Source organism: Aliishimia ponticola (genome assembly GCF_004803475.1).
Classification (GTDB): domain Bacteria; phylum Pseudomonadota; class Alphaproteobacteria; order Rhodobacterales; family Rhodobacteraceae; genus Aliishimia; species Aliishimia ponticola.
Genome location: NZ_SRKY01000001.1, coordinates 851429 through 906710, shown reverse-complemented (window position 1 = coordinate 906710; position 55282 = coordinate 851429). Strand labels below are relative to the sequence as shown.

Genomic DNA, 55282 nt, shown 5'->3' with positions numbered 1-55282 from the left:
GGACCGCTCCGGCGCGGTTCGTACTGTTTTGCGACGATCTGAGCTTTGGCGGCGATGACCAACACTACAAATCGCTCAAAGCGGTGCTGGATGGCGGGATCGAGGGGCGGCCGGACAACGTGGTTCTGTATGCCACGTCGAACCGGCGCCATCTGATGCCGCGCGACATGATCGAGAACGAGCGATCTTCGGCGATCAACCCGTCCGAGGCGGTGGAGGAAAAGGTTTCCCTGTCGGACCGCTTCGGCCTGTGGCTGGGGTTCCATCCCTGCGATCAGGACGCTTACCTGGCCATGATCCGGGGATATTGCGATGCCTATGGCGTGGTGGTCAGCGATGAAGAGCTTCGGGCCGAAGCGATCGAATGGCAGGCGACGCGCGGATCGCGTTCGGGCCGCGTTGCGTGGCAGTTCTTTACCGATCTGGCGGGGCGCAAGGGCGTGGCCATCACGCGCTGAGCCTATTGGTGTGAGAGGTTCGGGTGGTTCGGATCGCTGACGCGATCCGACCGGCGGGGGAGGCGCTGCCTCCCCCGGACCCCCTCCGGAGTATTTGAGAACAATGAAGGGCGGTTAGTTCAGGTAATCGTTCGGATCGACGCTCTCGAAGCCTTTGCGGACTTCGAAATGGACGAAGCTTTGATCGCCTTGTCGCAGCTTGGCGAGCCCTTGGCCGCGGCGCACCTGATCGCCCTTCTTGACACTCACATCCGTGACATTCGCGTAGACGGTCAGCAGGTTGTCCTGATGCCGGACCACGATGATCGGCACGCCATCGGCGCTTTCGGTAATGGCCGCCACGGTGCCTGCATCGGCGGCTTTGACCGCGCCGCCTGCCGCGCCTTTGATATTGATGCCATCATTGCGGCCCTTCGCGTAGTCCCGGATGATCGTGCCTTGGACCGGGTAGGCAAGCTGCCCGCTTGGGGCGGGTTTCGTGGCAGCGCCGAGATCGGGTTTGGGGGCGGGCGGAGCCGGCTTCGGAGAGGCCGCCGGCGCGACGTCTTCTTTCGGCAGCGGTTTTGCGGCGGAGGGCGGTTGCGGCGTGGGCGAGCCTTCGCCGGGCGCTGTTGTCGCCTCGGCTGTTGTAGCCGCCGTTGCGGGCGGCGTTGCCTCGGCCACGGGGATCAGCAGGTACTGGCCTTCGCGGATCGCGTATTGCGGCCCGAGGCTGTTCCAGCGGGCAAGGGAGCGGACCGGCACATTGTAGAGGCGGGCCACCGAATACGCTGTTTCACCGCGCACGACTTTGTGGCGGATCGGTTCTTCGCCGGTTTGCGCAACTGGCTGCGTGGTGGTCGTGGTGGTGCTGGGCGTCGTTTGCGCCGAGTTGTCGATGGCCTGTCCGGCCAAGGTGGTCACATCCACGTCGCTGGCGGGGCGGATGGGGCCGGTGGCGGCTGCGCCGGTCGCAGGTGAGGGTTCAGCGACCCGGCCGGGTAGGGCGATGATTTCGCCAGCGCGCAGCGTCGCGTCAATGGGCAGGCCGTTGAACTTGGCGAGCGCATCGGCGTCGCTGCCGATCCGGGATGCCACATCGGCCACCGTATCCCCGCGCCGCGCAACGGCGACCTGGTAATTCGGGTAGGAGATGATGCCGCGATTATCGGGCTGCGGGCGTGCTGCCGTGGCCTGTTGCGCGGCCTGGGCCGTCGTGAAACTGCCGGTGCCGCCGCGCAGGTCGAAGTCGAGACCGTCTTCGCAGGCTGCGAGTGCGCTGAGCGCCAAGATGGCGACACTGCTGCGCAGGAAGGGATGTGTCATCTGCTTTGTCCTCATTCCCATGCCCCTGTTGGCCGGGGCTCGGATATAGTCTTGCGGTCGTGTCGCGTTGCGATCAGTCTTTGCCAAGCCCTTCGAGAAGCGGCACGAAGCGCACTGGAAGAAGCTCGTCATATTCCAGCCCGGTTTCCTCTTTGCGGACACGGATCAGGTGTTGAACCGCATCAGACTGGCCCACGGGCACGACCATGATACCGCCTATTTTGAGCTGCGCCAAGAGCGGCCCGGGCGGGTCTTCGGCTGCGGCGGTCACGATGATACGATCAAACGGCGCCTGATCGGGCAATCCGTGTGAGCCGTCACCGGTAATCGGGGTGATATTGGTGAGGTTCATATCCTCGAAGATGTCGCTGGCTTCCTGAACCAGCCGCTTGTGGCGGTCGATCGTATAGACGCGCCGCGCCAGCTTTGACAGGATCGCGGCCTGATAGCCAGAGCCGGTCCCGATCTCCAGCACCGTATCGCGTGGATTGATCCGCAGCGCCTGCGTCATCAGCCCGACCACCGAAGGTTGCGAGATCGTCTGGCCGCAGGCGATAGGCAATGGCGTGTCTTCATAGGCGCGTTCGGCAAAGATGCCCCGGATGAAAGGGCCGCGATCGACCTGTTCCATCGCGTTGAGCACCCGTTTGTCCGTCACCCCGCGCGAACGCAGGGTGAACAGGAACTGCATCTGCCGTTCGGCGATATCGCTCATCGCAAGACGGCCTCCAGCTTGGCGAGCGCGTCATGGGCGGTCAGGTCGGCGCGCATCGGGGTCACGCTGATGAACCCGTCGAGATTCAGCGCCGCGTCGGCCTCGGGCGCGGTGCGCACGCGCTGGTCGCCGCCCTTGATCCACAGGTAGTGGCGTCCACTGGGCGAGGTGAACCGTTCTGCGCCGAAATGCACGCCGGGGCGACGGCCCTGCGGTGCGGCCTTGATGCCTTTGACGTCGGCGGCAGGCACGGGCGGGAAATTCACGTTGTAGAACAGCGGGTAGGGGGTGTCTTCCTCAAACCCGGCGTCAAGGATTGCGCGGATAACGGCCGTGCCATGTTTGGCAGAGGCTTCGAACGGATCGTCCTCATCCCGGTTTTCGGGGCCGTAATATTGCGACAGGCCAATGGCGGGAACACCCTGCAAGGCCCCTTCCATCGCGCCGCCCAGCGTCCCGGAATAGAGCGTGTTTTCAGCCGAGTTGTTCCCGCGGTTGATACCGGACAGCACAAGGTCCGGCCGGTGCGGCATCAAATCGTTGATGCCTGCCAGAACGCAATCGGCAGGGCTGCCTTCGGCGGCGAAGCGCCGTTCGCCCAGTTCCGAGATCATCGTGGGCTTGGTGTAATTGATGCAATGGGCCACGCCCGATTGTTCGAACGCGGGGGCAACTGTCCAGACCTCGCCTTGCGGGCCTGCGATTTCCATTGCGATCGCGTGCAGCGTTTCTAGCCCCGGTGCGTTGATGCCATCGTCATTCGTGATGAGTATTCGCATGATATGGGGTCCCCGGCGCTGTTCCTGCGCCTTGATAGGTCGGAGCGTGCGGGCGGGCAAGCGGTGGCATATGCCCGAAAGGCAATTCTTGCCCCGGAAAAGCGCCTTAGCCTAGATCAAGCTCGCTCAGAAGGGTTGCGGCGGCGCTGTGCGGCGCACTGAGCGGCGCGCGGTCTTCGCCGGGGAAGAAGCGTGCGCGCAGGGCGGTCGCCAAGGGCGGGGTTTGCAGGATATGCACCTTGGGGCCGGTTTTGACGGTCTCCGCCTGCCAGCTGCGGGCCAGGGCAAGTTGCGCTTCCTTGGTGGCGCCGTAACTGCCGAAGAATTTCTGCCCGGCCCGGTCGTCATGGAAGAAAACGGCCTGTCCCTGATCGCCAAGCAGCGGCGCGACATAGGTGATCAAGGTGGCGGTGGCTGTCAGGTTGACCGCAACGGATTTGTCGAAATCCTTGCCTTCGAGCATACTGGTCGGTGTCAGCGGGGCGGCATGGATTGCACTGTGCAACCACATATCAACTTTGCCCCAACGGTCATGGATTCCCCGGCACAAGGTCGCCATTGCGTTCTTGTCGGTGATATCCATCGGCGCCAGCGTCGCCGCGCCGCCTTTTGCCTTGATACGATCGTCAAGCTCTTCGAGCCCGCCCACCGTGCGCGCCACGGCGACGATGTGATACTGGGGAGCCAGCGCTTCTGCCAAAGCCGCGCCAAGCCCGCGAGACGCGCCGGTGACCAGCGCCAGTTTTTGATCTGTCTGTGCCATGGCTGCGCTTTGGCAGTTTGACGCGGCGAGAGCAAGGGGGGCGGCTTGACAGTCTTTGCGGCAACGCGGCAAATGCGCGAACCAAGGTTAACTCTATAGGGAGATCACGACGACATGACGCTCGCACAGACTGCGTTCGGTACGCAAAGCCTCGCCAAGAAAGCCATGATGGTGCTTGGCGGTTCTCTTTTCATTGCGATCTGCGCGCAGATCAGCGTTCCGATGTATCCGGTGCCGATGACGTTGCAGACGCTGGCGATCCTGCTGGTCGGGCTGAGCTTCGGCGCACGCATGGGCGCGGTCACGGTTCTGGCCTATCTGGCGGAAGGCGCCATGGGTCTGCCCGTTTTCGCCAATGCCGGAAACGGCGCGGCCTTCTTCGGCCCGACCGGGGGCTTCCTGATCGGCTTTGTTGCGCTGGCATGGATCGCGGGCTTTTTCGCAGATCGCGGCTGGGCTCGGTCTTTTGGGCTGGCGGCGCTGGCAGGTGTGATCGCCTCTGCCGTTCTTTATATCCCTGGCGTTGCGTGGCCGATGGCCGTTGCTGGTGCGATGGGCCTTGAAGGCGGCTGGGTCGGTCTGTCCGCTGCGTCGGTCTGGGGCGGCTTCATGGCCCCCTTCCTGATCGGCGACCTTGTCAAAGCCGTGATCGCCGCGTTGGTGATTTCGGGCGGCTACAAGGCCCTGACGCGCTGATCTAAAGCGCCAAATCAACCCAGACAGGGACGTGATCCGACGGCTTTTCGCCCGCGCGCACGTCCTTGTCGATCCCCACATCGGTCAACCAATCGGCCGCATAGGGACAGAGCAGAACATGGTCGATGCGAATGCCGTCATCCCGGTTCCACGCCCCCGCCTGATAATCCCAGAACGAATAATGCTCCGGCCCTGAGACACGGGCGCGGAAAGCATCCGTCAGACCAAGATTGACGATCCGGCGGAAGGCAGCGCGGCTTTCGGGGCGCGCCAGCGCATCCTCGCGCCAGGCCTCGGGGCGGCGCGCGTCCTCGTCTTGTGGGATGATGTTGTAATCGCCCGCCATCAGGAACGGCGTTTCTTCGGCCAGCAATTGGCGCGCGCGCGCCTCAAGCCGGGCCATCCACGCCAGCTTGTAGTCATATTTGGGGCCGGGCACCGGATTGCCATTTGGCAGGTACAGCCCGCACAGCCGGATCGCGTGCGCGTCCCCGATCACGGTCGCTTCGATATAGCGGGCCTGTTCGTCGCTTTCATCACCGGGCAGGCCGCGCGTGACATCCTCCAGCGGGTGCTTCGACAGGATCGCGACCCCGTTGAAACTTTTCTGCCCGTGGGTTTCGACCACATAGCCCATGTCCTCGAACTGGCTGCGCGGGAACCCTTCGTCCACGGATTTGATCTCTTGCAGAATCGCGACATCGGGCGCGGCGGCTTCCAGCCAGTCCGTCAGCGCCTGAACACGCGCCTTGATTCCATTGATGTTGAACGTGGCGATTCGCAATTTCTGGCTCCCCATATCTGGTAGATCGACCCGGACGGGCGATTCTGAATGGGTAAATGCAGGCCCGAAACGGGGCAAGCGATTAACGCCTTGGTAACGAACTCGCCTCATGGTTGTGGAGTCCATCCGTCTGCGTATTGGGGATAACTTTTTCCCGCAGGGGTTGCGGAAAATTTTTATCAATTGCAGGGGTTTAGATGGCGTTTTTGGCTCATGTGGATAACAGGCCGGGTTAACTTTTCGTTAGTAAAAAAGGACTCACAAACTCTCGTTAAGCGGGTGCAGCGTCATGGGGAACTCAACCCACAGGAAAGGATGTTCGCTATGACCGCTGTTCAAAAAATCGTTGAGAACCAGCACTCTACTGAAACTGCATTTGATCTGGAGACCGGTGAAGGCGTTGAAATGTTCTCCTCCGCCTCGATGCCGACCAGCGCGTCCATGGACACAGGTGCCTGTGTGGAAATGTACTCGTCGGCCTCCACCCCGGCCGCATCGGCAGACAGCCTGGCGGGCGAAGGCACGCAGATGTTTTCCTCGGCCTCCAGCCCCGCGGCAACCCGCATCGATGGCGGCGATCTGGTCGAGATGTTCTCCTCCGCCTCCGCCCCGGCGCAGGGCGAAATCCGTGATGGCGCGGCAACGGGCGCGTTCTCTTCGGCCTCTTCGCCGGAAATGACGACCGAGCTTGGCGAAGGCGCCGTGACGGGTCTTTTCTCCTCAGCGTCCTGATCGGGCGCGTCTTCCAAGGAGGAGGACCGTAGATGTCGAATGTCATCACGTTGAACGATCATCGGCTTAGCCGGGCGGGCATGTCCCGGCCGGCCGGCCACGCGGCCTTGTTCGCAGATCATCGCCGCGATGTGGCGGATGTGTTCTGGCTGAAGGAGAATGCCGAGTTTCTCAACATTCTGGTCGCCACTGGGGCCGACGCGGACGATGTATTACCGGTCTATGCGTCGGTCTATGACCAGATGGCAGAGCGGATCGCGCAATACCCGCAATATTACCGGTTCCTGCTGTCGATCTGTCTGGACCTCGAAGAGCTGGGGATGGCGGGCGACAAGGGCGCGGCGATTTGCGAATGGGCCGCGCGGGAAGGGCTGGCAGAGGCGGAGCTGTCGGATTTGCAGCGGGCCGAGGCCCATCGCTTGCTGGCGCGGCGGGGATGTTCGGCACCGGATGCAGACCTGACCGGGCGGCTGCATCGCTTTATCGATCGGACGGCGACCTTTGCCGTGCCGAACAAGAAGGCAGCCTATGAGCTGACCCATATCGTCTTTTACCTGTCCGATTACGGGCGCTGCGATCCGCAGATCAGTGAGAGCGCGGTGCAAAGCCTGACCTTTGCCGGGCTGCTGGCTTTCCTGGATCAGGACTATGACTTGCTCGCGGAAATCTGCGTGTCGCTGCGATATGCGGGGGAACGCCCCAGTACAACCTGGGAGGCCGCCGTGCTGAGCGCACATGGCGCGGCGCAAGCGATCGCGGTCGACGGTCCGGCGCCCTTTGACGATTACCACAGCTATCTTGTGTGCGGTTGGTTGGCGGGGATTGCCGGGCGCGATCCGTTCCGGCTGGATATGCCGGAAGGGCGGGCGCAAATCTGTATGTCACGGCCAAGCGCGCGGCCGCTGCGCGACCTCAGCGGGGCGCTGCCGGAATTGGCGTCCGGGGATTGGCAGCGGGTGCGGGGCCGCATGTTGCCGCGCCTTGGGATGCAATCGTTGGAGATTCTCAGCGCCGCCGAGGACAGCACCGATCATTTCGATGCGTTCTATCGTCAGTTCGCGCGGACAAGTGCGCCAGCCCTATAGGCGGGGCTGGACCATGGGCACGTGACGCGGCCCATCGATCCGCGGATTACATCGAAAACGATGTGCCGCAGCCGCAGGACGACGTGGCGTTCGGATTGTCGATGACGAACCGGGCGCCAATCAATTCTTCGGAAAAATCGATCGTGGCCCCGGCCAGAAATGGCAATGATACCTCGTCGATCAGCACCGCTTCGCCATTGCCTTCCAGCACAAGATCGTCGTCCTTGCGCGTATCCAGCGCGATTTCGTACTGAAACCCGGAACATCCGCCGCCCTCGACCGCGACGCGCAGCGCCTGACCCTGCGCCGCCGCGCCGATCTCTGCCAGCCGTTCAAATGCACGGGATGTCACATTGGGAGGAAGATTCATCTGTCGTCACCTGGTTTTCATACAGATACGCCTGACATATAGACAGCCGTGGGACACGGTACAAGAACAAGGCAGATCACGACTTGGCACAGGCCCCCTATGCCTCGGACCCGGCACTTGCCCGAGGGCGTCGCTTTTCCGAACCGGAAAGCGCGCATCGCTCCTGTTTTCAGCGCGACCGCGACAGGATCATCCATTGCAGCGCCTTTCGGCGGCTGAAACACAAGACGCAAGTCTTCATCGAACATGAGGGCGATTATTTCCGCACGCGCCTGACCCATTCGATCGAAGTGGCACAGGTGGCGCGGACGATTTCGGGATCGCTTGGGCTGAACCAAGAACTGACCGAAGCCGTCGCGCTGGCCCATGACCTGGGGCACACACCCTTCGGTCACACGGGCGAGGATGCGCTTCATGCGCTGATGCAGCCCTATGGCGGGTTCGATCACAACGCGCAGGCAATCCGCATCGTCACCCGGCTGGAACGGCACTATGCCGATTTCGACGGGCTCAACCTGACATGGGAAACGCTGGAAGGCATCGCCAAGCATAACGGTCCGGTTCTGGATGACCCGATGCCATGGGCGCTGGCCGAATATAACGCGGGCCACGATCTGGAACTGCATACCCATGCCAGCGCCGAGGCGCAGGTGGCCGCGATTGCTGACGACGTGGCCTATAACCACCATGATCTGCACGACGGGTTGCGGGCGGAACTGTTTTCCACCGACGAACTGGCGGAATTGCCGATCCTCGATCGCTGCTTTGCGCAGGTGGATGCGAAATATCCCGGCCTCAACTATTACCGCCGCCGCCACGAGGCGCTGCGCCGGTTCTTTGGCGTGTTGGTCGAGGATGTGATCGCCGTGGCGCAAGAGCGTCTGGCAGAGATCGACCCGGCCTCTGTCGATGATGTGCGGATGGCGGGCAAATCCGTCATCCGGTTCTCGCAGCCTGTGTTCGAGGATCTCAAGAAGATCCGCGCCTTCCTTTTTGAACGCATGTATCGCGCGCCGTCGGTCGTGGTGGTGCGCGAAAAGGTGACACAGGTGATGAACGAGCTGTTCCCCTATTACCAAAGTCACCCGCAGCATTTGCCCAAGCAATGGCGTAAGGATGTGGAAGAGGCGCGCGATGAACAGGATTTGGCGCGGCTGGTTTCCGACTATATCGCGGGGATGACGGATCGCTTCGCCATTCAGGAACATGCGCGGCTGATCGGCTCACTTGGGACCATCTCGACCTTCAGCCCCCGTTGACGCGCGCATCCGTCCTGCTAAACCGCGCAGGTCAAAGGAGAGACCCATGAACCTGTTTGCAGACATTCGTGTATTGGTGATCGACGCGCTCGCGGCGCTGGAAGCGGCGGGAACGCTGCCGGCCGGGCTGGATACGCGCAACGTGACGGTCGAACCGCCACGCGATGCCGCGCATGGGGATATGGCGACCAACGCGGCGATGGTTCTGGCCAAGCCTGCCAAGATGAAACCGCGCGATATTGCCGATGCGCTGGCCGAAAAGCTGGCCGCCGATGCCCGCATCACCAGTGCCGAGGTCGCGGGTCCGGGCTTTCTCAACCTGCTGCTCGCACCTGCGCTGTGGCAGGGCGTTGTCACCGGGGTTCTGAAAACGGGCGCGGATTTCGGACGCTCTGCCATGGGGCAGGGTCAGAAGATCAACGTCGAATATGTCTCTGCCAACCCGACGGGGCCGCTGCATGTGGGCCACACGCGCGGCGCGGTCTTTGGCGATGCGCTGGCGAGCCTGCTGGATTTCGCGGGTTATGACGTCACACGCGAATACTACATCAACGATGGCGGCGCGCAGGTCGATGTACTCGCCCGGTCCGTCTATCTGCGGTATCTCGAAGCCCATGGGCAAGAGGTTGCCTTCGAAGACGGCACCTATCCCGGCGATTACCTGATCCCGGTCGGCGCTGCGCTGAAAGAGAAAGTCGGCGATGCCTATGTGGGCAAGCCCGAGGCCGAATGGCTGGCCGATATCCGGGAATACGCCACCGAAGCGATGATGGACCTGATCCGCGATGATCTGGCCGCTCTGGGCGTCGAAATGGACGTGTTCTATTCGGAAAAGTCGCTTTATGGCACGGGCAAGATCGAAGCCGCGCTGGAGGATCTGCGCGGCAAGGGCCTGATCTATGAAGGCGTGCTGGAGCCGCCCAAGGGCAAAAAGCCCGAAGATTGGGAACCGCGCGAACAGACATTGTTCAAATCGACCGAACATGGGGACGATGTGGACCGCCCGGTGATGAAATCGGATGGGTCCTGGACTTATTTCGCGCCCGATATCGCCTATCACTACGACAAGGTGCAGCGCGGCTTCGATGCGCTGATCGATGTGTTCGGCGCGGATCACGGCGGCTATGTGAAACGGATGAAAGCGGCGGTCTCTGCGCTGTCGGGGGGGGCGGTCCCGCTCGACATCAAGCTGACGCAGTTGGTGAAGCTGTTCAAGAACGGCGAGCCGTTCAAGATGTCCAAACGGGCAGGGACATTTGTCACCCTGCGCGATGTGGTGGATGAGGTCGGCCCCGGCGTGACGCGCTTCCACATGCTGACCCGCAAGAATGACGCGCCGCTGGATTTCGATTTCGACAAGGTGCTTGAGCAAAGCCGCGAGAACCCCGTTTTCTACGTGCAATACGCCAATGCCCGTGTCGCCAGCGTCTTGCGCAAGGCGGCAGAGCAGGGGTGGGATGCGTCCGACGCCGTGCTGACCGCGCAGGACCTTTCCGGGCTTGAGGATCCGTCCGAACTGGCCTTGATCCGTAAACTGGCCGAATGGCCCCGTTTGGTCGAAGCCGCCGCCGACGCGCATGAGCCGCATCGGGTTGCGTTCTATCTTTATGACCTTGCCGGAGAATTCCACGGGTTGTGGAATAAGGGCAACGATTTGCCGGGTCTGCGCTTCCTGCAGGAGGATGCGGCTACGTCCTTGCCAAAAATCGCTCTGGCGCGTGCCGTCGCCGTTGTTATTTCTGCCGGTCTTGGTATCTTGGGCGTAGAGCCTGCGGAAGAGATGCGCTGACCAAAGCGTGCCATGCAGGCCCGAGCAGTATAACAACCGGCGAGAGACCCGAATGGCGGCAACAAGACCGTCCGGGCGAAGAGGCAGAGTATGGCTTATGAAACGCGCGTGGCAGCGGAGGCGCCGCAATCTTTCAAGTATCCCGAGGGTGAGTTGGCGCCGGTGCGCCGTAACGCGCTGAATAATATCACAAATCTGACAGGTGCGGTGATGTCCGTGGCCTTGGTCGTCGGTGTCGGCGTCTGGGGCTACAAGCTGATGATGCGGGACGTGACCGGCATTCCGGTGGTACGCGCCATGCAGGGGGAGATGCGGGTGCGCCCCGAGGATCCGGGTGGGGAACTGGCGCAGCACCAAGGTCTTGCCGTGAACGCTGTGGCCGCGGATGGCGGGGCGGAAGCGCCCGCAGATCGTCTGGTTCTGGCGCCGCAACCGGTGCATTTGACCGATGAAGACGTGCCGCTGGATGATGATGCCGTGGCGATCGTGCAACAGGCCGTGGCAGAGCAATTGGCCGAGGAACGGCTGGATGCGGAAGACGTCGCCGATGACACAGCGGACCGCGTGACGGAAGCTGCGCAAAGCGGGTCTATGGATGATCTTGTCGCGGCGCTGACCGATGGGGTGGAGCCGCTGGACGGCGCTGCCAAGGTGATCCCGGCTGTGGCGACCCAATCGACCGACATTGCCAACGCGCTGGTGCTGGCCATGGCCGATCAGCCGGGTATCCAGGTGTCGCTGCGTCCTCAATTGCGTCCTGTGCGTCTGAACACCGCGCCGCAGCCCGTGGCGGCTCCGACCGGCCCGCGCGAGATCGACGCGGCTGCGCTGCCAGCAGGCACCCGTCTGGCCCAGCTTGGGGCCTATGATACGCGCGAACGTGCGCGCGCCGAATGGGACAAGTTCACCGCCCGTTTCGGCGATTTGCTGGATGCCAAGGATCGTGTGATCGAAGAAGCGTCCTCTGGCGGGCGCAAGTTCTATCGTCTGCGGGCTATGGGCTTTGACGATCTGGCCGACGCGCGGCGCTTCTGTTCTGCCTTGGTGGCAGAAGGCGCGGATTGCATTCCGGTCGTGTCTCGATGAGCCGATACGGGGCCTGCATCCTTTCCACGGACGGGCCGACCCTTAACGAAGATGAACGCGCGCTGTTCAGAGAGGTTAATCCCTTTGGATTCATCCTGTTCGCGCGCCATATTGAGACGCCGGAACAGGTGCATACCCTGTGCGACTCCCTGCGGGAGGCTGTCGGGCGCAACTGTTTGATCACCATCGATCAGGAAGGTGGGCGCGTTCAGCGCCTGCGCGCGCCGCAATGGCGGGAATGGTCCGCGCCGCTTGATTTCATCAACGCGGCCAGCGATCCGGTGCGGGCAATGTATCTGCGCGCACGGATCATGGCGGATGAGCTGTTGTCCATCGGCCTTGATAGCAACTGCATCCCGACTTTGGATGTGGCGCGCCCGGACACGCATCCATTCCTGCATAACCGTTGCTATGGCACGTCTGCCGAGCAGGTCATCGCCAATGGTCTGGCCACAGCGGACGGGCTGCGCGACGGCGGCGTGATGCCCGTGATCAAGCACATTCCGGGGCATGGCCGCGCCCAGCAGGATTCGCATTTCGATCTGCCCGTTGTGTCTGCCTCTCTGGACGCGCTGCGCGACAGCGACTTCCAGCCTTTTCAAGCCCTTGCAGGCGAGGCGATGGCGATGACCGCGCATCTTGTCTATTCCGCGATCAGCGATCTTCCGGCGACCCTGTGTCCCAAAACGATCGACATGATCCGGACGGAAATCGGGTTCGACGGGCTGCTGATGACCGACGATATTTCCATGAAGGCGCTGAGCGGTTCGCTTGCCGATCTGTCGCGTCAATCGCTGGATGCGGGCTGCGATGTGGTTCTGCATTGCAACGACACATTCGCGCAGCGCCGCGAGGTTGCCGAAGCCGCAGGCCAGATGAGCGACGCGGCCCAAGCCCGCGCCGAAGCTGCCGAAGCCGCGCGAAAGCCCGAGGGGGCAATTGACATTCCCGCCATGGAGGCCGAACTTGAGGCGCTTCTGGGCGGGGCTTTGAATGTCTGACAACGAGTTTCAGGAAGACAAGTTATCGGTGAATGAGCGTCTCGCGGCAGAGGCGCTGATTGTCGATGTCGAGGGGTTCGAAGGGCCGCTCGACCTGTTGCTGACATTGGGGCGGACCCAGAAACTTGACCTGCGGCAGATTTCCATTCTGCAACTGGCGCGCCAATACCTTGTTTTCGTTGAAAAAGCCAAGCAGCTTCGGTTGGAGCTTGCCGCAGACTACCTTGTGATGGCGGCGTGGCTTGCCTTTCTCAAATCGCGGCTCTTGCTGCCGCCGGACCCCAAGGACGAGGGGCCCTCGGGCGAAGAACTGGCCGCACATCTGGCGTTTCAGTTGGAACGTTTGCAGGCCATGCGGGAAAGCGCGGCGCGGCTTATGGCCCGCGACCAGTTGGGGCGGGACTTCTTTGCGCGCGGTATCACAACAGATGTAAGCCGCGTGCGTAAAGTGACTTACACGGCGACGCTTCTCGATCTGATGCAAGCCTATGCGCGTATCCGTACAAAGGATGAATTCCGTCCCTTCGTGATGGATCGCGACCGGGTGTTCACGATGGAACAGGCGTTGGAGCGGATGCGCGGATTGATTGGCTTTGCCGGGGATTGGGCAGACATCGTTTCCTTTCTGCCGGAAGGCTGGGAATCCGATCCGGTCAAGCGCCGCTCGGCCACGGCGGCCACGTTTGCCGCCTCGCTTGAGCTTGTTAAGGAAGGTAAACTGGTGATCCGGCAATCTGAGACATTCGCCCCGATCCAAATTCGAAAGAAGGATCAATAACATGTCGGACATCCCTGAAGAGAAAGAAGAAAGCCTGTTCGATGCGCCGCCCATGGCCGAACAGGAGCGTATGGTCGAAGCGATCCTCTTTGCGACGGCAGAGCCGGTCACGACAGCAGAGCTTGAGGCCCGGATGCCGCATGGCTGCGACGCGGCGGAGGCGCTGGTCTATCTGCGCAAACGCTATGAGGGGCGCGGCGTGCATGTGGTGCGGGTGGGCGATGCCTGGGCGATGCGCACGGCGTCGGACCTTGGCTTCCTGATGCAAAAGGAAACGGTGGAGACACGCAAGCTCAGCCGTGCCGCGATCGAAACGCTGGCGATCATTGCCTATCATCAACCGGTCACGCGGGCAGAGATCGAGGAAATCCGCGGCGTGTCTGTCAGCCGGGGGACGGTGGATCAGTTGCTGGAGCTTGAGTGGATCCGCTTTGGTCGGCGCAAGATGACGCCGGGGCGGCCCGTGACCTTCGTGGTGACGCCAACCTTCCTTGATCACTTCGGGCTGGAGAACGCGCGCGATCTGCCGGGGCTGAAAGAACTGCGGTCGGCCGGACTGTTGGAGAACCGCCCGCCGCTTGGGGTGACGGTCAGCGATCAGGATGACGAGGACGATCAAGCGGTCGAGGGGCAGTCCGAACTCTTCGAGGATTAAGATGGTCCTGAAATTTGCCACAATACCTGCTATACAGGCATGCGAGGCAGCAGGAATTAATCGATGAATATGAACCAACTCGCGAACATGATCATGCGCATGTTCATCCGCAAGGCGGTCAACAAGGGCATGAATGTCGGGATCAACAAGGTCGGGCAGATGCGCAGACCGAAGAAGACAGCCGGGGGCAATGCGCCCCGCGATACCAGTGAGCGTGATCGCATTCGGGCTGAGCGGCGCGCGCGCCGGGCCGCGGAAGAGCAGCGCTCAGACTGAAGCAAATGCGCGGATCATAAGCTGGTAGCAACCAGAACGGCGAGCAGGCCGCAGTAGATCAGGAACCCGATCACTGCGACTTTGCCCAAAATACGCATGACGCGCGATGTGGCGATCCTGTCGCGCGCGATGTCCTTGTTTGAAAAGAAATATCGCAGCTGCCCAGTGAACAGGGCGTAGACGACCATCAAAATGACAGGCCCAAAGGCGCAAACAAGCATTCCGTAGAGCAGATGCACGTTCGTCAGCCCCACGCGAATTACGCGGGTGTTTTGAAGTGCTTGGACAGTTTCAAGCCCTGTCCCTGATAGTTGGATTTGATCTCGCGCCCGTAAAGCTGGGTGGGGGCTTCGGCCATTTTCTCATAGACCAGCCGGCCAACGATTTGCCCATGTTCCAGAACGAAAGGGGCTTCGTGGCAGCGCACTTCCAGCACGCCTCGTGAACCGGTGCCGCCCGCCGCGTCATGCCCGAAACCGGGATCAAAGAACCCCGCATAATGCACGCGGAACTCCCCCACCATTGCCAGATAGGGGGCCATTTCGGCGGCGTAGTCGGGCGGGATATGCACCGCCTCGCGGCTCACCAGAATGTAGAACGCACCGGGGTCGAGGATGATCTGCCCGTTCTCGGCATGGACCTCTTCCCAATAGGCGCGGGGGTCGTATTCCCCGATCCGGTCAAGGTCGATCACGCCGGTATGCGGCTTTGCGCGATACCCCACAAGGGTCGAGCCGGGCAGTTTCAGGTCGACGGAAAAGCCGAGGCCGTCATCGATCATCGCGGTGCCATCGACCAGCGGTGTGGAGGTATGCAGCGCGGTCAGTTCGTCATCGCTTAAAACCGCATGGCCGGATCGGAACCGGATCTGGTTCAGCCGCATTCCGGGGCGCACCAGTACCGAGAAACTGCGTGGGCAGATTTCTGCATAGAGCCGTCCGGTATAGCCTTCGGCAACGCGATCGAATTCGCTGCCGCCATCGGTAATGGTGCGGGTCAGAAGATCAAGCCGCCCGGTAGAGCTTTTGGCATTCGCGACGGCGCTGATTCCCGCCGGCAGGGCGAGGTCTTCCATCAGCGGGACGACATACACACAGCCCTTTTCCAGCACCGCGCCTTGGCTCAGGTCGATGCGGTGCATTTCGAATTCTTGCAGGCGATCTTCGACGCTGCGCCCGTGACCGGCCAGAAACGAGGCCCGCACGCGGTGCGCGACGGTTCCAAGGCGCAGATCAAGGCTGGCGGGTTGGATTTGCCCTTCGGCAAGCGGTGTGCCGGTGCCGATCTGGCCTTCGGCGATCATCCGCTGGATGTGCTGATTTGGAAGTACTCCGGACATCGTCACCCCTTAACAGATGTTCAGGGGCCGGAGAGGGGTAGATTTGGTCGGGCTAGCAGGACTCGAACCTGCGACCTTCCGTCCCCCAGACGGACGCGCTACCAGGCTGCGCCATAGCCCGAATTGAGGGGGTTCATATCCTATCTGTCGGTCGTGGCAAGAGGGAAACGACACGTTATCGCCGTCCGCGTTCCGCAGCCATCCTGTCACGCAGTGCGGCAAGCCGGGCAACCAACGGTGTCACGTCGCGGCGTTGCGCCGGTGTCAGCGTTTTGGCACCGAAGGCAGCCGTCAAAACGGCGGGCGCGACCTCAAAGCTGGCCTCGTCCGGGTCGGGCATATCGATGACAATGGGCTTGGGCGCTTCGGGCTCTGCCGGGGCGGCTTCGGTTGGCTCAGGCTCTGCGCTGTCCAGCATTGCCGGTTCGATGTCGGCAGGCCCTTCCGGGGCGTCCTGAGCCGGTTGGAGGTCCATCTCCATCGGCGCAGGGGCTTCGTCCGCAACCTGCATCGGGGTCTCAGCAACGTCCGGGATCGGTGCCAGCTTTGCCTCGGCAGGCTCAGCAGGCCCAGCAGGCGCAGCTTCGGGCGCGTCTGACGGCGTGGCAAGCTCTACGGGGTCGGGGAGCGGGGCCGCAGGTGCGCCAAGCGGTGTATTCAGCGCCTCTGGCGGTTTCTCCGGGACCACCTCGTCGTCCAGATCGGGGGCGAGGGTGGGGATTTCGGCCAAGGTCTCTTCCGGCAACGGCTCCTCTGCGGGACTGTCCTGCAACGCGGCAGGGGCCGGGGCGGCCTCTTCCCGCGGGGCAGGGGTAGGAGCAGGGGCGAAATCTGCGGGTGCAGACATATCGCCTTGCGCCGGTGCGGGTTCTGGCGTCGTCGGATCTGCCGAACGCATGAAGGAGGGGACCGGGGTCTGCGTATCGGCGGGCGTTTCCACCGCTGGCGCGTCGGGCGCCGGTTCGTCCGCGACAGGTGCCACAGGGTCCGGGGCCGCAACAGGGTCCGCAGGCTCGGCAGAGGCTTCGAACACCCCGTCAATCGCACCGTCAGACAGCGCGGCGCTTTCCGCATCCAGCGCTTGCGACAGGCGCGACACATGGGCCATGCCTTCTTCGCGCAGGATCTTCTGAGCGCCTTTGATCGTCAGCCCGTCTTCGTGCAGCAGCTTCTTGATCCCGCCCAGAAGCAGCATATCGGCGGGCCGGTAATAGCGTCGCCCCCCGGCGCGTTTCACCGGTTTGACCTGACTGAACTTGGATTCCCAAAACCGCAAGACATGCGGCTGAACCCCGAGCCACTCCGCAACCTCGGAAATGGTGCGAAAAGCGTCTGGGGATTTGCTCTCTGTCATGGGTTAGCGTTTGTTGCCAGCGGCAACCCGGTCTTTCATCAGATGCGAGGGCCGGAAGGTCAGAACGCGGCGCGGGTTGATCGGAACCTCTTCGCCGGTCTTGGGATTGCGGCCCATACGCGCGCTTTTTTCACGGACAGAGAACGTCCCGAACGAGGAAATCTTGACCTGCTCGCCGCGCACCAGCGCTTCGGACATGTGCTCAAGCACGCTTTCGACAAGCTGGGCGCTTTCGTTCCGTGACAGACCGACTTCACGGAACACCGCTTCGCTCAATTCCATACGAGTCACTGTCTTCCCGGACATCCTATCCCCCTGTCTTTTCGGCACTTTAGTGTCGGCAGGAAAGTTGAGTCAATGCCGGGTACCGGCGTTTTGCAAGCATTACGGGAATTTACCAGCGTAAAACCACCGCACCCCATGCAAGCCCGCCGCCAATCGCTTCGGTGACGATCAGATCGCCGGGTTTGATTTGCCCCTGTTCGAATCCTACCGACAGGGCAAGCGGGATCGACGCGGCAGAAGTGTTCCCGTGGTCCTGGACGGTCACGATGACCTTGTCCATGCTCACGCCCATCTTCTTGGCGGTGCCCTGAATGATGCGGATATTGGCCTGATGCGGCACGATCCAATCGATGTCGTCCGAGGTCACGCCTGCTTTCGACATCGCAGACTCTGCCGAGGCGGCGAGTTTTTCGATCGCGTGCCGGAACACCGCGTTGCCTTGCATACGCAGGTGTCCGGTCGTGCCGGTAGAGACCCCGCCATCGACATACAGCAAGTCCTTGTAGCGTCCGTCGGAATTGAGATCGGTGGACAGGATGCCCTGATCGGCCTTGGTGCCGTCGCCTTCGCTGGCTTCCAGCACAAGCGCACCCGCGCCATCGCCGAACAGCACGCAGGTGGACCGATCTTTCCAATCCATGATGCGGCTGAAGGTTTCCGCGCCGATGATCAGCGCGCGCTTGGCCTGTCCGGACACGATCAGCGCATTGGCATTGGCCAGCGCATAGACGAAGCCCGCACAAACCGCCTGAACGTCGAAGGCAAAGCCGCGCGTCATCTTAAGCCCCGCCTGCACCATGGAGGCGGCAGAAGGGAAGGTCAGGTCCGGGGTCGATGTGGCGACGATGATCGCGTCGATATCGCTTGCGTCCAGCCCGGCCATATCCAGCGCACGCTTGGCGGCATTTACGGCCATCTCGGACGTTGTTTCGTTCTCCGAGGCGAAATGCCGCCGTTCGATCCCCGAGCGGGAGCGAATCCATTCATCCGTGGTCTCAAGCGTCGCTTCGAATTCGGAATTTTCGACCACCCGTGCGGGCAGGTAATGCCCCACGCCACGCACAACTGCACGGATTGTCATTTGCCTGCCTCCCGCTGGTCCGGTCCGCCCGCTTCCGGGTCCGGTGTGGCTGGCGCGGTCGCCGCAGCCAGCCTGGATGCCAACTTATCGGTAAACCCGCTATGTGCAAGCTGGAAGGCAAGCTTCACGGCGGCGGAGACACCCGTCGCATCCGCCGAGCCATGGGATTTCACCACGGTGCCGTTCAAACCAAGGAAGACGCCGCCATTGACCGTTCGCGGGTCGATACGCTTTTGCAGCCGCCGCAACGAGGTCAGCGCCAGAAGCGCCGCGATGCGCGACATCGGGGAGTAGCGGAAGGCTTCTTTCAGCAGATCGCCGATCAGGCTGGCGGTGCCTTCACCTGTCTTGATGGCGACATTGCCGGTGAAGCCGTCGGTGACGATCACGTCGCAGATATCGCCCGGAATATCGCCGCCCTCGACGAAGCCGACAAAGTCGAACTCTGCCGGGCCGGCCTGCGCGCTGATCAGCTCATAGGCTTCTTTCAACTCGCTCCGGCCCTTGTGTTCCTCGGTACCCACATTCAGCAGCCCGACACGCGGGCGTGGCAGGTTCATGCCATTGCGCGCATAGGACGTGCCCATCAAGGCGTATTGCAGCAAGTCCTGTTCATCGGCGCGGATATCGGCGCCCACATCCAGCATGACGTTGAAGCCCTGCGGATTGCGGCTGGGCCAGAGAATCGCGATGGCGGGGCGGTTGACGCCCGGCAGCTTGCGCAGGCGGATCATCGACAGCGCCATCAGCGCGCCGGTATTGCCGCAACTGACGGCCACCGTGGCCTCGCCATTGCGCACCGCGTCCAGCGCCGACCACATGGAGGTGCCCTTGCCGTGGCGCACCACGTGGCTGGGCTTGTCCTCCATCGTCACGACGCCTTGCGCATCGCGAATCTCGCAGCGCTCGCGCAGGTGCTTGCGGCGATTGACCAGCGGCTCCAGCTCTTCGCGGGGGCCATGCAGGATGAACCGAATCTCGGGATTCTTGCTTGCGGATTTATTGCAGCCCGCAATGACGGCGGCCGGGCCCTGATCACCCCCCATGGCATCAACAGACAGAATAACCGCCTGCTTCGCTTGATGGTTGTGATCGGACCCGGCCGTCATGGAATGCCTTTAGTGCGAAGCGGTTCGCCCTTAGGCTGCGTCGTCTTCCAGATCAATTTCTTCGGTCAACGGAACGATTTCTTTATCGTCGTAGTGACCGCAGGCGCCGCAGATGTGGTGCGGGCGCTTGAGTTCCCCACAGTTGGGGCATTCGTTCGGGTTCGCAGGTGTCAGCGAGTCATGCGCGCGGCGGTTGTTGCGGCGCGATTTGGACACCTTATTCTGTTGCACAGCCATGGCTTTGGCCCTTCTGATGAGGCCACCTGCGCGGATCCTTCCGCTTGGGGGCCATTGCTTTCGTTACAGTTCGACATTCAGACTGGCGGGCGATAACGCAACCCGGCGCTGGATGTCCAACCTAAAATGCGTGAGCGGCGCAAAATAGTCAGCTTTGCGCATTTCGCAAGAGCCTTTTTCAGCTTTCCGGCGTTCCCAACTTGTCCTTCAACGCAGCCAGGGACGCGAATGGCCGGGCGTCTTCGTCAGTCATAGCTTTTTTGCCCGGTTCGGTCACCTGAATCGTGACATCTTCGGCCCCATCTGCGCGCGGATAAAGCGGCAGTGCAAGGCTTAGTGCCTCTGTCAGGATCGCCAGAAGATCGATTTCGGTGCCAAGCGGCTCGACCGAGTCGTCTTCGGGCATTTCGACTTCTTCTTCGCCCGGATCGTCATATTGCTTGGTAAAAAGCCGCCGCAGATCGGAATCGATGCGCGTTGTCACCGGCTCCAACGTGGCGACGCAGGGCTGTACCACGGTCGCGCCGATCTGGGCGTCCAGTTGCCAATCGGATTTGCCGACCGGGCGCAATGTGCCTGCAAGGCGCGGTTTGCGCAGGTCCAGAAGGTCCAGCGCGTCGCGCATGGCTTCGGTCTCCGGCGCGGTGAGGCGCAGGTCAAACGCATGCTCGCGCGCTGCGGACAGGTCTGCAACGCGAAGCTGTCGTGGAGTGGTTTTCGGGTTCGTCATTCGCTTCGCTTCCGGCCAGTGCCGCGCGGCCCTATATGAAGGTGGAACTTGAACAGCCGCGCTTGGGTTGATAATCGACATAGAAGCCGCGCACCCGACACGCAAGGGTGCGCACGATCCGGGGGACGAAGGTGCATATGGGAAACGCGATCGGCAAGCTGCGGCTGGTAGGGCCGTTGGTCTTGGTTCTGGCGCTCGGGGCATGTTCCGCCAGCTTCCGCAGCCATGGCTACGTGCCGCCTTCGGATCAGCTGGAGGAAATCGTTGTCGGCGTCGATACGCGCGACAGTGTGGCTGAAACCATTGGCTCGCCCACGTCGTCCAGCCTCGTGAACGATACCGGTTATTACTATGTCCGCCAGCGTGTCCGGTCTTTTGCCTTTACGGCACCGACGGTGGTTGATCGCGAAGTTCTTGCCATTACCTTCGATCAGCAGGGTGTCGTGTCGAATATCGAACGGTTCGGTCTGGAAGACGGGCGTGTCGTCACGCTCGAACGCCGGGTCACCGAATCCAGCGTCGTCGACCGGACCTTCCTGCGTCAGTTGCTTGGCAGCCTGGGTCGCATCCGGCCGTCTGGCTTCTGATCGGCCCGCGTCACGTGCCTGTCACATCAGGCCCGTAAGCGGTGCGACAAGGCGTTATGAGGCGGCGCGAACGTGATCGCGCAAGGCCGCAGACGGGACCGAGGACGGGGCGAGAGAGGCACATGATTTCGCTGAGTAAAGGTAAGTTCGCGGCGCGTCTGGCAGACAGCCCATCCGACATTCAGGCGGCACAGGCGCTGCGGGCGCGGGCCTTCGGGCTGGATGTTGCCCATGACGCCGATTCTTTCGATGACCTGTGCGAACATATCCTTGTCGAAGAGACCGCGACCGGGCGGCTGGTCTGCTGCTTTCGCATGATGCCGCTGACCGGCGCGACGATCTCGCACAGCTATTCGGCGCAGTATTACGAGCTGTCCGCTCTGGAAGCCTATGATGGCAAGATGGTGGAGATGGGCCGGTTCTGCGTCGATCCCGACGTCTCGGACCCGAATATCCTGCGCGTGGCCTGGGGGGCGATGACGCGCTTCGTGGATGCGCAGGGAATCGATCTGCTGTTCGGCTGTTCTTCGTTCCATGGGACCGAGACCGACGCCTATCTTGATGCGTTTGCCATGCTGAAGGCCCGGTATCTGGCGCCCAAGCGGTGGTTGCCACGGGTGAAAGCGCCGCATGTGTTCCGCTTTGCCGCCCGGCTGCGGCGCAAGCCCGATGCGCGCAAGGCGATGCTGCGGATGCCGCCGCTGCTCAAGACCTATCTGATGATGGGGGGCTGGGTCAGCGATCATGCGGTGGTGGATCGGCAGATGAATACGCTGCATGTTTTTACCGGGGTCGAAATCGGGGCGATTCCACCCGCCCGCAAGCGACTTCTGCGCGCTGTCGCTGGCTGAGGCGTTGACGGGCTGACGCGCTGGGGGTAGCTCCGGCGCATGGCGCGTATTCCTCTTTTACAACTCAATGACATCTCGCTGACCTTCGGGGGCGATCCGGTGTTCGATGGTCTTTCGCTTGTGGTGCAACCGGGGGACCGGGTGGCGCTTGTGGGCCGCAACGGGTCGGGCAAATCGACCCTGATGAAGGTGATGGCGGGGCAGGTGGAACCCGACCGGGGCGAAGTCGTCGCGGGGCCGGGGGTCGATGTCGGCTATATGCAGCAGGAACCGGACCTTTCGGGCTTTGCCACCTTGGGCGAATTCGCTGCGAGCGAATTGGGCCCGGCCGACATGTACAAGGTCGAACGCGCGGGCGAGGGGCTGAAATTCGACCCTGACCGCCCGGTGGAAACCGCCAGCGGCGGTGAACGGCGGCGCGCGGCGCTGGCCAAGTTGCTGGCCGAAGCGCCGGGGCTGATGCTGCTGGACGAGCCGACCAACCACCTTGATATCGAAGCGATTGCCTGGCTGGAGGCAGAGTTGAAGACGACGCAGGCCGGGTTCGTGCTGATCTCGCACGACCGGGCGTTTTTGCGCGAACTCACGCGTGCGACGCTCTGGATCGACCGGGGGCAGGTGCGCCGTCAGGAAAAGGGTTTTGCCGCGTTCGAGGATTGGCGGGATGAAGTTTGGGCACAGGAAGACGACGCGCGCCACAAGCTGGACCGCAAGATCAAGGCCGAAGCCCGTTGGGCGGTGGAAGGAATTTCGGCGCGGCGCAAACGCAATCAGGGCCGGGTGCGCGCGCTGCAATCGTTGCGGGCGGAACGGGCCTCGCAGATCGCGCGGCAGGGCGCGGCCACAATGGCGCTGGAGGCGGGCCAGAAATCGGGCCGCAAGGTGATCGAAGCCAAGGGAATCTCAAAGGCGTTCGGGGATAAGGTGATCCTCAAACCCTTCGATATGACCATCATGCGCGGCGACCGGGTCGCGCTGGTCGGGCCGAACGGTGTGGGTAAGACGACCCTGATCCGAATGCTGATCGGGGATGAAACGCCCGATAGCGGTACCATCACGCTTGGCACCAATCTGGATGTGGCGTGGTTCGATCAGGCGCGCGCGCAGCTCAACCCTGAAGACAGCTTGTGGGAAAGCCTGACGGGCAGCCCCGAAATGCGGGTGCGCGGCGCGGCGGATCAGGTGATGGTGCGCGGCACGCCAAAGCATGTGGTAGGGTATCTCAAGGAATTCCTGTTCGACGAACGGCAGGCCCGTGCGCCGGTCAAGTCCTTGTCAGGCGGGGAAAAAGCCCGGCTTCTGCTGGCCCGGATCATGGCGCGCGAAAGCAATCTTCTGGTGCTGGACGAACCCACCAACGATCTGGATGTGGAAACGCTCGACCTGCTGCAAGACCTGCTGGAAAGCTATGATGGCACGGTGCTTCTGGTCAGCCACGACCGCGATTTCCTTGACCGTGTCGCCGCCACGACCGTCGCGATGGAGGGAGATGGCCGCGCCGTGATCTATGCGGGCGGCTGGAGCGATTATCGCAAACAGCGGCAAGAGGACAGCGCGCCGGACAAGGCCGCGCAAAAGGCCAAAGCCGCCGCGCCCAAGGACAAAACCGCGAAACCGGCGGCGCAGGGGCTCAGCTTTACTGAAAAGCACCGGCTGGAGGCATTGCCCGCAGAAATGGACCGGCTGACCGCCGAAATCGGCAAGTTGGAAGAGCTTCTGTCCGATGCGGATCTGTTCACCCGCGAGCCGGTCAAGTTCCGCAAGGCGACAGAGGCCCTGACGGAGCGGCAGGAAAAACTTGCCGCCTCCGAGGAAGAGTGGCTGATGCTGGCGGAAAAGGCCGAGGCGTAACGCCTCAGCGCATCCGCAGCGCGCCGTCCAGACGGATCACTTCACCGTTGAGATACCCCATCTCGACCATGAACCCGGCAAGCCGGGCATATTCGCGCGGATCGCCAAGGCGGGCGGGGCAGGGCACATCGGCGGCAAGGCTTTGCTGTACCTCTTCGGGCAGACCCGCAAGCATCGGCGTCATGAAGATACCGGGCGCGATCGTGTTGACCCGAATCCCAAGCGAGGCCAGATCGCGGGCCATTGGCAGGGCCATCCCGACCACGCCGCCCTTGGACGCGGAATAGGCCGCCTGACCTTTTTGCCCGTCGAATGCGGCGATAGAGGCCGTGTTCACGATGATGCCACGCGCGCCATCAGGCTCTGGGTCGTTCTTGGCCATCTGTTCGGCGGCCAGCCGCGCCACGTTGAAGGTGCCGATCAGGTTCACGTCGATGGTCTTGCGGAAGGCATCCAGCGGGTGCGGTCCATCCTTTCCCACGGTCTTGATGCCAAAGGCGATCCCGGCGCAGTTCACGCAAGCGGTGATGCGCCCCATCGTTTGCAATGCGATGTTGATGGCGTTCTGGACCGACTTTTCATCCGTGACATCGGTTTTGACGAAACGCCCGCCGATCTCGTCAGCGACGATGTGGCCCCGCTCTTCGTCGCGGTCCAGCAACGTGACCTGCGCGCCGTTTTCGGCGAAATACCGTGCCGTGGCTTCCCCCAGCCCCGATGCGCCGCCGGTCACGACGGCAGAAGTGGTCTTGAGTTCCATGTTGCCTCCCAAATTCTCAACCAGATCAGGTAAGCAGGTCCTCAGCGGGGGGCAAGAGGGCAGGCGGCGCGTCAGTCCTTGCCGCGATAGGGTTCCACATATTGCAGCGCCATATCCCACGGGAAGAAAATCCACGTGTCCTGGCTGACACCGGTGATGAAATCATCGACCTGCGGTTCGCCCTGAGGCTTGGCGTAAACGGTGGCGAAATGCGCCTTGGGGTAAAGTTTGCGCACCAGTTCCAGCGTTTTCCCCGAATCGACAAGGTCATCGACGACAAGGATTCCGGTGCCGTCACCGATCATCTCGGCATCCGGCGATTTGAGAACCTTTGCCTCGGATTGCTGATCCTGCTTGCCGCCGCCCGACTGGTAGGACTTCACACTGATCGTATCGACGGTGCGAATGTCGAGTTCCCGCGCGACGATCATCGCCGGGGCCATACCCCCGCGGGTGATCGCAACCACCGCTTTCCAGGCGCCATTGTCGGGGCCCTTGCCATCCAGACGCCATGCCAGCGCCCGGCTGTCGCGATGGATCTGATCCCAGCTGACGTGAAAACCCTTTTCGTGCGGAAGACGGTCAGACATCGGCTTTACCCTTTGCTCATATCCGGTGCGTCGACGGCTTTCATACCGACAACGTGATAGCCCGCATCCACATGCAGGTTCTCACCCGTGGTGCCGGAGCCAAGATCGCTCAGCAGGAAAAGCGCAGCCTTTCCAACGTCTTCGATGGTGACATTGCGGCGCATGGGCGAGTTGTATTCGTTCCACTTCATGATGTAGCGGAAATCGCCGATCCCCGATGCGGCTAGCGTCTTGATCGGCCCGGCAGAGATCGCGTTGACGCGAATGCCGTCCTTACCCAGATCCTCGGCCAGATATTGCACCGACGCTTCCAGCGCCGCCTTGGCCACGCCCATCACATTGTAATGCGGCATGACCTTTTCGGCCCCGTAATAGGTCAGCGTCAGGGCCGAGCCGCCCTCTTTCATCATCTTTTCAGCACGTTGCATGATGGCGGTGAAGGAATAGACGGAAATATCCATCGACATGGCGAAGTTGCCGCGCGAGGTATCGACATAGCGACCGCGCAGCTCGTTCTTGTCGGAAAACCCGATGGCATGAACGATGAAGTCCAGCCCGCCCCAACGCTCTTTCAGCGCGGCGAACAAATCATCGATGGAGGCCTCGTCGCCAACATCGCAGGGCAGCACGATATCCGATCCCAATTGGCCGGCCAGAGGATCGACGCGCTTTTTCAGCGCTTCGCCCTGATAAGAGAACGCAAGTTCCGCCCCGTGTTCCGCCAATGTCTTGGCAATGCCCCACGCAATAGACTTGTCGTTCGCAAGCCCCATGATCAACCCGCGCTTGCCGGCCATCAACGACTCTGCCATGGCTACTTGTCCCCGCTGCCTGAACGTAATTGTTGGACTGCTTTAGGGGATTGGAACAACCGCATCAAGTCCGCGCGCAGTGCCATTGAAGCGGGCGCGCCACGACACTAGTGTTCAGCCGAGCAGCGCAGGGAGCCGATGAGATGAGCGACAGAACCGGAATCTTTGAGGGGGACGATCCTTTTGCACTGGCCCGCACCTGGCTGGCAGAGGCCGAAAAGTCCGAGCCCAACGATCCCAACGCCATTGCCCTGTCGACCGTAGACGCGGATGGGCTGCCCAATGCGCGGATGGTTCTGCTCAAGGATATCGAGGACGGGGCCTTCGTGTTCTACACCAATTACGGCAGCCAGAAAGCGCAGGAGATCGACAGCGCCGGGAAGGCCGCTTTCGTGATGCACTGGAAAACGTTGCGCCGTCAGATCCGTGTGCGGGGGCTGGTGACGCGCGAAGATGGCCCGCAAGCGGATGCCTATTTTGCGTCGCGCAGCCTGAAAAGTCGGCTTGGGGCGTGGGCCTCGCAGCAGAGCCAACCCCTTGCCAGCCGGGCCGCCCTTGTCGCGGAAGTGGCCAAAGTCACCGCGCAGCAGGGGCCTAATCCGAAACGTCCGCCTTTTTGGGGCGGATTTCGGATAACTCCGGTCGAAATCGAATTCTGGGCCGATGGGGCCTTTCGTCTGCATGATCGCTTTCGCTGGACAAGAAATGATCCGACACAACCATGGCGGGTAATTCGTCTAAATCCATGAGTTTATTAAAATATTTCGTGTGACGTGAAATTTGAGCCTTGTTTCCACTCGGAATTCACTTGAAAAGCGTTAACGATCACGTGAATGGTTACTTTGGGGATCGCGTGGGTGGCTGAACAAGCATGAGAAAGAGTTTTGGCAGATATAGAACAATCGGAGACAGCTAGAGTTTTCGGTCACGTTAAATGGTTTGATCCGGTCAAAGGGTTCGGTTTCGTTGTAGCCGAGTCTGGAGGCCCGGATATCTTATTGCATGTCAACGTGTTGCGAAACTTTGGCCAGAGTTCTGTGGCGGATGGGTCAGGTATTGAAATAGCGACCCAGAGCACGGGACGTGGCGTTCAAGCGACAGAGATTTTCAGAATTGATCCTCCCGTAAAGTCGGACACAGCGCCGCTTGCGGATATTGCACAGTTGGATGAGGACACCGTGCGGTCGGCCCCGTTGGAGCCGGCACGGGTCAAATGGTTCGACAAAGCCAAGGGATTCGGCTTTGCGAATGTCTTTGGCAAGGCAGAAGACGTGTTTTTGCATGTCGAGGTCTTGCGGCGGTCGGGCTTGAGCGATCTTCAACCGGGCGAAGCACTGGCGTTGCGGGTGATCGATGGAAAGCGGGGCCGGATGGCCGCGGAAGTCGTCGCTTGGGAAGCCGGTGTGCCGGAAGACGATTGAAGGCACGGATCGGTCTGGTTGCGGCGGCGTTGATCGTGGCCGCGACACATGCCTGGGCGGCGTGCCGCGAGGATGTCGTATGGCTGCGCGGCGATTGGGGGGAAACCTCTTTCCGGGTAGAACTGGCAACCACGGTGGCGCAACGGTCGCGCGGGCTGATGTTCCGCGACAGCATGGCAGACGACGTGGGGATGCTGTTTCTCTATCAGCGGCCTCAGGCGCTCAGCTTCTGGATGCGCAACACCTATATCCCACTCGACCTGATCTTCCTGCGCCCCGACGGGGTGGTGGCCCATGTCCATCACCGCGCGCGCCCCTTGGATGAAACGCCTATTTCGGGCGGGCGCGGGCTGGTTGCGGTGCTGGAAATCAATGGCGGCCTGGCGCAGCAAATCGGGATCGCGCCGGGGACGCAGATGCGCCATCCGTTCTTTGGTGGGGATGCGGCGTGGCCGTGTTGAATTAAAGCAAGGTTTGGTCTTTTCAAACCGGAACAGAGCGCGTAAGAGCGGGCACGGTCCGGGGCGTGGCGCAGTCTGGTAGCGCACCTGTTTTGGGTACAGGGGGTCGTGAGTTCGAATCTCGCCGCCCCGACCATTTTCCAAAAACCCAGCTTTCTTCAATCAGTACAGCGGCTTATCGTTTTCCAGATGGCGGGCGATCAGCCTTTTCTGTTGTCTGCGAGGCGGAATCAGATGCTGCGACGACGCCGCGAGTTGCGGGGCGTCCAACGCGGCGATCTCTCTGCGGGACCGCTCAGGCAGGGCGCGCCAGGTTTCGCCGCCAAGCAGCAAACTCTCAGTCGGGACACCCTCGGCGTAAACGACCTCATGGGTGTCAAAGAGAAGATGATGATATTCGACCGTGCGCACGGAACAATCTTCGTAGATGCCGGGCAGGCGGGTCAGCATATGCGCGGGAACAAGGGCGCTGCGCCTTTTGAACATGCGCTGCGCTACTTTCGAGGTGATCTCGATCCGGTGCTGGCGCGATACCAGAAGATCGGCGCAGGGCAGTCCGGCCCCCAAGGCCCCGGCCTTGATGCGGATCGGAAAGAGCCTCGCATCGCCGCCGCCCGTGATCGCCGTATCGGTTGTGAAAGATCCGATCCAGCGGATCGGTTTGTCGCCACTGCCGCAGGTCGTGACCAGATCGCCCTGTTGCAAGTCCTCGACCGGGATCAAGCCTGACGGGGTCAGCAGTTTGGTGCCGCGCGCAAAGCAGGGCACGCCGCCTGCGCTCAACACCTCGTCGTAAAGCGCGACATTGCTGATCGTTCCGTCGAAAAACCCTTTCAGATTGTCCGCGGCGCCGTCACTGCTGGCGGTCTGGTTCGCCCCGAAAACCAACGGCTCGGTATTCCCTTCAAGGGTCAACGGCTGGGTATGCGTAATGATGGCGACCCCGTCGACGATGAGTTGACCGCCCGACGGCCCCCAGGAATAGGCGATCGTCACGGGTTCCCCCAGTGTCGCAGCCCCCCCTGCAAACTGATATGTGGTCGTGTCCGTCTGGTGTCGTACTGCAATCGTGCCGTCGCTTTGAATGAAGATCGTCAGATGGCCGCCTGTATCGAAGCCATTGGAATCCATGGAAAATATCGTTTGTGCCGGCGTCGTGCCATGGGGGATATCCGACACGGACGCGCTGTTTTGCGTCACGGTCATGACGATGGTCCCCTCGCTCAACGCGAAGGCGCTGTCATAGGGCACTTCAATATAGTCATCGACGCCGTCGAAATTTGCCGCGCCGGACCCATCTGGGCTTGCGCCGCTCAGATAGGTGCCGTCTTGCGCGGTGCCATCGGACAGTTCTTCATCGCTCACCGCCTCGGTGGCGGTGGTTTCGTTGAAGTCCCAATACGCAATACGTGGCATAGCGCCTTCCATTGAAATTGGTCAGGCACGCGGCATCCGCACCGTTCAACCGGTCGCAGAGGTCCTATCGGATAGGTTTTGTTTTTTACTTAACGCGCATTTTCCGCATCGCCGGGCGTTTACGGTCTGTCGTCCAGTTGTCCGCCCGAGTTGGTCAGGATCATGTCAATCTGCCGATCCAGCGTGCGGCGCGGCATATAGATGCGCTGACGCTTGCCCGTCTTGGCAAGTACCTCGGCGTAGTAGCTCATCTCGACCCGGTAACCGTCCCCGTCGCGGCGCGTTCTCTTTTCCACGATCAAGCGCGGCTCTTCGAGCTGGGCGTCGAAAGTCACCAGAAGAAAGGCCGCGCCTTCGGGCGTGGGCAGCAGCGCGCATTGGGCGGTGTCGCCGTCGATGCGGCGGAAAATATCACCCGGACCGTTGCATCCTTCCTTGAAGGCTTCGTCCAGCGCCATGGGATTCGTTGCAAAGAATGCCGTGCGCCGGGGCACATCTTGTAGATCGACCTGCCGGATCGCCACATTTTGTGGTGCACACGCAGTGGTCAAAAGCCCGATCAGGCCGAAAAGGACGGGGTGAAATCTGCTCATGTGGCAATGACAGCACGAAACCGAGTGAGCCTCAATCAAAAGCGCCGGGCGGGCGGGCAGTTGTGGATAAGTTGAAGCAGAAGGTGACGTCCAAGGGCTAAGAACCACCCGGAAAACGGAAAATTCCGGTCCGGTCTTGGGGGTAAATTTATTAACGCCACGTGAATGAATCGGCCTGTGGTTGGCGGGTCAATTCCAAGGCGCTCGGTCAAGCCCTTCAGTGTCAAAAATTGTTCAAAAAAGCCGTTGACGATTCAGCCGCCGATACGGCAGGTTGTGCTGGCGAGGTTGATGACCACTAGATTTAGTGGCGGGGCATAACAGTCAGAAACCGCTCGCAGAACATGACAAATGAGTACGGACGCCACGCAGCGTTCGCTGTGGGCGGTGGCTTTGCGGCCATCGACGGGGAAGTTTTGCCGAAGCGGGCGCGCATCGGTTGGGGGCCACGGTAGAAAAAGCCGGGCACGCTAAGAAAAGTTGGAGCGAGGCAGCTATGAAAATCGAACGCAAATTCACCGAAGCGGGGCGTGACGCCTACGCGGATCTGGATTTCGTGACCACCGTATCCGAAATCCGGAACCCGGATGGGACCATCGTGTTCCGTCTGGACGAGGTGGAAGTGCCGCAAAGCTGGAGCCAGGTCGCCAGCGATGTGATCGCTCAGAAATACTTCCGCAAAGCGGGCGTGCCCACGAAGATGCGCAAGGTCAAGGAAGCGGGCGTGCCCGAGTTCCTGTGGCGCTCGGTGCCGGAAAAAGACGCCGAGATGGTGGGGGAGACATCCTCCAAGCAAGTGTTCGACCGTCTGGCTGGCGCATGGGCCTATTGGGGCTGGAAGGGCGGCTACTTCACGACCGAGGACGATGCGCGCGCCTATTACGACGAAATGCGCTACATGCTGGCGACACAGATGGCTGCGCCCAACTCGCCGCAATGGTTCAACACCGGCCTGCACTGGGCCTATGGCATCGACGGGCCGAGCCAAGGCCACCACTATGTCGACCACAAGACCGGCAAGCTGACCAAATCCAAATCCGCTTACGAACATCCGCAGCCGCATGCCTGCTTCATCCAGTCCGTTCAGGACGATCTGGTGAACGAAGGCGGCATCATGGATCTGTGGGTGCGCGAAGCTCGTCTGTTCAAATATGGCTCCGGCACGGGCACCAATTTCAGCCATTTGCGCGGCGAGGGCGAAAAGCTTTCGGGCGGTGGCAAGTCGTCCGGCCTCATGGGCTTTCTGAAGATCGGCGACCGCGCTGCGGGTGCGATCAAGTCGGGCGGAACCACGCGCCGGGCGGCGAAGATGGTCATCGTCGATGCCGATCACCCGGATATCGAGGATTTCATCAACTGGAAGGTTATCGAAGAGCAAAAAGTGGCGAGCATCGTCGCGGGCTCCAAGATGCACGAGCAGAAGCTGAACGCGATCTTCGAAGCGATCCGCGCTTGGGATGGCGCAGCGGATGATGCCTTTGATCCCAAGGTGAACCCGGCGCTGAAAGCGGCCGTGCGCGATGCGAAAAAGGTCGCCATTCCGGAAACTTACGTCAAGCGCGTGCTGGACTACGCAAAGCAAGGCCACACCTCGATCGAGTTCCCGACCTATGACACCGATTGGGACAGCGAAGCCTATTCCAGCGTGTCGGGTCAGAACTCCAACAACTCGATCCGCGTGACCAATGCGTTCCTTAAGGCAGTCGAGAAAGACGCCGACTGGGAATTGATCAGCCGCGTCGATGGTTCAGTCACCAAGACTGTGAAAGCGCGCGATTTGTGGGAAAAGGTCGGCCACGCCGCTTGGGCCTGCGCCGATCCGGGCATCCAGTACCACGACACGGTCAATGAATGGCATACCTGCCCGGCGGACGGGCCGATCCGCGGCTCCAACCCGTGCTCGGAATACATGTTCCTGGATGACACCGCGTGTAACCTTGCCTCCATGAACCTGCTGACCTTCCTGAAGGACGGCACGTTCCAGGCGGAAGACTACATGCATGCGGCGCGTCTGTGGACGCTGACGCTGGAAATCTCGGTGCTGATGGCGCAGTTCCCGTCCAAGGAAATCGCGCAACTGTCCTATGACTTCCGCACGCTGGGCCTTGGCTATGCCAATATCGGCGGCCTGCTGATGAACCTGGGCCTTGGCTATGACAGCGATGAGGGCCGGGCGCTGACCGGCGCGCTGACCGCGATCATGACCGGTGTGGCATATGCGACTTCGGCGGAAATCGCGGGCGAGTTGGGGCCGTTCCCCGGCTATGAGCGTAACGCCGATCACATGCTGCGCGTGATCCGCAACCACCGCAAAGCCGCCTATGGCGCAACCGAAGGCTATGAAGGGCTCAGCGTGAACCCGGTGCCGCTGGATCACCGCAACTGCCCGGACACGCGGCTTGTGGACCTGTCCAAGGCGGTCTGGGACGAGGCGCTCGCGCTGGGGGAAAAGCACGGCTATCGCAACGCGCAGACATCGGTGATCGCGCCGACGGGCACGATTGGCCTTGTCATGGATTGCGACACGACCGGGATCGAGCCTGACTTCGCGCTGGTGAAGTTCAAGAAGCTGGCCGGTGGTGGTTATTTCAAGATCATCAACCGGTCCGTGCCTGCGGCCCTTGAAAAGCTTGGATATTCCTCCGCTCAGATCGAGGAAATCGTCTCCTATGCGGTGGGGCATGGCACGATCGGCAACGCGCCGGGCGTCAACCATGTCACGCTGGCCGGTCACGGGTTTGGTGCCAATGAGCTGGCCAAGGTGGATGCCGCGCTGGAAAGCGCCTTTGATATCCGCTTTGTCTTCAACCAGTGGACGCTGGGCGAAGAGTTCTGCACGCGGGTGCTGGGCATTCCGGCGGCGACGCTGAACGATCCGACATTCGATCTGCTCAAGCATCTGGGCTATTCCAAAGCAGATATCGACGCGGCGAATGACCATGTCTGCGGGACGATGACGCTGGAAGGCGCGCCGCATCTGCGCGAAGATCACTACCACATCTTCGATTGCGCCAACCCGTGCGGCAAGAAGGGCAAGCGTTTCCTGAGCGTGGAAAGCCACATCACCGCGATGGCATCGGCGCAGTCCTTCATCTCGGGCGCGATCTCCAAAACGATCAACATGCCCAATGACGCGACGATCGAAGACTGCCAGAAAGCCTATGAACTCAGCTGGTCGCTGGGCGTCAAAGCCAACGCGCTTTATCGTGACGGCTCCAAGCTGAGCCAACCGCTGGCCTCTGCGCTGGTCGAGGATGACGAAGAGGCGGAAGAAGTGCTCGCCTCTGGCAGCGCGCAGGAAAAAGCGGCGGTGCTGGCCGAGAAGATCATCGAAAAGGTCGTGGTGAAGGAGATTGTCAAATCTCACCGCGAAAAGATGCCGGAACGCCGCAAGGGCTATACCCAAAAGGCCATCGTCGGCGGTCACAAGGTCTATCTGCGCACCGGCGAATATGAGGATGGCAGCCTTGGTGAAATCTTCATCGACATGCACAAGGAAGGCGCCGGCTTCCGCGCGATGATGAACAACTTCGCCATCGCGGTATCGGTGGGCCTGCAATATGGCGTGCCGCTGGAAGAGTTCGTCGATGCGTTTACCTTCACCAAGTTCGAACCGGCGGGCATGGTGCAGGGCAATGACAGCATCAAGAACGCGACCTCGATCCTGGATTACATCTTCCGCGAACTGGCCGTGTCCTATCTGGATCGCACCGATCTGGCGCATGTAAAGCCAGAGGGCACAACCTTTGACGATATCGGTCTGGGTGTCGTGGAAGAGGGCGTGGCGAATGTGTCCGAACTGTCGGACACTGCGGCCAGCAAGTCCTTGGAAGTGCTGAAACAACTCGCTTCGCCGGGCTACCTGCGCAAGCGCGTGCCGCAAGAACTGGTGGTTCTGCAGGGCGGGGCGGCGATGGCCGGGTTTGCCGAGGCTCAGACGGAGTTTTCCGCAGATGCCACGGCAGCGCTGGAAACATTGGTGCCGGAAGTCAGCGTCTCTGCCACCAGCGTATCGGTCTCTGCCACGGCGATGGACGCGGTGACGAAGGCCAAGATGCAGGGCTATGAAGGCGAGGCCTGCGGCGATTGCGGCAACTACACGCTGGTGCGCAACGGCACCTGCATGAAGTGCAACACCTGCGGCGCGACAAGCGGCTGTAGCTAAGGACGATCAGTTACCACTGCCCCGGTCCCGGGGCGGTGCAGGGGGCCGGATCCACCCCAGGAGTTCCGGTCCCCGACGAAACAAGGGAAGACGACACCAGAGATAGGGTCGGGCCAAACCAAGTCGGTTCTGCCCACCTATACACGGGGCGGGTGCGCTCGCCCCCGACGACGCTCAGGCCGCAGGCAGAAAACAAACCGGGCGGTAAACTATTGAGCCTGAGTGGCGAAACTCAAGGGAGGTCTTCGGGCCTCCCTTTTTTCTGCGATTTGCCCAATCATGCGCCCCGCTGGGCGCGATTTTCCAACACTCACGCAGATTTGCGCGCAGCCTTGACCGTGAAACTTGCGAAAACCCGCCTGCGTGACCTATTCTGCCCGCGGAAGAATTTTTGGGGTACTATTATGCTAAGACGGACTTTCATGATTGGCGCGGGCGCGCTGGCCATGGCGCCGATCGAAGTTGAAGCCAGCGTTCCGCCGCTGGACGCATCGATCAAGCCTTCGAACCTGCCGGAACAGTTTCAGCCAAGCGAAGTGCGGATTCGCAACGATGTTGCTCCGAACGAGATCCATGTCGATCCGGTTCAGTTCGCGCTGTATTACACGTTGGGCAACCGCCGGGCGATGCGCTACGCGGTCGGGATCGGCCGAGTGGGGCTTTATGAATCGGGCGAGTTCTTCGTGGGCGCCAAGAAGGCATGGCCCAGCTGGACGCCGACACCGGACATGATCGAACGCGATCCGGCCTCTTACAAGAAGCACGAAGACGGGATGCCGGGCGGGCCGACCAACCCGTTGGGCGCACGGGCGCTGTATCTGTTCCAGCCGGGGCGCGGTGACACGTTCCTGCGCATTCACGGCACGCATCTGCCCAGCACCATCGGCAAACGGGTGTCTAATGGCTGTGCGCGGCTGGTGAACGATCACATCGTCGAATTCTATAACCGGGTGCCGCTGAAAACCCGTGTGGTCCTGCACCCCGCCACGGCGTGATGTAAGGCCCGCGCAAACCGGGCCCACGGAAACAAATGACAGACGGCCTCGCGTAGACATGCGCGGGGCCGTTTTCGTGCGGGGTATGTGGGTCTGCTTAAGGCTGCTTTTACCTGTGTAAACAGCCATTAACCATCACATGACTTAAAGCGGCCTTCGCCACATTCCTGCCCGGATGGGCTGGCACGCAGCGGGGTAGACCCTGCCAAACACTGGCGGGCTATCCCTATCGGAGCGACCGCAATGCAAACTAATAGCTCACAGTCAGAGCGCGACATGATCGACCTCAATGAGATCGCCCGTGGACGACGGATCACGGCGGTCACGGCAAAAGAACTGGATTTGACGCCCCGCCATTCGGAGCGTCCACGCTTTTCGATGTCCCTCAGACGCCTGAGCCGTCGGGGCGTGATGCTCCTGCGCCGGATCGTGGGGCAGCCAGCTCAGCGCTGACCGCGCGCAAGAAAGGCCAGGCGCTCGAACAGATGCACGTCCTGTTCGTTTTTCAGAAGCGCGCCATGAAGCTTCGGCAGCGCCGATGCGCCGTCCTTTTTCAGATCGCCCGCATCCATGTCCTCGGCCAGAAGCAGCTTCAGCCAATCCAGCACCTCTGAGGTGGATGGTTTCTTCTTCAACCCCGCCTGATCGCGAATCTCGAAGAACTGGGTCAGTGCCGTTGTCAGAAGATCCGCCTTGATGCCGGGGTGGTGGACTTCGACGATCTTTTTCATCGTGTCCATGTCGGGGAATCGGATGTAGTGGAAGAAGCAACGGCGCAAGAAAGCGTCGGGCAGTTCCTTTTCATTGTTCGAGGTGATGATGACCACGGGGCGGTGACGTGCCTTGATGGTCTCGCCCGTCTCATAGACGTAGAATTCCATCTTATCGAGTTCCTGAAGCAGATCGTTCGGAAATTCGATATCCGCCTTGTCGATTTCGTCGATCAGCAAGACGACTTTCTTGCCGGCCTCGAAGGCTTCCCAGAGTTTGCCTTTCTTGATGTAATTGGCGACGTCATGCACCCGGTCTTCGCCAAGCTGACTGTCCCGCAAGCGACTCACTGCGTCGTATTCGTACAGGCCCTGCTGCGCCCGCGTGGTCGACTTGATGTTCCATTCGATCATCTCCAAACCAAGGCTGTCGGCCACTTGCTTGGCAAGCTCTGTCTTGCCGGTGCCGGGCTCGCCCTTCACAAGAAGGGGCCTTTCCAGCGTCACAGCCGCGTTAACGGCGATAGTCAGGTCGTCGGTCGCGACATACGAGTCGGTGCCGGTAAATTTCATGGCGCTGGTATCCTCTTAGCGGTGTTTCTTAACTTGGATAAGTTTTTGCCCGACGTGTTCCCAAATGTGTAGTGACAATAGTTTCTTGCGCTGATAAACGCTGCGACAGGAACTTTGGGGGCGTTAGACCGGGGAGCGATTTGGTGACCGAGGTCCGCCAAGGTAAGGGTACGCAAATGAACAAGGAAGTCCTCCTGAAGGATGACTATCGTCCCGCCGAGGACGAGCCTTTCATGAACGAACGGCAGCTTGAGTATTTTCGTCGCAAACTGCTGGATTGGAAGAGCGAAATTCTGGCGGGAAGTCTTGATACGATCCAAGGCCTTCAGGACAACACACGCAACATTCCGGACGTGGCAGACAGGGCCAGCGAGGAAACCGACCGCGCACTTGAACTGCGCACACGGGATCGCCAGCGCAAGCTGGTCGCCAAGATCGACGCCGCTTTGCGCCGTATCGACGAAGGCGAATATGGCTACTGCATCGTGACGGGCGATCCGATCTCGCTCAAACGGCTCGATGCGCGTCCGATCGCGACGATGAGCCTTGAGGCTCAGGAACGTCACGAACGCAAGGAAAAGGTCCACCGCGACGATTGATCGCCGCTATGGGTCGAAATTGAAAAGCGCCGGGGCTTGGCTTCGGCGCTTTTTCTTTGTCAGGTGGTACCATGGAACTGACCGGATTGAATGTGGCCGTCATTGGCGGCGGAATCGGCGGCGTGGCGACGGCAGCCGCTTTGGCGCAGCGCGGGGCGCATGTGACGGTGCATGAACAGGCCCCGGCCTTGACCGAGGTTGGCGCGGGGCTTCAAGTCAGCGTCAATGGGCAGCGGGTGCTGAAGGCGCTTGGCGCGGTGGGGGCAGGGGTGCCGGACACTGCGTCGCTGTCGCGCGGCACCGTGTTCCGCGATGGCCCATCCGGCGCGGCGGTGGCCGAGATTCGCGCGCCGCTGGGTGGACCCACTTGGTATATGCACCGCGCCGATTTGCTGGCGCTGTTGGTGCGCTGCGCCAAAGACGCCGGGGTTGAGCTTTCGCTGGGCCATGCGGTTTCGCCGGGGGCGGTACAGGCCGATCTGATCGTCGCGGCGGATGGGGTGCGCAGCCTTTGGCGCAGCTATGTCGATGGACCGGTTGCCCCGTCCTTCACCGGTCATGTGGCATGGCGGGCCGTGGTGCCGTGGGACCACCCCTCCGATCCGCGCGCCTCGGTATCCTTGGGGCACCGCGCGCATGTGGTTAGCTACCCGCTGCGGCAGGGCAAGTTGATGAATGTGGTGGCGGTGGAAGAACGGCGCGACTGGCGGAATGAAAGCTGGTCAGAGCAGGGCGATCCGCTTGATTTCCGGATGCGGTTCGAAAATTTCGGCGGCGCGTTGGGCGAGGTTATCGCGCAGGCAGAGCGTGTGCATACTTGGGCGCTTCATGCGCGTTCCGTGGCGCAACGATGGGTGAAAGGCAATGTGGTGCTGCTGGGTGATTCTGCGCATCCGACACTGCCGTTCATGGCGCAGGGCGCCTGCCTTGCCCTGGAGGATGCCTGGGTGCTTGGCGCTGCGCTGGCCGGGGCCACGGACATGGCCGCCGGGCTGGCGCGCTATACCGAGATCCGGCAGGACCGTTGCCGCGCCGTGGTCAACCTGGCGCGCGGCAACAGTCGGCGCTTTCACATGGGCTGGCCATTCAACTGGGGCGCCTACGCGGCCCTGGTTCTGGGGCGCGGGATGCTCGCCCGTCGCCTTGAATGGGTTTATGGCTATGATCCCACCGCGCAGGCGAAATACCCGCCCGCGCCTTAATCCGGCTGCGCGCGCATCAGCATCCCGAACAGATCGCGCGGATCATCCGGGTCGGCCAGCATATCAAGCGGCTCGAAGCAATGGGTGCCCACGATCCGGTCCCGGATGAAGCGCAGGGCCGAGAAATCCTCGATCGCGAAACCGACCCCGTCAAACAGGGTGATCTGCGCGTCCGAATGCCGTCCTTGGGCCGCGCCGGTCAGCACTTGCCAGATTTCGGTCACCGGGTGATCAGGGTCTAGCTGCTGAATATCGCCTTCAATCCGGGTCTGTTCAGGGAATTCCACGAAGATGTCGGCGCGGTTCAGGACATCCGGCGCGATTTCGGTCTTGCCGGGGCAATCGCCGCCAATCGCGTTGATATGCACGCCCGAGCCGACCATGTTGCCGGTCAGGATCGTGGCGCGGCGCTTATCGGCGGTGCAGGTGGTGATGATCTGCGCACCTTCCAGAGCCTCCTCCGGCGTGGCGCACGCCGTCACATGCAGCCCGCTGCCCGCCAGATTGCCCGCGCATTTGGCCGTTGCTGCGGCGTCGGTGTCGTAAAGGCGCACATGGGTGATCCCGCAAAGCGCCTGCATGGCGAGGCTTTGGAATTCCGACTGCGCGCCATTGCCGATCATCGCCATCGTGGTCGCCCCCTTGGGGGCCAGCGTCCGCGCCACCAGTGCCGAGGTCGCCGCCGTGCGCAGCGCCGTCAGCAGCGTCATCTCGGTCAAAAGCACCGGATAGCCCGTCGCCACATCCGCCAGCAGCCCGAAGGCGGTCACGGTTTGCAAGCCTTCCGCCGTGTTCTTGGGGTGGCCGTTCACATATTTGAAGCCATATGCCTCCCCGTCCGAGGTGGGCATCAGTTCGATGACTCCGCCGGGCGAATGGGACGCGATGCGCGGCGTCTTGTCGAATTTCTCCCAACGCCGGAAGTCCTCTTCGATATAGCGCGCCAGCCCGCGCAGCATATCGGCCACGCCATGCATATGGATCAGCTGCATCATGTGATCGACGGAAACGAAGGGCACCAGCGCCTTGTCGGATGGGGCGGGGGAATGGGTCTTGGTGGGCATGGGAAATCCTCCTTCCAGCGGGTTAGTGGCGGCCACGCGTCGGCCGGTCGAACACGGTGCGCCCAAGGGCCGAGGCCACAAGGTCGACCATCAGGTGCGCCGTCTGGCCGCGATCGTCGAGAAACGGGTTCAGTTCGACCACATCGAGAGAGGTCATCAGCCCGCTGTCATGGATCATCTCCATCACCAGATGGGCTTCGCGGACGGTTGCGCCGCCCGGAACCGTGGTGCCGACGCCGGGGGCGTGGGCCGGGTCGATGAAATCCACGTCCAGCGAAACATGCAGAAAGCCATTCGCGTCGGCGACGCGCGTCAGGAATTCCTGCAAGGGCCGGGCGATGCCGCGTTCGTCAATCTCGCGCATGTCATGGCGGGCGATGGGCGTGTCATCCAGCGCGGTGCGTTCCTCTGGATCGACGGAGCGCAGGCCGATCATGCAGATATTCTCTGCCGGGACTGTAGCGGCGGGGGGCGGGAAGGCGTCAAACCCGCTGCGCCCGGTGAAATAGCCAACCGGCGTGCCGTGCAGGTTGCCGCTGCCCGTGGTCTGGGGGCTGTGGTAGTCGGTATGCGCATCCAGCCATAGCACGAATTGAGGACGGCCCTGCGCCTTGGCAAAGGCGGCGACCCCCGGAACGGTGCCAAGCGCCAAGGCATGATCGCCGCCCAGAAAGATCGGCAGGCCATGGGCCATTTCCTGCGTCGCCGCCTGCATCAGCGTCTTGGTCCAGCCGACGGTTTCGTTCAGCTTGTGCAAGAAGGCGTCATCGGCATCGGCAGGGTGGTCGGCGGGGCGCAAATTGCCGCGATCGATCACATCATGTCCAAGACTGCGCAGTGCTTCGGGCAAGCGCGCTGCGCGGAACGCATCCGGCCCCATCAGGCACCCAAGCCGCCGTTTTCCGCAATCGACGGGGGCGCCGATCAGGATACAAGTCGTGTCAGTCATGGAAACAACTCCGTTCTGTGTGTTGGTGCCGAGTATTGAGTATTCTACGTCCAGTTGAAGGGTTTGATTTGCGCAAAATGCGGTCTAACTAGCCATTTTGGAGGTGCCGAATGGACGAAGTGGACAACCGGTTGTTGGCGGCCTTGCGCAAGGATGCGCGGGCCAGTGTTTCTGAATTGGCAACAGTGCTGGGGCTATCGCGCACAACGGTTCGGTCGCGGATCGACAGGATGCGGGCGCGCGGCGAAATCGTCGGGTTTACGGTCGTGACCAAGGGCGATGCGGCGCAGGCCCCGGTTCGCGGTATCATGATGGTGGAAATCGCCGGGCGCGGGACGGAAAAGATCATCCGTCAGATGCAAGGCATGTCAGAGGTCAGCGCGGTTCACACCACCAATGGACGGTGGGACGTGATCGTGGAAATCGCCGTGGACACACTGGAGGTGTTCGATGCCGTGCTGCATCGGATCCGGCAGCTTGACGGGGTCACGGCGAGTGAGACATCGCTTTTGCTGTCTACGCGGAAGCACGCTTAGCCGCGGCAACCCAGATCACCATCAGCACCAGCGAGGCGATGAAATTCCAGTTCGCCATGGTCAACCCGAAAAGGAAGGGCGTCAGCGTATCGCACAGAACCAGCGGCGGCGCGTCGCTGGCACCGGGGATCAGCTCGCTCGCACTCAGCCCGCCAAGGCCGCTGCCGGTACCGCTACAGCTTGCCGGCCCGTCCCACCATTTGCGTTCGACCCCGGAATGATAGGCGGCGATGCCCGCACCGATCAGCACGGTAAGCGCGCCCAGCCCGGCTAAAATACGCTCTGACAGGCGCCCGATCATCAGCGCCAGAACGCCGATCAACAGCGCTGCCGCATGGGGCCATCGCTGCCACAGGCACATCTTGCAAGGAGCCCAACCAAGGGATTGGAAGACGAAGACGCCAACCAGAAGCGCGGCAGAGCCAGCGGTTGCCAGCAGGATCAGGCGACGCGCGGTCATAGCAGGCTCACCACGGCGAACCCTCCGAAAAGCAGAAGGACAAACGCGGCGAAGACGAGGCCAAGCCGTCGTTCGATGAAGTCGCGAACCGGCGCGCCGAATTTCCACAACAGGGCGGCGACGATGAAAAAGCGCAAGCCACGCGCCAGAATGGACGTGGCGATGAAGGTCAGGATCGGCATACCCGTCCAGCCGGACATGATGGTGATGACCTTGTAGGGGAAGGGCGTCACACCGGCGGTCAATACGGCCCAGAAACCGAAATCGTTGAACCTTGTGTTGAACTCCGCCACCGCGTCGGCTTTGCCAAGCGAGGCGAGGATCGGTTCCCCGATGGCTTCGAACGCGAAGGCACCGATTGCATATCCAAGCATCCCGCCCAGAACCGACGCGACCAGCGCGACAATGGCGATAAGCCAGGCGCGATGCGGCGCGGCAAGGATCATCGGGATCATCAGCACATCGGGCGGAATCGGAAAAACCGAGCTTTCGATGAAAGACACAGCCGCCAAAACCCACAAGGCGTGGGGGTGGTTGGCCATCGAAAGCGTCCAATCGTAAAGGCGTCTTAACATGGCTTCCGTTGAGCACGGACCTGTCTTGGGGTCAAGCGCTCACGGTGCGCGAAAGTTGGGGCTGGACGCGGCTGCAAGCTGCGGGTAAATCGTCCCGCGTGCCCAAGTGGCGGAATGGTAGACGCAGGGGATTCAAAATCCCCCGCCTTTGCGGGCGTGCCGGTTCGAGTCCGGCCTTGGGTACCAACTTCTCCGCATCATGATTGACTTCCGCATCCGCTTGAGGGTCGCGGCGCAAACAACTGTTTTGCAGCTTAAAGTTGAGATTTGGCGCGCGATGAGTGTGAGGCCAGATGGCCGCGCTTCTTCGCAAACGATTCACGAACACGAATCAAGAAATCCCTAATTCTTCCTCGCTCCGTCAACAAACGGTTGTTAATGGCGGAATTGATCCCGTGGATTAAAAACAATTTGGTTAAAATGTGTCCTAAATTGGCCGTTCTGACGCGAAAGTTAAGGAAATGTGAAAAGTTTCCGAAGGGGCGACAATAGGGCCGCAAAATCGGGCTCAAGCGCCAGATTACCCGCCGTTTCAGGTGTTTAGCGAAACAGTCGGCCACAATCCTGCCACATTCGAAGGGATTTACCGTAGTTAACAGGGCTGTTCGCGCTTAGATTGTGGAAATTTTCGGACAAGTTTAGCTTTGTTTGCGACAAACCTATTGCTAATTGTGTCCTTGCCCAACTGGGGGGCGATGTCTTTAGGCCACAGGGGCGGCCGCACGAGACGTATCAGAAGATGCGAGGCGTGTGTTTGAGCCACGGTAAGGTCAAGCCGTGGAGTCGCCAGTGTCGGTTTTTGCCGAGTTTGCTGGGTAGAACACACCTCTCCTTCAGATCTGGATGTTTCAGGCGGTCGATCCGGCTTCTGGCACCGCCAATGGGCATGTTTTTTGTATTGAGTTTCCGCCGTTTTGCGGGGCGCGCGCTGCGCAGTTACGAGGAGAAGATGATGTCGAATTCTACGAAGCACTGGACTGACGGTGCGGTCGAAGGCGAAGCAAGCGGCGAGTCGATGTCGCGCGGTTACGATGACGGGAATGCGCCGACGGATCAGGGTGGGGACCGGATCACGGATTGCGGCGACGTCATCTTTGGCAATGGTGGCGACGATACGATCTCTGGCGGCAAGGGCGATGACACCATCTTCGGCAATGCCGGTGACGATACGATCTCTGGCGGCAAGGGGAATGACGAAATCTACGGCGACGATGGCGGGCTGACATCCCCGATCCACGTGACCGTTTTCAAAAGCTACGGCAGCAGCGCTGATTTCAACAACGGTCTGTTCATCTACGTGTTCGATCCGGCCACCGGCACCGTGCTGGAAGAAATCGACCTGACGGACAACGTCAAATGCAATGTCGGTGACACGTTCGAAGTCAGCGTGCCGACCGGTGCGACCGTGGGTCTGGGGATCCGCTCGCCCGAAGGCGATTTCTACAGCTCCGGCTATGGTGCGAATGCTGGCCTGAACCCCGATGGCGAGGTCCATACACGCCTGATTTCGCAGGACGGCGTGAACGGCCCAGTATCGCTTGGCTTCGAAGACCTTTACGGGCTTGGTGACCAGGATTTCGAGGATGTCGAGGTCAAGATCGACCTGGCGCAGTCCGGGGCGACCTTTGACAATGCGCATGTCAGCTATTCCTCTGATGCGGGCGCAGTCGCGGCAGGCGACGACGTGCTTCTTGGCGGGGCTGGGGATGACGTGCTGCATGGCGAGGACGGCAACGACACGATCTTTGGCGACAATGGCGATGCTGGTGAAACCGTGCGCGAGATCTTCCAATGGTCGGACGAAAGCGGCTTTGCCTACGAGAAAAGCACCACCGGCTTCACGCAGGATACCGGGTCTGCCTCCATCACCTTTGATGTGGAAAGCGCATCGGCGGGCGTGACGAATGAATTCCACCGTGAATACCAGAATACCGACGATCTGGATGCAGAGGTCGGAAACAAGTCTTCCTTCCAATCCGTTCTGAACGGCAGCAGCAACTCCGCGGTCTATAGCTGGACCTCCGATCAGCCGCTGGAAGACGTGGAATTCCGCATCAACGACATCGACGGCAGCGGGCAGGTCAAGGTTCTGGCCTATGACGCCGATGGCAATCCGATTGAGGTTGTTTTGTCGGACGCGGGTTCTGACGTCGGCCTGTCCGACACCGATAGCATTGCGGGCAATGACACCGCGACAAGCCTGAATGACGGTTATGCGCCCAATTCGGACGCGGCCCATTCGGTTCTGGTGACCATTCCGGGGCCGGTGTCACGCTGGGAAATCCTGCATGACCAACTGGGCAATGCCAATTCCGGCATCACCGTCACGGATATCGCCTTCACCACGGTGTCCGAAGGCAGCGCAGACGGCAACGACACGCTTTACGGCGGCGCGGGAGACGACATCCTCGACGGCGAAGCTGGCGCAGACATGGTCTTTGGCGGCGACGATGCCGATACGATCATCGGCGGCGCAGGCGATACGGTCGATGGCGGCGCAGGCGGCAACGATTATGACGTTCTCGACCTGACCGGCATGGGGCCGTTCGTGATCGATGGGTTGACGCCGGACAGCAATGGCAACGGTTTCGACGGCACGATCGTCTTCGTAGATGAGTCCGGCACGCCGACGGGCGAAACGATTGTCTTTACGGAAATCGAAAGCATCCAGGGCGACAACCGCGGCGACGCGCCTCCGTTTGCAAATGACGACACCGCAGTGACCGATGAGGACACGGCAGTTGTCATCGACGTCTTGGCCAATGATTTCGATGGCGACGGGCAAGCTCTGACTGTGACGGAAGCGTCCAGCCCGAACGGAACCGTCGATATCAACGCAGATGGCACGCTGACCTTCACGCCGGCGCCCGACTATAACGGCCCGGCGACAATCACCTATACCGTTGCGGACCCGGACGGGAATGAGGATTTCGGCACTGTTTATGTGACCGTCAACCCGGTGAACGACGCGCCGGTGGCGATGGACGATTTCGCGACGACCACGGATGCCCCGGTGATGATCCCGGTGCTGGACAATGACACGGATGTGGATGGCGATGCGCTGACCATCATCGCGGCCACGTCGCCCAATGGCACGGTGGATATCAATGCCGATGGTACGCTCACCTTCACGCCCACTGAAGGGTTCGAAGGCGACGCGACGATCAATTACACCGTGGCCGACCCGGACGGTCTGATGGATGACGCTGTGGTCACGGTTGAAGTCACCGGCCCGCCGCTTGACGGGATCGTCGAAGGCACCGCAGGGAACGATCTGATCGACGTGGACTACACCGGCGACCCGGAAGGCGATCGTGTCGACAACAACGATGCGATCCTGCCGGGTGAAGGGCCGAATGACGATATCATTCTGGGGTTCGCTGGCGACGACACCATCATCGCAGGCGAAGGCGACGATGAGGTCGATGGCGGTATCGGCAATGACACGATCACAACCGGCGCGGGCTCTGACGAAGTGCAGGGCGGCGCGGGCGACGATGTCATCAATACCGGCAACGGCTCTTTCCTGATCGACAAAGGCTATCCCGGCGTCTTCACCGGCGAAGAAGGCACGCCCGGCATCTATGATGACCGCGACACGGTCTATGGCGGCGACGGAAACGACACGATCCGCACCGGCGATGACGAAGACTTCATCGATGGCGGCGACGGAAATGACGTGATCGATGGCGGTATCGACGACGATACGATCCATGGCGGCTCCGGTGATGACCGGATCGTTGGCGGCGAAGGCGAAGACACGATCTACGCGGGCGACGGCGACGACACGATCTATGCGGGCAATGATCCGGTTCTCGGCCTCGACCAGTTCAACATCGAGGATGACGGCTCCAACCCGCTTGGCCCCGATCTGCGCCCGGATAATGGCCGCGATACGGTCTATGGCGGTGCGGGCAATGACACGATCTATGGCGCGGATGACGATGACGCGCTCTATGGTGAGGCGGGCGACGATTACATTGACGGTGAAATCGACGACGATCTGATCGACGGCGGGATCGGCAACGACACGCTGCTGGGCGGTCAGGGCGACGATGTGATCCTTGGCGGTGACGGCAACGATTCCATCGATGGTGGCACCGGGAACGACACCCTGTCGGGTGGCGCGGATCGCGACACGTTTACCAATGTGAACGCGGGAGACACTGTCGACGGTGGCGGCGCGGGCGATGACTACGACATTCTGGACCTGACCGGATCGACCGATCCGAACGGGTCGCTGGAAGTCACGTTCACCGGGCCGGATGCCAATGGCAACGGCTTCGACGGTTTCGTCACCTATTTCGACCAGAATGGCGCCAGCACCGGCACGCTGACATTCACCGATGTGGAGGAGGTCATTCCCTGCTTCACCCCCGGTACGCTGATTGCAACTCCGCAAGGCGAACGTCGCGTCGAAGAGTTGAGCGTCGGTGATCGCGTGATCACCCGTGACAATGGCATCCAGCGTATCCGCTGGGTTGGCAGCAGGGCGCTGTCCGGTGCCGATCTGGCCTCGGCCCGCCATTTGCGTCCGGTCATGATCCGGGCGGGTGCGCTTGGGGGCGGTCTGCCGGAACGCGATATGCTTGTGTCGCCGAACCACCGGGTGCTTGTCGCCAACCAGAAGACGGAATTGTTCTTCGAGGAAAGCGAAGTCCTGGTTGCGGCCAAGCATCTGACCGCGCTTGAGGGGGTTGAGATCGTGGATGTGGCCGATGTGGAATACATCCACATCATGTTCGACCAGCACGAGGTCATCCTGTCCGACGGCGCGTGGACCGAAAGCTTCCAGCCCGGGGATATGACACTCGGGGCTATGGGGGCAGAGCAGCGCGACGAAATTTTTGAATTGTTCCCGGAGCTTAAGACACGTGAGGGCATGGGATCCTATGCCTCTGCGCGCCGGTCGCTCAAGAAACATGAGGCGTTGCTCGTCACCATGTGACGACGCGCCGGCGTGGGCCGTTCGTGGGGAATGGCCAACTGCTCCGTCTTGCGGAGCGCGTGCCTTGAAAGAAATGTGAGGGCCGAAAGCGGCCCTTGCAGCCAGATTATGCAGCTGGGTGGCCCAATTCGTTGAGGCTTTAAGGAAAGCGGGGTGGCAATGGCTGCCCCGTTTTTCATTCAGGGCAGTGGCGCAGGGTCAGTCCCGCGCTGCGCGCCAACGTGCCCAGTCTTCTGGCGTGTCCAGATCGGTGCGGGCGGCGTCGCCGGGCAGGGGCACCAGAACGACGCGGTCTGCGTGGGCCTTCATGACCTCTTGCCCGCCGCTATCGCCCTCAAGCCGTTTCAAATCCGCGAACACCGCCCGGTCGAACAAGACCGGATGGCCGGGCCGGTTATCCTGCGTCGCCCCGCGCCAGATCAGGGCGTTCGGCGCGGTGGTCCGCGCTTCGATAACCATACGCAGGTCCCGGGCGTTAATATCGATTAAGTCGGCCAGCATCAGCAGAACGCAGGGCCTGTCGTCAAGCGCCTCGATGCCCGTGCGCAACGATCCCCCCATGCCTTCCAACGCATGGGGGCTGACGATCACATTGACGTCCAGCCCCTCAAGCGCTTGTTTGCGATCGGGTCTTCCCGGACGCATCAGTACGTTAACATCCTTGCTGACACGCAGCGCGCGTTCGGCCTGCAATCGCAGCAGCGGGACGCCGTCAACGGTTTCCGTCAACTTGTCCCGCCCCGCCATTCGGCGGCTTGCACCGCCCGCAAGGATCAGGATGGGGATGTCGCTTTGCGTCACATTAACACCGCATCCGGGCACCATCCGCGTCAAACAGTGGCGTGGTGATCACCCGCGCATCCCGCATCTTGCCCAGAATTTCGATCTGAACCGCTAGCCCATCCGTCGCGCGATCCCGCGGCAAGAAGCCTTGCGCGATGGATTTTTCTGCGTGGTGTGAATAGCCGCCCGAGGTGCAGAACCCGACCACATCGCCATCCAGCCAGATCGGCTCATACCCCTGCACATCGGCGTCATCGGCATCGACCTCAAAGGCGCACAGCGTGCGGGCGGGCGGGGCTGTCCTCTCAGCCTCGGCAACGGCGCGTCCGATGAAATCTTCCGGCTTCTTCCACGAAATGAAGCGGTCCAGCCCGGTTTCGGCAGCGGTGTAGTCGGGCGAAAACTCCGACATCCACGAGCCGAAGAACTTGTCGAGCCGTAGCGACATCATGGCCCGCATCCCGAAGGGCACCATGCCATGCGCTTGCCCGGCCTCCCAAAGCGTCCACCACAATTGGCGCTGCGCCATCGGATCGCAATAGATTTCATAGCCCAGATCACCGGTATAGGACACGCGCTGCACGATGCAGTCGGTCATGCCGACGGTCAGGCGGCGCACATCCAGAAAGCGCATATCGGACAGGTCACTGCGGGTGCAGGCGGCAAGAACCTTGCGCGCATTTGGCCCCGCGATCTGAAAGCCGTTGCGCTGGTCCGAGATATTCTCGACCCGGACCCCGTCCTGCGCGTTCTGGTCGAACCATCTTTGGTGATAGGCTTGGCTGCCATAGGACGCGGTAAGCTGGAATTCGGTTTCCGACAGGCAGGACATGGTGAAGTCGCCGATCAGCTTGCCCTTGTGGGACAGCATCGGCGTCAGCGACACGCGGCCCGCCTGAGGCACGCGGCCCGCCATGACGCGGTTCAGCCATGCGCGTGCGTTTGGTCCGGTGACGCGGAACTTTCCGAAATTATGCACCTCGTTGATGCCAACCGCGCCACGCACCGCGCGTACCTCGCGTCCCGTGGCGTCAAAGGCGTCAGAGCGGCGGAAGGACGGCGTTTCATAGCTGGGCGCATCGCCGGTGGCGAAGTAATTTACGACCTCCAGCCCGAATTGCTGCCCCCAGACCGCGCCCATGTCCGAGAAAATGTCATACATCGGCGTGGTGCGGTTGGGCCGCGCGGCGGGCAGTTCCTCGTTCGGGTAAGAGACCGAGAACCGCTTTTGGTAGTTTTCGATCACTTTGGGCAGGGTGTAGCCGGGGCTGATCCACTTGCCGAACCGCGCCACATCCATGGCCATCACGTCGCGTTCCGGCTCGCCCTCGATCATCCATTGGGCCAGCGTCAAGCCGACGCCGCCGCCTTGGCTGAAGCCGGCCATGACACCACATGCGGACCAGTAATTGCGCAACCCCGGCACCGGCCCGACCAGCGGGTTGCCGTCGGGGGCAAAGGTGAAGGGGCCATGAATGACGGATTTCACCCCGGCGCGTTCCAGATCGGGGAAGCGGCGATAGGCGAAGTCGATGGAATCTTCGATCTTGTCGAAATCGTCGGGCAGCAGTTCGTGCCCGAATTGCCAGGAGGTGCCATCAACGGCCCAAGGGCGGCAGGGCTGTTCGTAAAAACCGATGCACAGCCCTTTGCCTTCCTGCCGAAGATAGCTTTCGCCCGCCGGGTCCATCACATGCGGATGTTCCTTGCCGTCCTTGGCCATGTCGAGGATCAGCGGCACGTCCTCGGTGACGATATACTGGTGCTCCATCGGGTGAAGCGGCAGGTAAACACCCGCCATCGCGCCGACCTCGCGCGCCCAAAGCCCGCCGGCATTGACCAGATGTTCGGTGTGGATCGTGCCTTTGTCAGTTACCACGTCCCACGTGCCATCGGCGCGCTGCGTCGTTTCCTGCACCATGCAATGGGTTTCGATCGTGGCGCCGCCCATCCGCGCGGCCTTGGCATAGGCGTGGGTCGTGCCTGAAGGATCCAAATGCCCATCAAGCGGATCGTAAAGACCGCCGATGATCCCGTCGATATTGGTCACGGGCGCGATCTTGGCGATCTCTTCTGGGGTGACGATTTCGGTTTCCAGCCCCATGAAACGGTGCTTGGCCCGTTCGGCCAGCAGCATGTCGAACCGGTCCTGGTTGTCCGCCAACGTGACGCCGCCCACATGGTGCAGGCCGCAAGACATGCCGGTGATTTCTTCCAACTCTTTATACAGACGGATCGTATAGCCCTGCAGCGCGGCCATGTTGGTGTCGCCGTTCAGCGTGTGAAACCCGCCCGCCGCATGCCAGGTGGAGCCGGAGGTCAGCTCTGAGCGTTCCAGCAGCATCACATCGGACCAGCCCAGCTTGGTCAGGTGATACAGGACCGAACAGCCGACGACGCCTCCGCCGATCACGACAACGCGGGAAGTGGTTTTCATCTTGGAACCTCCGTTTTCGCATTTGTGCGAGGCGCGCGCGGGCGGCGCAATGTCGGATGCGACGGGCAAGGTCGTAATCAGTCCTCGATTGGCTCTGGGCATTGCGACAATCTGCGCTAGGCTCTGACCCTATGAGCGAGATTTTTCAACTCCCCCAAAAGGCCCTGCGCATCCTGCACGGGTATCTGCGCCTGCTATGGGTGCGGGTCACCGCCATGGGCATTCTGGGCATTGTCACCATCGCGGTGTCGCAGGGGATCGAGGCGCTGCTGCCCGTGGAATGGCAAAGCCGCATCTCCGGCGCGGCAGCCGACCGCCTGTTGGACCTGATCGCCAACGGAATGCTGGCGGTGACGACCTTTTCGCTGACCGTCATGGTGTCCACCTATCACGCTACGGCGTCGCAATTCACGCCGCGTATTCACCAGTTGATCCGCGAAGACGCGATCACGCAAAACACGCTGGCCACCTTTATCGGGGCCTATGTCTATGCGCTGACGGCGATTGTGCTGCGCGAGGTAACATGGCTGGGGGATGAGCGGGCGCTGGTGCTGTTTTGTATGACTGTGCTGGTGCTGGCGTTGATCGTCTGGTCGCTGATCCGCTGGATGCAGCATCTTCAGACCTTGGGCAGCCTGATCAATTCCGCCCGGCAGGTCGAGGACATCACCCGCACCCAGTTCCGCGAACGGCTGGATATGCCGTGCCTCGGTGCGACGCCATTGACGGGGGCACCGCCAGAGGATGGCATCGTCATCACGGCGCCTGAAACCGGCTATATCCAGATCATCCACCCCGAACCCCTGCATGAAGCGGCAGAGCGGATGGGCGTGCAGATCTACTTTCTTGAAGAAATCGGCAGCTTCGTGTTCTACCGCACCCCCTTCGTGCGCGTCACCGGGTTGGAAGACGATGATGAGGCGCGCGAAGAGCTGGCCGAACTGGTGCGCGAAAACATCGTTATGGGCGACGAGCGCACCTTTGATCAAGACCCCCGGTTCGGCCTGCAAACCATGTCTCAGATCGCGTCCAAGGCGCTGTCGCCTGGTATCAACGATCCGGGAACGGCCATCGACGTGATCAACCGGTCGGGACGGATTCTGTCCGAATACCGCGATGAAACGGATGCGGAGGACAGCCCGCCATATCCGCGACTGCACGCCCGTCCGCTTGATGCGCGCGAACTGATTTCCGACGCGTTCTGGGCGATCAACCGGGACGGGGCGCAGATGGTCGAGGTGCAAAAGCGGCTGCTCAAAGTGCTTGCCGGGTTGATGTATCACCCGGACACAGAGCTTTGCGAGGCCGCGCAGGAAGCCGCGACCGATTATCTGCACCGCGCGCTGGATGCGATGGATTGGGACATGGACCGCGATGCGCTGCAATCGGTGCTTGGTGACAAGCTTGGCGATGCAGCGGGCCGCGCGGGGACGGAGCGTTCGACCTAGCGAATTCGCGACCTTGCGTGTCGCGATTTGGCAATCCTTCCGCCTATCTGCATCGCAGGCTGCGTGCATGATGGAACATGATTTCAGGCGCATTGGGCAGGCCGGGCCGGGCATCCGGATCGGTGGCCCGCGTCTGATCCGAAGCCGTCCCATCTTAGCAATGCAGGAGCCGCAATGAAGACGCATGCAAAAGCCGTGGTAATCGGCGGTGGGGTGATCGGCTGTTCGATCCTGTATCACCTGACCAAGATGGGATGGACCGATGTCGTCTTGCTGGAACGGGACGAACTGACCTCGGGCTCCACCTGGCACGCCGCCGCGAATATTCACGGGCTGCATGACAGCGCCAATATCTCGCGCCTGCAACACTATACGATGACGCTGTACAACCAGTTGGAAAGCGAAACGGGCCAGTCCTGCGGCGTGTTTCAGCCCGGATCGCTGTATCTGGCGCAGACAGAGGACCGCGAACACCAGCTGCGTCTGCAAGCGGCCAAGGCCAAGCTATACGGCATGAACTTTCATGAAATCGACCGGGCCGAGGCGGAACGCCTGCACCCATTGGTCAATTTCGACGGCATTCGCTGCATCATGTGGGAACCCGATGGCGGCAATGTCGATCCGTCGGGCGTCACCAATGCCTATGCGGTTGGCGCGCGCAAGGCCGGGGCCGAGATTCACCGATTTACCCCGGTCACAGGGACCGACCCGCAGCTTGACGGGACATGGATCGTGCGCACGCCCAAAGGGGATATCCATACCGAATGGGTGGTCAATGCCGCTGGCCTTTGGGGGCGCGAGGTTGCGGCGCTTGCCGGGATCGAACTTCCTCTGCAACCGACAGAGCACCAGTATTTTGTGACCGAAACCATCGCGGAAATCGCCGCGATGGATCGCCGGTTGCCGTCGGTCGCGGACCGTGACGGCGAATATTATCTGCGGCAGGAAGGGCAGGGGCTGCTGATCGGTGCCTATGAGCGGGACATGCGGTTCTGGGCCGAAGAGGGCACGCCGCTTGATTTCGCGCATGATCTCTTTCCCGACGATCTGGAGCGGATCGAAGAAAACATGCTGCGCGCCATCGACCGGGTGCCTGTGGTCGGCACTGCCGGTATCAAGCGGGTGATCAACGGCCCGATGATCTGGTCGCCCGATTCCAACGTGATCCTCGGTCCGGTGCCGGAACTCAAAGGCTATTTCTGCTGCAACGGGATCATTCCGGGCTTTTCGCAAAGCGCGGGCATGGGGCTGATGGTGGCGGATTGGATCGTCGAGGGCGAGATGCGCTATGACATGTTCGCGTGGGACATGGCGCGGTTCGGCGATTGGGCGGACAAGGCCTTTACCAAGGCGCGGGTGCAGGACGCCTATGCGCACCGATTCAAAATCCACTTTCCGAATGAAGAACGCGCCGCCGGGCGCCCCGCGCGCACGCGCCCTGCCTATGAGCGTCAGAAGGCGCTGGGGGCGGTGTTCGGGCTGAACTATGGCTGGGAACATCCTTTGTGGTTCGCCGACGCGCCGGGGGTCGAGGATACGGACGGGTTCACGCGGCAGAACTGGTGGGCGCCAGTCGGAGAAGAATGCCGTATGCTGCGCGAGCGGGCCGGGATTATCGATATCTCCAACTTTGCAAAATATATTTGCAAAGGACCGGGGGCCGAGGATTGGCTGAACGCGGTCTTTGCAAATCGGATGCCGCGCGAGATAGGCCGGTCTTGCTTGACGCCGCTTATCGGGGTGCGCGGCGGGATCGCGGGGGATGCCACCGTGACGCGCGTGGCGGAGGATGAGTTCTGGATCATTTCTTCCGGCATGGCGGAGCATTATCACAAGCGGTTCTTCGATGCGGTGCCGCTGCCCGATGGCACGATTTTCGAAAGCCGGACAAAAGAGATTTGCGGGTTCAATGTGGCCGGTCCCAAGTCGCGCGAGATTTTGCAGCGGTTGACCAACACCTCTTTGCATACCGAAGATTTCCGCTTCATGCGCTCCAAACAGATCGAATTGGCGGGGATCGCGTGCCTGGCGCTGCGGGTTTCTTTCACCGGTGATCTGGGGTGGGAGCTGCATTGCAAAACCGAAGATCAACGCGCGCTTTACGATGCGGTGATCGAGGCGGGCGCGGAATTCGGGGCAGGTCCGGTGGGCAGCCGCGCATTGATGAGCCTGCGGATCGAAAAAGGTTACGGCTCGTGGAGCCGGGAATATTCGCCGGAATATTGGCCGCAAGAGGTGGGTCTGGACCGGCTGTGCAAGACCGACAAGGCGTTTCTCAACAAAGCCGCTTGCGCCGATGTGCTGACCCGCCCGGCGCGCGAAACCCTTGTTTTTCTGGCGTTGGACGACGCAGATGTGCAGGCGTCGAATGCCGACGCCACCGGCGGGGAGCCGATTTTCAAGGACGGAAAGGGGATCGGGCGCGTCACTTCCGGCGCCTATGGCTATACGGTCGGTGTGAGCCTTGCGCTTGGCTTTGTGCGCGGGGCGAAACCGGGGGACGAGGTCGAGATCATGGTTTTGGGCCGTCCGCACAAGGCGCGCATTCTTGACAAGCCGCCCTTCGATCCGGACGGGGCGCGGCTGCGCGCGTAATGCGTCAGCCGCCCACAACCCAGCCCACGCCATAAGCGACAAGCGCGCAGGTCGTGCCAACCAGAAGCGTCTCAAGGATGCAGCGCAGCGCGCGCTCCCCAGTGGCGTACCACCGCAAAAGGCCAAGCGACAGCAGGGCCAGACCGGTGGCGATCACCGACAGCCAAAAGCTGAAATCGTCCGCTGGGCGCAGGAAATAGGGCAGGAGAGGGACCGCGCCGAAAAGAATGAAAGAGCCGAAGGTGAACAGCCCGTTCATGGCCGGGTTGTCCTCTTCGGGTGAATGCATGCCGAATTCATAGGTCAGCATGAGGTCAGCCATGATGTTCGGGTGATCGGCCAGATGCGTCGTCACCGTATCCGCCTGACCCGCGGGCAGGCCGCGTTGGCGCAGAATTTCGAACAATTCCATGCGCTCATGCTCTGGATTGCGTGCGATTTCGTCCAACTCCAAGGCGCGCTGGCGGTGATACAGGTCGTGTTCCGACCGGGCGGAGAGAAATTCGCCCAAGCCCATGGACACGCCATCCGCAAAGAGGTTCGCAAGACCAAAGACCAGCACAGCCAGGCCACCGATCTGGGCGACGCCCTCTGATGCTGCGCCGGCAAATCCGGCAACAATTGCGAAGGTGGTGACGATCCCGTCATTGCCGCCATAGACGATCTGCCGCAGGAATTCCTGAAGCCGCGTTTGCGAATGTGCCTCTCGGCGGTGCCGCTTCCAATCCATCGCCATGCCCCCATGCTCTTGTATCTTGGTCATAGACGGCAACGGTATGGAGGGAAAGCATTCTGCCGCCCCGTTGCAGCGCAGGGCGGCGGATCTGGGGCATGGGTCAACCCGTCAGTCGTTCTTGCGTGGTGTCCGCCGTCAGAATGAACCGATTGGTCAGGGCTTCGGCGCTTTCGGCCGTTTGGTTCAGCGATTTGCAGGCATCGGTCGTGTGATTGAAGAGGCGCAGGTTCTGCTGAGACACATTGTTCAGAAGGTCCATCATCTCGGAAATCTTCGACACGGATCCGGCCTGTGTCTGCGCGCTTTGCTTGATAAGATCGACCAGACGCGCGGCGGAGGAGACCGCATCGCCCACTTCCATGAGGGAGGCCACTGTCTGACGGACATGTTCCACGCCGTCATTCACCTCATGTTCGCTTTTGCCGATCAGATCGCGGATTTCCTGCGCGGCTTCAGAGGAACGCATGGCCAGATTGCGCACTTCGGCGGCGACGACCGC

54 protein-coding genes and 3 tRNA genes (2 of these 57 cut by a window edge) are annotated in these 55282 nt (G+C 61.4%); 28 read left to right on the top strand and 29 right to left on the bottom strand.

The features are described 5' to 3' along the window. Positions 1-458, top strand: the 3' portion of a protein-coding gene (locus E4Z66_RS04330; RefSeq protein WP_136461696.1) for an ATP-binding protein. The gene continues 388 nt to the left of window position 1, outside the view; 458 of the gene's 846 nt are visible here — the last part of the coding sequence; its start codon lies beyond the left edge, outside the window; the stop codon is at positions 456-458. Between the two features lie 114 nt (positions 459-572). Here E4Z66_RS04330 and E4Z66_RS04325 read toward each other — a convergent pair whose 3' ends face one another. The 4 genes from E4Z66_RS04325 to E4Z66_RS04310 all read right to left on the bottom strand — a co-directional run bounded on the left by E4Z66_RS04325 (position 573) and on the right by E4Z66_RS04310 (position 4020). After that, positions 573-1763, bottom strand: coding sequence for a peptidoglycan DD-metalloendopeptidase family protein (locus E4Z66_RS04325; RefSeq protein ID WP_136461695.1), 1191 nt, complete (start codon positions 1761-1763; stop codon positions 573-575). 73 nt (positions 1764-1836) lie between these two features. Continuing rightward, on the bottom strand, positions 1837-2478 hold the full coding sequence (locus E4Z66_RS04320) for a protein-L-isoaspartate(D-aspartate) O-methyltransferase (protein ID WP_136461693.1): 642 nt from the start codon (positions 2476-2478) through the stop codon (positions 1837-1839). Next, entirely contained in the window at positions 2475-3257 is a 783-nt protein-coding gene (surE, locus tag E4Z66_RS04315) for a 5'/3'-nucleotidase SurE (protein ID WP_136461692.1), read from the bottom strand. The genes E4Z66_RS04320 and surE overlap by 4 nt, the downstream gene beginning before the upstream one ends. 106 nt (positions 3258-3363) lie before the next feature. Beyond that, positions 3364-4020 carry an SDR family NAD(P)-dependent oxidoreductase gene (locus E4Z66_RS04310; protein WP_136461690.1) on the bottom strand — a complete coding sequence of 219 codons (657 nt, stop codon included), beginning with the start codon at positions 4018-4020 and terminating at the stop codon, positions 3364-3366. Positions 4021-4134: 114 nt separating this feature from the next. On the opposite strand from E4Z66_RS04310, the gene E4Z66_RS04305 reads away from it, so the two are divergent. Continuing rightward, positions 4135-4716: a biotin transporter BioY gene (locus E4Z66_RS04305; RefSeq protein ID WP_136461688.1), complete on the top strand. Its 582-nt coding sequence runs from the start codon at positions 4135-4137 to the stop codon at positions 4714-4716. 1 nt (position 4717) lies between these two features. On the opposite strand, the gene xth is transcribed toward E4Z66_RS04305, so the two are convergent. Beyond that, the gene (xth, locus tag E4Z66_RS04300; RefSeq protein ID WP_136462129.1) at positions 4718-5500 is read right to left on the bottom strand and encodes an exodeoxyribonuclease III; all 783 of its coding nucleotides are present in this window, start codon (positions 5498-5500) and stop codon (positions 4718-4720) included. 324 nt (positions 5501-5824) lie between these two features. On the opposite strand from xth, the gene E4Z66_RS04295 reads away from it, so the two are divergent. Next, positions 5825-6232: a DUF6749 family protein gene (locus E4Z66_RS04295; protein WP_136461687.1), complete on the top strand. Its 408-nt coding sequence runs from the start codon at positions 5825-5827 to the stop codon at positions 6230-6232. 32 nt (positions 6233-6264) lie between these two features. Further along, positions 6265-7317 carry a DUF6902 family protein gene (locus tag E4Z66_RS04290; RefSeq protein ID WP_136461685.1) on the top strand — a complete coding sequence of 351 codons (1053 nt, stop codon included), beginning with the start codon at positions 6265-6267 and terminating at the stop codon, positions 7315-7317. A 46-nt stretch (positions 7318-7363) separates the two neighbouring features. Here E4Z66_RS04290 and E4Z66_RS04285 read toward each other — a convergent pair whose 3' ends face one another. Further along, positions 7364-7687 carry a HesB/IscA family protein gene (locus E4Z66_RS04285; protein WP_136461684.1) on the bottom strand — a complete coding sequence of 108 codons (324 nt, stop codon included), beginning with the start codon at positions 7685-7687 and terminating at the stop codon, positions 7364-7366. A gap of 83 nt (positions 7688-7770) precedes the next feature. On the opposite strand from E4Z66_RS04285, the gene E4Z66_RS04280 reads away from it, so the two are divergent. From E4Z66_RS04280 to E4Z66_RS04250, 7 genes are all read left to right on the top strand, one after another. Then, entirely contained in the window at positions 7771-8946 is a 1176-nt protein-coding gene (locus tag E4Z66_RS04280) for a deoxyguanosinetriphosphate triphosphohydrolase (RefSeq protein WP_136461683.1), read from the top strand. 46 nt (positions 8947-8992) lie between these two features. Beyond that, a complete protein-coding gene (argS, locus tag E4Z66_RS04275; protein WP_136461681.1) occupies positions 8993-10735 on the top strand; it encodes an arginine--tRNA ligase in 1743 nt (580 codons plus the stop codon). 90 nt (positions 10736-10825) lie between these two features. After that, complete coding sequence (locus tag E4Z66_RS04270; protein WP_246035875.1) at positions 10826-11821, top strand: SPOR domain-containing protein; 996 nt, start codon at positions 10826-10828, stop codon at positions 11819-11821. Beyond that, positions 11818-12822 (top strand): beta-N-acetylhexosaminidase, encoded by a 1005-nt coding sequence (gene nagZ / locus E4Z66_RS04265; protein ID WP_136461680.1) that lies wholly within the window; start codon positions 11818-11820, stop codon positions 12820-12822. The genes E4Z66_RS04270 and nagZ overlap by 4 nt, the downstream gene beginning before the upstream one ends. Beyond that, on the top strand, positions 12815-13600 hold the full coding sequence (locus E4Z66_RS04260; RefSeq protein ID WP_136461679.1) for a segregation and condensation protein A: 786 nt from the start codon (positions 12815-12817) through the stop codon (positions 13598-13600). Before nagZ ends, E4Z66_RS04260 begins: the two co-directional genes overlap by 8 nt. A gap of 1 nt (position 13601) precedes the next feature. Next, complete coding sequence (scpB, locus tag E4Z66_RS04255; RefSeq protein WP_211097106.1) at positions 13602-14255, top strand: SMC-Scp complex subunit ScpB; 654 nt, start codon at positions 13602-13604, stop codon at positions 14253-14255. Positions 14256-14318: 63 nt separating this feature from the next. Continuing rightward, positions 14319-14531: a hypothetical protein gene (locus E4Z66_RS04250; RefSeq protein ID WP_136461677.1), complete on the top strand. Its 213-nt coding sequence runs from the start codon at positions 14319-14321 to the stop codon at positions 14529-14531. A gap of 14 nt (positions 14532-14545) precedes the next feature. Here E4Z66_RS04250 and E4Z66_RS04245 read toward each other — a convergent pair whose 3' ends face one another. From E4Z66_RS04245 to E4Z66_RS04205, 9 genes are all read right to left on the bottom strand, one after another. After that, entirely contained in the window at positions 14546-14785 is a 240-nt protein-coding gene (locus tag E4Z66_RS04245) for a hypothetical protein (RefSeq protein ID WP_136461676.1), read from the bottom strand. A gap of 5 nt (positions 14786-14790) precedes the next feature. Further along, on the bottom strand, positions 14791-15870 hold the full coding sequence (locus tag E4Z66_RS04240; RefSeq protein ID WP_136461675.1) for a 2'-deoxycytidine 5'-triphosphate deaminase: 1080 nt from the start codon (positions 15868-15870) through the stop codon (positions 14791-14793). Between the two features lie 44 nt (positions 15871-15914). After that, positions 15915-15991, bottom strand: a tRNA-Pro gene (locus E4Z66_RS04235). A gap of 54 nt (positions 15992-16045) precedes the next feature. Next, complete coding sequence (locus E4Z66_RS04230) at positions 16046-17224, bottom strand: MerR family transcriptional regulator (RefSeq protein WP_136461674.1); 1179 nt, start codon at positions 17222-17224, stop codon at positions 16046-16048. A 3-nt stretch (positions 17225-17227) separates the two neighbouring features. Beyond that, positions 17228-17530: an integration host factor subunit alpha gene (gene ihfA, locus E4Z66_RS04225; protein WP_136461672.1), complete on the bottom strand. Its 303-nt coding sequence runs from the start codon at positions 17528-17530 to the stop codon at positions 17228-17230. An 88-nt stretch (positions 17531-17618) separates the two neighbouring features. Beyond that, positions 17619-18590: a beta-ketoacyl-ACP synthase III gene (locus tag E4Z66_RS04220; protein ID WP_136461671.1), complete on the bottom strand. Its 972-nt coding sequence runs from the start codon at positions 18588-18590 to the stop codon at positions 17619-17621. Beyond that, entirely contained in the window at positions 18587-19699 is a 1113-nt protein-coding gene (plsX, locus tag E4Z66_RS04215; protein WP_136461670.1) for a phosphate acyltransferase PlsX, read from the bottom strand. Before plsX ends, E4Z66_RS04220 begins: the two co-directional genes overlap by 4 nt. A gap of 30 nt (positions 19700-19729) precedes the next feature. Further along, entirely contained in the window at positions 19730-19936 is a 207-nt protein-coding gene (gene rpmF / locus E4Z66_RS04210; RefSeq protein ID WP_136461669.1) for a 50S ribosomal protein L32, read from the bottom strand. 178 nt (positions 19937-20114) lie between these two features. Beyond that, positions 20115-20666, bottom strand: a complete 552-nt coding sequence (locus E4Z66_RS04205) for a YceD family protein (RefSeq protein ID WP_136461668.1) — start codon at positions 20664-20666, stop codon at positions 20115-20117. A gap of 137 nt (positions 20667-20803) precedes the next feature. Between E4Z66_RS04205 and E4Z66_RS04200 the strand changes: the two genes are divergently transcribed. From E4Z66_RS04200 to E4Z66_RS04190, 3 genes are all read left to right on the top strand, one after another. Continuing rightward, positions 20804-21253 carry an outer membrane protein assembly factor BamE gene (locus tag E4Z66_RS04200; RefSeq protein WP_136461667.1) on the top strand — a complete coding sequence of 150 codons (450 nt, stop codon included), beginning with the start codon at positions 20804-20806 and terminating at the stop codon, positions 21251-21253. 122 nt (positions 21254-21375) lie between these two features. Continuing rightward, a complete protein-coding gene (locus E4Z66_RS04195) occupies positions 21376-22104 on the top strand; it encodes a GNAT family N-acyltransferase (RefSeq protein WP_136461666.1) in 729 nt (242 codons plus the stop codon). Positions 22105-22143: 39 nt separating this feature from the next. After that, positions 22144-23955, top strand: coding sequence for an ABC-F family ATP-binding cassette domain-containing protein (locus E4Z66_RS04190; RefSeq protein ID WP_136461665.1), 1812 nt, complete (start codon positions 22144-22146; stop codon positions 23953-23955). Positions 23956-23959: 4 nt separating this feature from the next. Here E4Z66_RS04190 and E4Z66_RS04185 read toward each other — a convergent pair whose 3' ends face one another. The 3 genes from E4Z66_RS04185 to fabI all read right to left on the bottom strand — a co-directional run bounded on the left by E4Z66_RS04185 (position 23960) and on the right by fabI (position 26117). Beyond that, positions 23960-24715 (bottom strand): 3-hydroxyacyl-CoA dehydrogenase, encoded by a 756-nt coding sequence (locus E4Z66_RS04185; RefSeq protein WP_136461663.1) that lies wholly within the window; start codon positions 24713-24715, stop codon positions 23960-23962. Between the two features lie 71 nt (positions 24716-24786). Next, positions 24787-25305, bottom strand: a complete 519-nt coding sequence (gene gpt, locus E4Z66_RS04180) for a xanthine phosphoribosyltransferase (protein ID WP_136461662.1) — start codon at positions 25303-25305, stop codon at positions 24787-24789. Between the two features lie 5 nt (positions 25306-25310). Then, positions 25311-26117: an enoyl-ACP reductase FabI gene (gene fabI / locus E4Z66_RS04175; RefSeq protein ID WP_136461661.1), complete on the bottom strand. Its 807-nt coding sequence runs from the start codon at positions 26115-26117 to the stop codon at positions 25311-25313. 143 nt (positions 26118-26260) lie between these two features. Between fabI and pdxH the strand changes: the two genes are divergently transcribed. The 4 genes from pdxH to E4Z66_RS04155 all read left to right on the top strand — a co-directional run bounded on the left by pdxH (position 26261) and on the right by E4Z66_RS04155 (position 28135). Further along, the gene (gene pdxH / locus E4Z66_RS04170; RefSeq protein ID WP_136461660.1) at positions 26261-26866 is read left to right on the top strand and encodes a pyridoxamine 5'-phosphate oxidase; all 606 of its coding nucleotides are present in this window, start codon (positions 26261-26263) and stop codon (positions 26864-26866) included. Between the two features lie 144 nt (positions 26867-27010). After that, entirely contained in the window at positions 27011-27538 is a 528-nt protein-coding gene (locus tag E4Z66_RS04165) for a cold-shock protein (RefSeq protein ID WP_425456109.1), read from the top strand. Continuing rightward, positions 27535-27999 (top strand): DUF192 domain-containing protein, encoded by a 465-nt coding sequence (locus E4Z66_RS04160; protein ID WP_246035874.1) that lies wholly within the window; start codon positions 27535-27537, stop codon positions 27997-27999. Before E4Z66_RS04165 ends, E4Z66_RS04160 begins: the two co-directional genes overlap by 4 nt. A 59-nt stretch (positions 28000-28058) precedes the next feature. Continuing rightward, positions 28059-28135 (top strand) — tRNA-Pro (locus tag E4Z66_RS04155). A gap of 26 nt (positions 28136-28161) precedes the next feature. Here E4Z66_RS04155 and E4Z66_RS04150 read toward each other — a convergent pair. Together E4Z66_RS04150 and E4Z66_RS04145 are read right to left on the bottom strand one after the other, a co-directional pair. Further along, positions 28162-29415: a Hint domain-containing protein gene (locus E4Z66_RS04150; RefSeq protein WP_168797717.1), complete on the bottom strand. Its 1254-nt coding sequence runs from the start codon at positions 29413-29415 to the stop codon at positions 28162-28164. A gap of 119 nt (positions 29416-29534) precedes the next feature. Further along, entirely contained in the window at positions 29535-30008 is a 474-nt protein-coding gene (locus tag E4Z66_RS04145) for a hypothetical protein (RefSeq protein WP_136461657.1), read from the bottom strand. Between the two features lie 496 nt (positions 30009-30504). Between E4Z66_RS04145 and E4Z66_RS04140 the strand changes: the two genes are divergently transcribed. The 3 genes from E4Z66_RS04140 to E4Z66_RS19580 all read left to right on the top strand — a co-directional run bounded on the left by E4Z66_RS04140 (position 30505) and on the right by E4Z66_RS19580 (position 35621). Further along, positions 30505-34173: a vitamin B12-dependent ribonucleotide reductase gene (locus E4Z66_RS04140; protein ID WP_136461656.1), complete on the top strand. Its 3669-nt coding sequence runs from the start codon at positions 30505-30507 to the stop codon at positions 34171-34173. A 404-nt stretch (positions 34174-34577) separates the two neighbouring features. After that, complete coding sequence (locus E4Z66_RS04135; protein WP_136461655.1) at positions 34578-35168, top strand: L,D-transpeptidase; 591 nt, start codon at positions 34578-34580, stop codon at positions 35166-35168. A gap of 276 nt (positions 35169-35444) precedes the next feature. Next, positions 35445-35621, top strand: a complete 177-nt coding sequence (locus E4Z66_RS19580; protein ID WP_168797716.1) for a hypothetical protein — start codon at positions 35445-35447, stop codon at positions 35619-35621. Here the strand turns inward: E4Z66_RS19580 and E4Z66_RS04130 are convergent. Then, the gene (locus E4Z66_RS04130; protein WP_136461654.1) at positions 35612-36451 is read right to left on the bottom strand and encodes an AAA family ATPase; all 840 of its coding nucleotides are present in this window, start codon (positions 36449-36451) and stop codon (positions 35612-35614) included. The two genes, E4Z66_RS19580 and E4Z66_RS04130, sit on opposite strands and share 10 nt — an antisense overlap. A gap of 176 nt (positions 36452-36627) precedes the next feature. Here E4Z66_RS04130 and dksA point away from each other — a divergent pair, with 176 nt between their 5' ends. Both dksA and E4Z66_RS04120 read left to right on the top strand, forming a co-directional pair. Further along, entirely contained in the window at positions 36628-37050 is a 423-nt protein-coding gene (gene dksA / locus E4Z66_RS04125) for an RNA polymerase-binding protein DksA (protein WP_136461653.1), read from the top strand. Positions 37051-37121: 71 nt separating this feature from the next. Beyond that, positions 37122-38252 carry an FAD-dependent monooxygenase gene (locus E4Z66_RS04120; protein WP_136461651.1) on the top strand — a complete coding sequence of 377 codons (1131 nt, stop codon included), beginning with the start codon at positions 37122-37124 and terminating at the stop codon, positions 38250-38252. Here the strand turns inward: E4Z66_RS04120 and E4Z66_RS04115 are convergent. Both E4Z66_RS04115 and rocF read right to left on the bottom strand, forming a co-directional pair. Continuing rightward, the gene (locus tag E4Z66_RS04115) at positions 38249-39316 is read right to left on the bottom strand and encodes an ornithine cyclodeaminase (protein WP_136461650.1); all 1068 of its coding nucleotides are present in this window, start codon (positions 39314-39316) and stop codon (positions 38249-38251) included. The genes E4Z66_RS04120 and E4Z66_RS04115 overlap by 4 nt on opposite strands. A 22-nt stretch (positions 39317-39338) precedes the next feature. Next, positions 39339-40265 carry an arginase gene (gene rocF, locus E4Z66_RS04110; protein WP_136461649.1) on the bottom strand — a complete coding sequence of 309 codons (927 nt, stop codon included), beginning with the start codon at positions 40263-40265 and terminating at the stop codon, positions 39339-39341. Between the two features lie 110 nt (positions 40266-40375). Between rocF and E4Z66_RS04105 the strand changes: the two genes are divergently transcribed. Beyond that, positions 40376-40801 (top strand): Lrp/AsnC family transcriptional regulator, encoded by a 426-nt coding sequence (locus tag E4Z66_RS04105; RefSeq protein ID WP_136461648.1) that lies wholly within the window; start codon positions 40376-40378, stop codon positions 40799-40801. Here E4Z66_RS04105 and E4Z66_RS04100 read toward each other — a convergent pair. Further along, entirely contained in the window at positions 40782-41261 is a 480-nt protein-coding gene (locus E4Z66_RS04100) for a disulfide bond formation protein B (protein ID WP_136461647.1), read from the bottom strand. The genes E4Z66_RS04105 and E4Z66_RS04100 overlap by 20 nt on opposite strands. Beyond that, entirely contained in the window at positions 41258-41836 is a 579-nt protein-coding gene (locus E4Z66_RS04095) for a YqaA family protein (RefSeq protein WP_136461646.1), read from the bottom strand. The genes E4Z66_RS04100 and E4Z66_RS04095 overlap by 4 nt, the downstream gene beginning before the upstream one ends. A gap of 100 nt (positions 41837-41936) precedes the next feature. On the opposite strand from E4Z66_RS04095, the gene E4Z66_RS04090 reads away from it, so the two are divergent. Both E4Z66_RS04090 and E4Z66_RS04085 read left to right on the top strand, forming a co-directional pair. After that, a tRNA-Leu gene (locus tag E4Z66_RS04090) sits at positions 41937-42022 on the top strand. Positions 42023-42788: 766 nt separating this feature from the next. Further along, positions 42789-46784, top strand: a complete 3996-nt coding sequence (locus E4Z66_RS04085; RefSeq protein ID WP_168797715.1) for a Hint domain-containing protein — start codon at positions 42789-42791, stop codon at positions 46782-46784. Between the two features lie 198 nt (positions 46785-46982). Here the strand turns inward: E4Z66_RS04085 and E4Z66_RS04080 are convergent, their stop codons facing one another. Together E4Z66_RS04080 and E4Z66_RS04075 are read right to left on the bottom strand one after the other, a co-directional pair. Beyond that, the gene (locus E4Z66_RS04080; RefSeq protein ID WP_246035873.1) at positions 46983-47585 is read right to left on the bottom strand and encodes a nucleotidyltransferase family protein; all 603 of its coding nucleotides are present in this window, start codon (positions 47583-47585) and stop codon (positions 46983-46985) included. 1 nt (position 47586) lies between these two features. Beyond that, entirely contained in the window at positions 47587-50004 is a 2418-nt protein-coding gene (locus E4Z66_RS04075) for a GcvT family protein (protein ID WP_136461643.1), read from the bottom strand. 131 nt (positions 50005-50135) lie between these two features. Here E4Z66_RS04075 and E4Z66_RS04070 point away from each other — a divergent pair, with 131 nt between their 5' ends. After that, positions 50136-51452: a DUF2254 domain-containing protein gene (locus E4Z66_RS04070; RefSeq protein ID WP_168797714.1), complete on the top strand. Its 1317-nt coding sequence runs from the start codon at positions 50136-50138 to the stop codon at positions 51450-51452. Positions 51453-51626: 174 nt separating this feature from the next. After that, positions 51627-54047, top strand: coding sequence for a GcvT family protein (locus E4Z66_RS04065; protein WP_136461642.1), 2421 nt, complete (start codon positions 51627-51629; stop codon positions 54045-54047). A 4-nt stretch (positions 54048-54051) separates the two neighbouring features. On the opposite strand, the gene E4Z66_RS04060 is transcribed toward E4Z66_RS04065, so the two are convergent. Then, positions 54052-54810 carry a VIT1/CCC1 transporter family protein gene (locus E4Z66_RS04060; RefSeq protein WP_246035872.1) on the bottom strand — a complete coding sequence of 253 codons (759 nt, stop codon included), beginning with the start codon at positions 54808-54810 and terminating at the stop codon, positions 54052-54054. A gap of 73 nt (positions 54811-54883) precedes the next feature. Continuing rightward, positions 54884-55282, bottom strand: the 3' end of a protein-coding gene (locus E4Z66_RS04055; protein WP_168797713.1) for a methyl-accepting chemotaxis protein. The gene runs 1266 nt beyond the window's last position; the window shows 399 of its 1665 coding nt (coding positions 1267-1665); its start codon lies off the right edge, out of view; its stop codon occupies positions 54884-54886.

What these genes read in the sequence shown, in the direction of transcription:
- E4Z66_RS04260 (WP_136461679.1), top strand. Translation starts at nt 12,815, where the DNA reads ATGTCTGACAACGAGTTTCAGGAAGACAAGTTATCGGTGAATGAGCGT.
- E4Z66_RS04100 (WP_136461647.1), bottom strand. Translation starts at nt 41,261, where the DNA reads ATGACCGCGCGTCGCCTGATCCTGCTGGCAACCGCTGGCTCTGCCGCG.
- E4Z66_RS04230 (WP_136461674.1), bottom strand. Translation starts at nt 17,224, where the DNA reads ATGACAGAGAGCAAATCCCCAGACGCTTTTCGCACCATTTCCGAGGTT.
- E4Z66_RS04145 (WP_136461657.1), bottom strand. Translation starts at nt 30,008, where the DNA reads ATGAGCAGATTTCACCCCGTCCTTTTCGGCCTGATCGGGCTTTTGACC.
- E4Z66_RS04285 (WP_136461684.1), bottom strand. Translation starts at nt 7,687, where the DNA reads ATGAATCTTCCTCCCAATGTGACATCCCGTGCATTTGAACGGCTGGCA.
- E4Z66_RS04190 (WP_136461665.1), top strand. Translation starts at nt 22,144, where the DNA reads ATGGCGCGTATTCCTCTTTTACAACTCAATGACATCTCGCTGACCTTC.
- rpmF (WP_136461669.1), bottom strand. Translation starts at nt 19,936, where the DNA reads ATGGCTGTGCAACAGAATAAGGTGTCCAAATCGCGCCGCAACAACCGC.
- E4Z66_RS04060 (WP_246035872.1), bottom strand. Translation starts at nt 54,810, where the DNA reads ATGACCAAGATACAAGAGCATGGGGGCATGGCGATGGATTGGAAGCGG.
- E4Z66_RS04325 (WP_136461695.1), bottom strand. Translation starts at nt 1,763, where the DNA reads ATGACACATCCCTTCCTGCGCAGCAGTGTCGCCATCTTGGCGCTCAGC.
- ihfA (WP_136461672.1), bottom strand. Translation starts at nt 17,530, where the DNA reads ATGTCCGGGAAGACAGTGACTCGTATGGAATTGAGCGAAGCGGTGTTC.
- E4Z66_RS04075 (WP_136461643.1), bottom strand. Translation starts at nt 50,004, where the DNA reads ATGAAAACCACTTCCCGCGTTGTCGTGATCGGCGGAGGCGTCGTCGGC.
- E4Z66_RS04130 (WP_136461654.1), bottom strand. Translation starts at nt 36,451, where the DNA reads ATGAAATTTACCGGCACCGACTCGTATGTCGCGACCGACGACCTGACT.
- E4Z66_RS04135 (WP_136461655.1), top strand. Translation starts at nt 34,578, where the DNA reads ATGCTAAGACGGACTTTCATGATTGGCGCGGGCGCGCTGGCCATGGCG.
- E4Z66_RS04120 (WP_136461651.1), top strand. Translation starts at nt 37,122, where the DNA reads ATGGAACTGACCGGATTGAATGTGGCCGTCATTGGCGGCGGAATCGGC.
- E4Z66_RS04200 (WP_136461667.1), top strand. Translation starts at nt 20,804, where the DNA reads ATGGGAAACGCGATCGGCAAGCTGCGGCTGGTAGGGCCGTTGGTCTTG.
- E4Z66_RS04240 (WP_136461675.1), bottom strand. Translation starts at nt 15,870, where the DNA reads ATGTCCGGAGTACTTCCAAATCAGCACATCCAGCGGATGATCGCCGAA.
- E4Z66_RS04095 (WP_136461646.1), bottom strand. Translation starts at nt 41,836, where the DNA reads ATGTTAAGACGCCTTTACGATTGGACGCTTTCGATGGCCAACCACCCC.
- E4Z66_RS04305 (WP_136461688.1), top strand. Translation starts at nt 4,135, where the DNA reads ATGACGCTCGCACAGACTGCGTTCGGTACGCAAAGCCTCGCCAAGAAA.
- E4Z66_RS04295 (WP_136461687.1), top strand. Translation starts at nt 5,825, where the DNA reads ATGACCGCTGTTCAAAAAATCGTTGAGAACCAGCACTCTACTGAAACT.
- fabI (WP_136461661.1), bottom strand. Translation starts at nt 26,117, where the DNA reads ATGGCAGAGTCGTTGATGGCCGGCAAGCGCGGGTTGATCATGGGGCTT.
- E4Z66_RS04290 (WP_136461685.1), top strand. Translation starts at nt 6,265, where the DNA reads ATGTCGAATGTCATCACGTTGAACGATCATCGGCTTAGCCGGGCGGGC.
- E4Z66_RS04115 (WP_136461650.1), bottom strand. Translation starts at nt 39,316, where the DNA reads ATGCCCACCAAGACCCATTCCCCCGCCCCATCCGACAAGGCGCTGGTG.
- E4Z66_RS04085 (WP_168797715.1), top strand. Translation starts at nt 42,789, where the DNA reads ATGTCGAATTCTACGAAGCACTGGACTGACGGTGCGGTCGAAGGCGAA.
- E4Z66_RS04185 (WP_136461663.1), bottom strand. Translation starts at nt 24,715, where the DNA reads ATGGAACTCAAGACCACTTCTGCCGTCGTGACCGGCGGCGCATCGGGG.
- E4Z66_RS04220 (WP_136461671.1), bottom strand. Translation starts at nt 18,590, where the DNA reads ATGACAATCCGTGCAGTTGTGCGTGGCGTGGGGCATTACCTGCCCGCA.
- E4Z66_RS04270 (WP_246035875.1), top strand. Translation starts at nt 10,826, where the DNA reads ATGGCTTATGAAACGCGCGTGGCAGCGGAGGCGCCGCAATCTTTCAAG.
- rocF (WP_136461649.1), bottom strand. Translation starts at nt 40,265, where the DNA reads ATGACTGACACGACTTGTATCCTGATCGGCGCCCCCGTCGATTGCGGA.
- E4Z66_RS04150 (WP_168797717.1), bottom strand. Translation starts at nt 29,415, where the DNA reads ATGCCACGTATTGCGTATTGGGACTTCAACGAAACCACCGCCACCGAG.
- pdxH (WP_136461660.1), top strand. Translation starts at nt 26,261, where the DNA reads ATGAGCGACAGAACCGGAATCTTTGAGGGGGACGATCCTTTTGCACTG.
- E4Z66_RS04205 (WP_136461668.1), bottom strand. Translation starts at nt 20,666, where the DNA reads ATGACGAACCCGAAAACCACTCCACGACAGCTTCGCGTTGCAGACCTG.
- E4Z66_RS04320 (WP_136461693.1), bottom strand. Translation starts at nt 2,478, where the DNA reads ATGAGCGATATCGCCGAACGGCAGATGCAGTTCCTGTTCACCCTGCGT.
- E4Z66_RS04250 (WP_136461677.1), top strand. Translation starts at nt 14,319, where the DNA reads ATGAATATGAACCAACTCGCGAACATGATCATGCGCATGTTCATCCGC.
- nagZ (WP_136461680.1), top strand. Translation starts at nt 11,818, where the DNA reads ATGAGCCGATACGGGGCCTGCATCCTTTCCACGGACGGGCCGACCCTT.
- argS (WP_136461681.1), top strand. Translation starts at nt 8,993, where the DNA reads ATGAACCTGTTTGCAGACATTCGTGTATTGGTGATCGACGCGCTCGCG.
- scpB (WP_211097106.1), top strand. Translation starts at nt 13,602, where the DNA reads ATGTCGGACATCCCTGAAGAGAAAGAAGAAAGCCTGTTCGATGCGCCG.
- plsX (WP_136461670.1), bottom strand. Translation starts at nt 19,699, where the DNA reads ATGACGGCCGGGTCCGATCACAACCATCAAGCGAAGCAGGCGGTTATT.
- dksA (WP_136461653.1), top strand. Translation starts at nt 36,628, where the DNA reads ATGAACAAGGAAGTCCTCCTGAAGGATGACTATCGTCCCGCCGAGGAC.
- E4Z66_RS19580 (WP_168797716.1), top strand. Translation starts at nt 35,445, where the DNA reads ATGATCGACCTCAATGAGATCGCCCGTGGACGACGGATCACGGCGGTC.
- gpt (WP_136461662.1), bottom strand. Translation starts at nt 25,305, where the DNA reads ATGTCTGACCGTCTTCCGCACGAAAAGGGTTTTCACGTCAGCTGGGAT.
- E4Z66_RS04195 (WP_136461666.1), top strand. Translation starts at nt 21,376, where the DNA reads ATGATTTCGCTGAGTAAAGGTAAGTTCGCGGCGCGTCTGGCAGACAGC.
- E4Z66_RS04105 (WP_136461648.1), top strand. Translation starts at nt 40,376, where the DNA reads ATGGACGAAGTGGACAACCGGTTGTTGGCGGCCTTGCGCAAGGATGCG.
- surE (WP_136461692.1), bottom strand. Translation starts at nt 3,257, where the DNA reads ATGCGAATACTCATCACGAATGACGATGGCATCAACGCACCGGGGCTA.
- E4Z66_RS04070 (WP_168797714.1), top strand. Translation starts at nt 50,136, where the DNA reads ATGAGCGAGATTTTTCAACTCCCCCAAAAGGCCCTGCGCATCCTGCAC.
- E4Z66_RS04140 (WP_136461656.1), top strand. Translation starts at nt 30,505, where the DNA reads ATGAAAATCGAACGCAAATTCACCGAAGCGGGGCGTGACGCCTACGCG.
- E4Z66_RS04065 (WP_136461642.1), top strand. Translation starts at nt 51,627, where the DNA reads ATGAAGACGCATGCAAAAGCCGTGGTAATCGGCGGTGGGGTGATCGGC.
- E4Z66_RS04310 (WP_136461690.1), bottom strand. Translation starts at nt 4,020, where the DNA reads ATGGCACAGACAGATCAAAAACTGGCGCTGGTCACCGGCGCGTCTCGC.